The sequence below is a fragment of the Sphingomonas sp. GW821-FHT09B04 genome, from assembly GCF_059418285.1.
Window position 1 is genome coordinate 1 of sequence record NZ_JBWKPO010000003.1, and the last position, 55025, is coordinate 55025.

Here is a 55025-nt window from a genome sequence, read left to right on the forward strand (position 1 = left end):
GACGTCTCATCCCTCGGCGATACCTCCACCCTCGCCGACCCCTCCGTCGTCGACGACCTCGTCGCCAACCGCGTGGGATGAGCCTTCGCATCGCCGAGGGGGACATCACCCGTCTCGCGGTCGATGCCATCGTCAACGCCGCCAACAGCTCCTTGCTGGGCGGGGGCGGGGTCGATGGCGCGATCCATCGCGCGGCCGGGCCGGGGCTTCTGGAGGAGTGTCGCAAGCTCCGCGCGCTCGGTGGCTGCAAAACGGGCGATGCCAGGCTGACCGGGGGATATAATCTTCCGGCGCGGCATATCATCCATACCGTCGGCCCGGTCTGGCAGGGCGGGGAGAAGGGCGAGCCCGATCTCCTCGCCAGCTGCTACCGCCGCTGTTTCGAGATCGCACGCGCCAACCAGATCCGCAGTATCGCGTTTCCGGCGATCAGCTGCGGCGTCTATCGCTATCCGGTCGATCAGGCCGCAACGATCGCGGTGCGCGAAAGCCGCGCAGCGATCGCCGCGAACCCCGACCTCGACGTGACATTGATTGCATTCGGCGCCGACATGCGCCGTGTCTACGAAGACGCGCTCGGCTAGGCGCACGAGCGGCTGAGAGCATGAAATAGGGCGCGGGGAGATGATCCCCGCGCCCTATTTCGTTGCGATTGTCTTGGACAGGATGCCGGGGCCGAAGCCCCGGCCCGTCGTCACTTGACGCCGTGCATCCACTTCTTGAGCGGCCAGCTCAGCAGCAGCAGCAGCACGCCGAGGCCGATCGCCCAATAGGAGATCGTCGTGAATACCGCGGCATAGGTGTCGAGGCTGACCTTGAGGTTGGTCACCTGACCGCCCACCGTCTCGACGCTGGCGAACTGCGCGACGATGCCGGCGACAAATTGCGCGACCGAGATCGACAGGAACCACACGCCCATCATCAACCCGACGATGCGCGCGATCGACAATTTGGTGATCATGCTGAGGCCGACCGGCGAGATGCAGAGCTCGGCGAAGCTGTGGATGAAGTAGAGACCGGCCAGCCACCACAGTGCGACCTTGAAGTCCGGTCCGGCGAATTTGGTACCCCAGACCAGCAGCAGGAAGCCCAGCGCAACACCGATCATCGCGATACCGAACTTGACCGGGATGGTTGGTTCCAGCCCGCTCTTCGCCAATGTGGTCCACAGCACCGACATGATCGGTGCGAGCAGCACGATGAACGCCGCGTTGAAGAACTGGGTCTGACCCGCTGAGATGCTGAAGAGTCCGAACACCGACAAATTGGTGTTGCGATCGGCGAACAGCGTAAGCGACGAGCCCGCCTGTTCGAACAGCGTCCAGAAGACGACGTTGAAGACGATCAGCACCATCGCGGCCAGCATCATCTGGAATTCCTGCTTGGTGCCGGAGACGAACGACCAGATCAGGATGGCGGGCACGCCGAGCAGGAACGACCCGAACAGCAGCTTGCCCATCAGCGGCAGCGAGGTGACGTAGCCGATAAGGCCCGCCTCCGGCGGCACCGAGGTGGCGTTCATCAAATTGGCGTAGAGCAGGTAGAAGAGCGGAATGACGCACAGCGCGCCGGCGTAGATCCACCATTGCTGGCGCTCGACTCCGGGCTTCGCCGGCGGTTCGCCATAACCCTTGAGCCGCCCGCCATCGAACTGGATCAGCGACCACGAGATCATCATGCCGATCGCGGCGAGCAGGAAGCCGACCCACCAGTCGAACGCGACCGCGAGGAATGGGCACAGGATCTGCGACATCAGCGAGCCGAGGTTGATGCCCATGTAGAAGATCGTGAAGCCGGTATCGCGTCGTCGGTCGCCGGCCTCATAGAGCTCGCCGACCATGGTCGAGATGTTCGGCTTGAAGAAGCCATTGCCGACCGAGACCATCGACAGCGCGACCAGCAGGATCAGCACGTGGAACGGGCTGCGGTCCGCGCCGGATTCGAAGCCGCCCTTGGCGACCTCGCGCACCGTGGCGCCATTCTCGATCAGATCGACCGAGCCGTCGTCTTTGCCCTTGATCTCAAGCTTGCGCTCGCCATCGATGACGTAGCGCGTTTCCTTGCCCTGCACCTGCTCGATTGCCACCGTATAGCGCTGGCCGTCGATCGTCGCATGGGGCTTGGCGGTTTCGCCGCCGAAGCACAGGGTCAGATAGCCCAGCGACATGATGATCGCGCCGAACTTCACCGCGCGTTTCGAGCCGAGGAACTGATCCGCGAGATAACCGCCGATCAGCGGGGTGAGATAGACCAGCGCCGTGAACCCGCCATAGAGGCCCGTCGCCTGCCGATCGCCGAACATGAAATGCTGGGTCAGGTACAGCGTCAGCAGCGCGCGCATGCCGTAGAAGCCGAACCGTTCCCACATCTCGGTGGTGAACAGGCGTGCGAGCTGCCGGGGGTGCCCGAACCAGGTTTTCTCGGCCGCCGGATTGACGTGCGAGATATCCGGTTCTGACCGATTATCGGCGGTTGGGGTATCTACCATTCAGAGTGTTGCCCTTGTCTGTGATCCGGGCCTCCCGAGCCCGGGTTTATGGTTACAAATTAAACGGAATGGTCCGGGTGTAAAGCATGGCGCGCTCCGCGCCGGGTCCGGGTGCAATCGGCATTTGCCCGACGCGTCGCGCATTCCTAAATGCGCGGCTATGTTCAATGACAGCACCACCCCGCTCTCGCTGCTTGCCACCCGCCGCTCCGGCAAGGCGCGCGACATGATCGCGCCAGGCCCCGAAGAGGTGGAGCTGGCACAGATTCTTGAGATCGCCGCGCGTACGCCGGATCACGGCAAGCTGGCGCCCTGGCGCTTCGTCGTGGTCCCGCAGGATGCGCGCGATGCGCTCGCGGCGGGGATCGTCGCTGCCTATCGCGCCGAGAAACCCGATGCCGGACGGCTTGAGATCGAGGCGATGGACCAGTTCGCGCGTCAGGCGCCGACATTGGTCGTCGTGCTCGCCTCGCCCAGAGTCGGCAGCCATATCCCGCTTTGGGAACAGGAATTGTCGGTGGGAGCGGTGACGATGAACCTGCTCCACGCCGTCCACGCGAGCGGCTATGCCGGGTGCTGGCTCACCGGCTGGTCGGCATTCAGCGACCGGGTGCGCGACCTGTTCGGTGCCGCGCCCGAGCGAATCGCAGGATTCGTCTTCATCGGCACGCCTGGCAAAATGCTGGAGGAGCGGCCGCGGCCCGATATGGCGGAAACCGTCTCGGTCTGGGCCGGGGCCGCGGATAACCGGGCCTGAAGCGGTATCGGGTGAAACCGTCTTAGGAGTGGAACTTTCAGCACCATTGCTGTATTAAGTCAGCATGACAGCGCTCGAGCATGAAGACAGCCCGGTTTATCTGAAGCTGCGTGCCAGCATCGCGACCGCGATCCTGCGTGGCGAATACCGGGCAGGGGACCAGTTGCCGTCGGTGCGTGCGCTTGCCGCCGAACATGGCGCCAACCCGCTGACCGTCGCCAAGGCCTATCAGAGCTTTCAGGACGACGGCTATGTCGAGGTGCGCCGTGGCGTCGGGATGTTCGTGCTGCCCGGCGCAGTCGAGCGGCTGAAGATCGCCGAGCGCGACCGCTTCCTCAACGGCTATTGGCCCAAGGTGCGCGAGCATATCGCACTGCTCGGCCTCAACGCGCACGAGCTGCTCGACCGCGAAATCGCCTGAAGCGGCCGATTGTGCCCGCGGTGATGCGGGCGTAGCATCCGATCACTGTCGTCGGAGTTTGGCCGTGCGAATCCCGATCTCCATTCTCGCCGCTGTGGTGCTGGCGTCCTGCGCCGCCGAAACGCCGTCGCCGCCGGGGAATGATGTCGCCGCGAATTTCGCCGCGCCGTTGCCTGCGGGCAACGATTCCGCCGGTAGCGGCATAGAAGCTGTGGATGGACCGCTGTCGGTCTATGTGGGCAAATATCCGTTCGACAAGGTGGCGGGCGTCAGCTTCCTTGCGCATCCATTGGTGCGCGCTGCGGTCGAAGGTGCGGTTCCTGATGCGAAGATCCGTCGATGGATCCTCGACAAGGCCGGGCCGCGCAGCCCGATCACATTACACGACGGCCGGCTTGTTTCCGGGGGGTGTCAGGAGAATTTTTGCGGTCCGCATGAATGGACGGTGTTGCTGGCGCCAGACGGTACGAGGGCGGAGATCTGCTACAAACCCCCGGGCCAGAATACGCGGATCTGGTATGTGGGCGGCAAGGAGGTCAGGCGTACCGATCTCTGCCCCTCACACGGCGGCTGATCGGGCCGGTAAGGGGCGCCTGACGGTCAGCAGACCGAGCCGTTGTCGGTCAGATACTTGTCGATGAATTCGACAAAGCGGTCGCCGTCGACCAGCATGTTTCTGGCAGTGTCACCCCGCATCGCGCCTCAAGCCCGGAAAGCTGATCCTCCCGCGCCGGGACAACCGGTATGCCCTCCTTCTCGAACCAGCGCTTAAGCCGGTTGAACGGCGGCGCGCCGATCTCGAACGAAGGGCTAGGCAGCGAACGTCTCCGCATCGACCGCGTACAGCACATCGGCCTTCGCCATGGCCGCGGCCTTCAGCCCCATCGCCTCGGGCACGATCTGCTCGACATGGAAGCGCGCCGCAGCCTGCTTCATCGCGAGAAACGCCGGATCGCTCTCCGCGCCCGCCGCGATCCGACCCTGCTTCTCCATCAGCCAGCCGCATACCGCGACCGACAGCATCGTCAGGAAGGGGTAGCTACCCGCGAGCCGGTCGTCGATCTCGCTCGCCAGCATATGGCGGCCGACGTCGTCGCACGCTTCGATCAGCGCGATCAGCCCCGCATCCTGCGCCTCAGCGCGCATCTGTGCCGTCAGCGCGAACAGCGTGCCGCCATTGTCCATGCTGAGCTTGCGTCCGACCAGATCGGCGGCCTGGATCCCGTTGGTGCCTTCGTAGATCGGGAAGATGCGCGCGTCGCGGAAATGCTGGGCGGCGCCCGTCTCCTCGATATAGCCCATGCCGCCATGCACCTGGATGCCGAGGCTCGCGACCTCATTGCCAAGGTCGGTACCGTGCGCCTTGGCGAGCGGGGTGAGTAGCTCGAGCCGCGCCTTGGCGGCCGCGTCGCCCGCATTCGCACGGTCGAGCTGGCCGAATGCGAGGTAGACCAGCGCGCGCGCCGCCATCGTCTGCGCCTTCATGCGCAGCAGCATGCGACGAACGTCGGGATGCTCGATAATCGCCACCGGCTCGCGGCTCGGTGCTCCCGCACGGGCGGACTGGATGCGCTCGCGGGCATAGGCGACCGCGCGCTGGGTCGCACGTTCGGCGACTTCCACGCCCTGCAGCCCGACGTTGAGCCGCGCATTGTTCATCATCGTGAACATCGCGACGATGCCGCCCATCTCGTTGCCGATCAGTTCGCCGGCGCAATCGCCATTGTCCCCGAACGACAGGACGCAGGTGGGCGAGGCGTGGATGCCCATCTTGTGCTCGATCGAAACGACGCGGACATCGTTGAACTCGCCGGGGGTGCCGTCCGCGTTCAGCCGGTATTTGGGAACCAGGAACAGCGAAATGCCTTTGGTCCCGGCGGGCGCGCCGGGCGTGCGGGCGAGGACGAGGTGGACGATATTGTCCGCCATGTCATGGTCGCCGAAGCTGATGAAGATCTTCGTGCCCTTGATCGAAAACGTCCCGTCGCCGCGCGGCGTGGCGGTGGCGCGCAGCGCGCCGACATCCGACCCGGCCTGCGGCTCGGTCAGGTTCATGGTGCCGGTCCATTCGCCGGTGGCGAGTTTGGGCAGATAGGCGTCCTGCTGCGCGGCGGTGCCGTGATGCACCAGCGATTCGATCGCGCCGACGGTCAGCATCGGCGCCAGCGCAAAGCCGATATTGGCGGTCCCCAGCGTTTCGATCACCGCAGTGGCAAGGCTGATCGGCAGCCCCTGTCCGCCATAGGCTTCGGGCGACCCGATCGTGCCCCAGCCACCCTCGACATAGGCCTTGTACGCCTCGGGATAGCCGGCGGGCATCTTCACCCCCTCGGGCGTCCACTTCGCGCCGACGGTGTCGCCCGCGCGGTCGAGCGGCGCCCATTCGCCCGCGGCAAAGGCGCCCGCGCCCTCCAGCACGGCGTCGACAAGGTCGGGAGTGGCGGCTTCGGACAGCTCCGAAATGCCGGCAATATGCTCCAGCACAAAGCGCTGTTCGGTGGTGGCGGGGGTGAAGCTCATCGGTCCTCTCTTGCCGTCATTTTTCCCTCGCTATAGCCAGAGAGAATGAGCGCTCCAAATCCTCCGCAGATCACCCGCACCTTACCTTACGGCGAGGCGGCGATTGCTGAGGCCGCGGCGCTGATCGCGGCCGGCGGATGTGTCGCAGTGCCTACCGAGACGGTCTACGGACTCGCCGCCGACGCGACGAATCGCGATGCGGTGGCGGGGATCTACGCCGCCAAGGGCCGCCCCTCGTTCAATCCCCTGATCGTCCATGTCGCAGACCGGCAGGCGGCCGAGCGGATCGCACAGTTCGACCGTGACGCCCGCGCGCTCGCCGATGCCTTCTGGCCCGGTCCGCTCACGCTGGTGCTGCCGCTGCGGCCCGATGCGGAGATTGCCGGGCTGGTCACCGCGGGTCTCGACACCGTTGCGATCCGCGTACCCCAGCATCGCGCGATGCAGGCGCTGCTCGCTGCCTCGGGCAAGCCGCTCGCTGCGCCCTCAGCCAATGCCAGCGGGACGATCAGCCCGACGCGCGCCGCGCATGTCGTCACCAGCCTGCACGGCCGGATCGCGCTGATCGTCGATGACGGGCCGACCAGTGGTGGCATCGAATCGACCATCGTCGCGCTCGGCGGCAATCCGCGCCTGCTGCGCCCCGGCCCGATTTCCGCCGAGGCGATCGAGCGCGAAATCGGTCGCTGGCTTTCCGGTGGAAGCGAAGCGATCGAGGCGCCGGGCCAGCTCGCCAGCCACTATGCCCCGGCCAAGCCCGTGCGGCTCGACGCGACCGAGCGCTGCGCCGACGAATGGCTGATCGGCTTCGGCGCGGTCGCGGGCAACGACACACTGTCCGCCGCCGGCGACCTGATCGAGGCGGCGGCGAACCTGTTCGACGCGCTGCACCGCGCCGATGACTCGGATTGCGCTGCCATTGCCGTCGCGCCCATTCCCGACGAAGGCATCGGCATCGCGATCAACGACCGCCTGCGCCGCGCCGCGCACCGTTAGTGTTCCGCACCAGCCCGTTCCCCCACCCGGCCACCCAGCGCCAGCATCCTATGGGTGGCCGGGTGAGGGAGCGGGCTGGTGCCGGTTCGGCGAAGCCGAATCTCATCCAACCCTTTACACCTGCGTAACTAAGCATAGTCTCCCGCTTGCCGCGTAATGGCGTGTTCGAACACGAGAGTGGGAGAGGCATGATGACCAATGTGCAACGGGGCCTGGCCGAACTGATCGGCACATTCTGGCTGGTCTTTGGGGGCTGCGGCAGCGCGGTACTCGCGGCGGCGTTTCCGGACGTAGGAATCGGATTGCTCGGCGTCAGCCTGGCATTCGGCCTGACCGTGCTGACGATGGCCTATACGATCGGACATGTTTCGGGCTGCCATCTCAACCCGGCGGTGACCTTCGGCCTGTGGGCGGGCGGGCGCTTCGCGGGGAAGGACATCCCGCTCTATGTGATCGCGCAGGTGATCGGCGCGGTGATCGCAGCATGGTTGCTCTATTGCATCGCGAACGGTGCGCCGGGCGGATACGACCTTGCGGGCGGGCTCGCGGCGAACGGCTTTGGCGAGCATTCGCCGGGCAAGTTCAACTTCCAGTCGGCGCTGGCGATTGAGGTCGTGCTGACCTTCATGTTCGTCATCATCATCATGGGATCGACCGACAGCCGTGCGCCTGCAGGCTTCGCGCCGATCGCGATCGGTCTCGCGCTGACGCTGATCCATCTCATCTCGATCCCCGTCACCAACACCTCGGTCAACCCGGCGCGCAGCACCGGCCCCGCGCTGATCGTCGGCGGTTGGGCGATCCACCAGCTGTGGCTGTTCTGGGCGGCGCCGATCGTCGGCGGGGTGCTCGGCGGGATCTTCTACAAGGCGCTTGGCGCCGAAGCATCGAAGCGGCCCCCGGTCGAGGGTGAGCCTCTGCCCTGATCCTGTATTCCGTCACCCCGGTCGTACCGGGGTGACGGACGATCTCAGGCCTGCGCACCTTCCTTGATGCGGTTGGCGAAGCTCTTGCGCAGCTTGTTGAGCTTGGGCGGGATCACCGCGAGGCAATAGGGGTTCCGCTGCCCTTCGCCTTCCCAATAATCCTGATGATAGCCTTCCGCGGGCCACCAAATGTCGTTGGCCTCGATCGTGGTGACGATCGGCGCAGGCCATTCGCTGGCATTGCGCGCGATGCCCGCCTTCGCCGCTTCTTCCTGTTCGGGCGACTGGGGAAATATTGCCGAGCGATATTGCGTGCCCACGTCGCCGCCCTGCCGGTTGAGCTGGGTCGGGTCGTGCGTCGCGAAGAAGATGTCGAGCAGGTCGCCATAATGGATCTGCGCCGGGTCGAACACGACCTTCAGCGCCTCGGCATGGCCGGTATCGCCGCCGCACACCGCCTTGTAGGTCGGTTCGGGGACGTGCCCGCCGATATAGCCGCTTTCGACCGACTCGACGCCGATCAGGTCCTTGAACACGGCTTCCACGCACCAGAAGCAGCCGCCCGCCAGAATTGCGGTTTCGGTGGTCATCATCGAACTCCTTGCTTACCAAATGAAGATAGGGTTCAGGCCGCGTGCGAACAACGGGACGGGTGACGATGCGCGAAGGTACGGTAATGGTGACGGGCGGGGCGGGCTATATCGGCAGCCATGCGGTGCTGGCGCTGCTCGATGCGGGCTGGCACGTGGTGGTGCTCGACAATCTCGTCACCGGCTTCGACTGGGCAGTCGATCCGCGCGCCACGCTGGTGGTTGCCAATGTCGCTGACGACGACAAGGTCCGGGCCGCGATTCGCGCGCATGGCGTCACCGCGATCATGCACTTCGCCGGATCGGTGGTGGTGCCGGAATCGGTCAGCGACCCGCTCAAATATTACCGCAACAACACCGCCGCCAGCCGCAGCCTGATCGAGAGCGCGGTGAGCGAAGGGGTGAAGCACTTCATCTTCTCCTCCACCGCCGCGACCTATGGCATCCCCGAGGTCGTGCCGGTGCGTGAGGATTCGCCGCAGCTGCCGATCAACCCCTATGGCATGTCGAAGCTGATGACCGAGCATATGCTGCGCGACGTCGCCGCGGCGCATCCGCTGAACTTCGCGGCCCTGCGCTATTTCAACGTCGCCGGCGCCGATCCGCAGGGCCGCTCGGGCCAGAGCACCGCTGGCGCGACCCACCTGATCAAGGTCGCGGTCGAAGCAGCGACGGGTAAGCGAAACGGCGTCTCGGTCTTCGGCACCGACTTCGCGACCCGCGATGGCACCGGGGTGCGCGACTATATCCATGTCAGCGATCTCGCCGCCGCGCATGTCGACGCGCTTGACCTGCTGGTCGCGCAGCCGACGCAAAGCCATTTCCTCAACGCCGGCTATGGCCGCGGCTATTCGGTGCTCGAAGTGCTCGACGCGGTCGATCGCGTGACGAACGTCAAGATCGAGCGACATCTCGAAGGCCGTCGCGCGGGCGATCCGGACGAGCTGATCTCGGACAATCGCGCGATCCTCGACGCGCTGCCCTGGCGCCCGAAGCATGACGATCTCGACCGCATCGTTACCGACGCTCTCACCTGGGAGCGCAAGCTGGCAGAGCGCGCATGATCGAGCTGTTCCTCTCCGCCTTCGCCACCCTGTTCGTGGTGATCGACCCGCCGGGCTGCGCGCCGATCTATGCCGGGCTGACGAAGGGCGCGACCCACGCGCAGCAGCGCAGCATGGCGATCCGCGCGATCGTCATCGCCAGCGCGATCCTGCTGGTGTTCGCGCTGGTGGGAGAGGCGCTGCTCAGGACGCTCGGCATCAGCCTCAACGCCTTCCGCATCGCGGGCGGGATCATGCTGTTCCTGATCGCACTCGAAATGGTGTTCGAGAAGCGTCAGGAACGCCGCGAAGACCGCGCCAACAAGATCATGGACACGCCTGAGGTCGAGGACGTCTCGGTCTTCCCGATGGGCATGCCGATGATCGCCGGTCCCGGCTCGATCGCGACCGTCATGCTGCTCGTTTCGCGCAGCGAGGGGCCGGGCGAGACCGCGGTGGTGTTCGCCGCGCTCGGGCTGGTGCTGATCCTGACGCTGATCGCCCTCCTTGCGGCCGGCCCGCTGATGCGACTGCTCGGCGCGAAGATCGAATCGGTCATCACCCGCCTGCTCGGCGTGCTGCTCTCGGCGCTGGCGATCCAGTTCGTGATCGACGGGGTGAAGCGTAGCTTCGGGCTGTAACGGGGCGAAGCGCTCTGGAAATGTTGGAATTCGGCTGCTCTATCGTGATCGATGGGCGGCCAATTCTCTTCGGCGTTTCATGACCATCGTCGCGTCGACGGCGCGCGGTCGGCGCGTCTGCGTCGCGTGCGTGTCGCGAACCCGTCGATCCGTGTCGCGTTCGTGGCGCGCATGTGTCGCGTCGGTGTCGCGTCGTCGTCGCGCACCTGTCGCGTCACCGGCGCGCGGCAGTCGCTAACCCGTCGCGTTCCGGTCGCTTCGGCCGGAAATCAGTGTGTTTCCGTAAGTTTTGTCATGCGCTCAGCGGTCGTAACGGATCTTCCACAGCCGGTACGGGGCCTTTGCCGGCAGCCGCACCGGGACCAGCCAGTCCGGCACCTTGCCCTTAGCGAGCTGGCCATAGAAGCCGTTCGGCGCGCGGCTGCGATAGATCGTCGTCTCCGCCATATTGGGGCAGAGCAGCAGATACTGTGCGCCATAGCGTTTCGCGATCGGCCGGAACGCCTCGGGGCTGCCTGTAAAGGCGTGGTGCACGTCGAGGATCGCCCGCTCGTTGCGGTGATACGGCCCGGCAATGCCGTTATGATGCGTCATTACGATCAGCCGCGGCCCCAGATCGACATGGGTGAACAGCGTCGAGGGCGGCAGCGACCGGTCGAGCAGCGACATCCCCGACGCGCTCGCGCAACGCGCGTTGGACTGGGCGACGACGCTGCGCGCCTTTTGCGGCTTGTCGACCTTCACATATTTGACGACGAAGCCCGCGAAGAGTCCCGACAGCAACAGGAAGGCAGCGACCGCGCCCAGCACGCGCACCGCCATGAAGCGCTGGTTGAGGAACCACGGCACGACCAGCCACACCAAAGCGGTCGCGCCGGGAATGGCGAGCAGCTGCGCCGCCGGTCCTGCGCGGATCTGCCACAGCAGCATCGCCCCGGCAAAGGCGGTGAACAGCCCGATCGCAATCCAGCTGGTCAGCTGCACCGCCGATGCGCGGGCACGCCATGCGGCCACCGCTGCGCCGATGATGCCGATCACGGGGAGCACCGCGACGGGGAAGCCCATTGCGAAGCTGTGGCGATAGATCGGCCGCGCCTCGCGCACATTGCTCAGCCAGATCTCGTAAAGCTCGTCCGACACGCCCTCGGGCCGCGACAGGCATTGCGGGAACATCCCGGCAAAGCCGCCCGCGATTGCCGCGCCCGCTACTGCGGCAAGGCCCAGCCGCGCCGCGCGGTTCGCGGGGTTGAGCAGGCTGATCGCGAACAGCAGCACGCCCGCCGCGATGGTGACGGAGAGCCAGACCGGGGTCAGCGCGTCGCAGCGCATCGCGTGGTTGGCGTTGGACGCGAAGACCGCAAACCCCAATGTGCTCCCGCCGGCGAGGCTCAGCGCATAGGCCTGCATCCGCCGCACTTCGCCGCCGTCCCATACCCAGCGCAGCGTCACGATCGCGCCTGCGATCGCACAATAGGGCAGCAGCTCAAGTCCGATCGTGAGCGACGCTGCGCTCGAAAGGCCGACCACGAACCCGCCGCGCGCGCCCCTGGGATCGGTGATTCCGGCAAGCGTCACCGCAAGGCAGGCGAGCTGCCAGCCATGATGATCGATGCGCAGCGGCATGAACATCAGCATCGTCGAGCCGCAGCCGAGCAGGATAATCACCGCGATCGGCCAGGCGACCGGCGCGATCAGGCGGCGCACCGTCACGCCCAGTGCCGCCATCGTCAGCGTGAGTGGGAGGAGCGGGGCGATGCCGCACGCCAGCTTCTCGGCCATAGCCACACCGACGAAGGGCTTGAAGATCAGGATCAGCGCCGCGATCGGCAGGTCCACGAGCCGCGACCAGTGGATGTCGAGGCCCCCGGGCGGGCTCAGGCGATACTGGCGCAGATCGTACCAGCCCTGTCCGTCGAGCAGCGCACGCACCTGCATCAGCCGCATATTGTCGTCGGTATCGCCAAGCCCCAGCGCGTTGATCAGCCCCCAGCGGTCCCACAGGAACCATGCGGCGATTCCTGCCCAGGCCAGCAGCGTCCAGCGCAGCCAGTGGACCGACAATTCCCGCTCGAGGTCAAAGCCCGAAAGTCGCTTCGATTCCAAAACTGCTTCCCCTTGGAGCCGGGCCGCTCTAATGGCCCCGCCGTTCGCCCTGACCCCGGACTTGATCCGGGGGATGGGCTGTCCTTCTTCTTTCCGGTAAAAAGAAGCAAGACAGGGCTTCGACAAGCTCAGGCCGAACGGATAGAGCTTTGGAAATCCGCGACGGCAAGGCAGGCGTGACCGCAATCATTCATCGTATCGGCGAATTGCAGCGCAACGGGGTGCTGGGTCAGATCATACGCTTCGGCATCGCCGGCGTCATCTCGACCCTGATCTACTCCGCTGTCTATCTGCCGTTGGCGTGGTGGGTGTTCCCCAATCTCGCCGTTGCGGCAGTGCCCTTCGCCTTCGTCGTCGCGGTTACGTGCGGTTTCTTCATGCACAGCGCGTGGAGCTTCAAGGGACATGGCAGCCGCGACAACAGCGGGCGCCAACACCTCAAATTCCTGATCGTGCAGCTCTTCGGGCTGCTGCTCAACGCGCTGTTCACCTGGCTATTGGCCGATCTGCTGCACTATCCTGACTGGGTGCCGCTGATCCCGATCGTCACGATCACGCCGCTGGCGACTTTCGCCTTCAATCGCCAATGGGTATTTGGTTAGACTATGGACCGTATCGTCTACGACCGCATGGCCGAGCATGATTCCACCCATTGGTGGTATGTGGCGCGCCGCGACATCCTCGCCGACTTCATTGCGCGTGAAGTGAGCCTGCCCAAGGGCGCGCGCATCCTCGAGATCGGCTGTGGCACCGGGCACAACCTGCCCATGCTCGGCGCGTTCGGCGACGTCGACGCGATCGAGATCGATCCTGCTGCGCGCGAGATTGCCAGCAAGCGCCTCGGCAAGGAAGTGGGGCGTTCGCCGCTTCCCGAACTGTCGGGCGTCGCCGATGGCCTATATGACATGATCGCCGTGCTCGACGTGGTAGAGCATGTCGAGGACGATGTCGCCGCGCTCGAAGCGATGGCGAAGCGCCTCAAGCCTGGTGGCACGATCCTGATCACCGTGCCCGCACACCAGTGGATGTGGAGCGCACACGATGTCGTGAACCACCACAAGCGCCGCTATTCCAAGGCCACGCTGGCCGCAGTGCTGGAACGTGCGGGTCTGAAGTGGCGCAAGCTCGGTTATTTCAACTCGCTGCTCTTCCCCGCGGCGGTCGCGGCGCGGCTCGCGGGCAAGCTCACCGGCAAGGACGACAGCGACGATTCACCGCCTGCCAGGCCGCTCAACGCGATCTTTGAGAAGATCTTCGGGCTTGAACGCCATCTGGTCGGCCGCGTGCCGCTGCCCCCCGGCCTCTCGCTGATCGTGCTCGCCCAGCCCAAGGGCTAGTCCACTGCCCCGCTGGAGCAGCCAGTGGGGCAGTGATCCCATTTAGACCTCAAATGACTGGAAAGTTCCAACGCTCTCCGGTGACCCGATTGGTGACGCGAATAGGAAGAGGCATTGCGTCGCGAAGGTCGGGAAGGGGGGCGCTCAAAACTCGCGCCCTGCCGCTGACAAAGACGACTAGATAATCCTGATGTTCACCGACATAGCCAATCAGTTCAGTACCATCCGGTAAGGCCGCCGTTACGGCGTATAGCTTTCCGCGCATCCACTCAGTTTGGGCAGCGGCAATTGGCAGGGGGAAGTAGTGATCGTCCTCCCAGCTCACGCTATTGAGGGCGGCTCGAACTACGGCCTCAGGAACTCCCCAGCGGACGATCTCGTCGATATCGTCAGGCTCGTAGTACCCCGCCCATAACGGGCTTTCTTCGAAGTCGCTTGCGGTCAAGGACTCAACTGGCCGAAGGACAAATGATCCCGTTTCCATATGATGTTCGTATCTCGTCGAACGGTAGATAACCACCCAATAGCCGCCGTGCTTGCAATGTTGGAATTGGTTTGCTTGCATCGGCGGGCCGCGTGGCGGCCGCTCTTTGATTACGTCGATCCGTTCGGCTCAATGGTCCCCGGAACCTCCGCCGGACAACGGCGACAAAGCTGACAGGATGAATCGCGTTCCGCGTAACTTCGTCAACTTCGTGGCGATCTGTTGTCGGTCGGCAATTTTCGGAATCCACCCAATTCCGGTCGTTCCCGTGGATGCGTTCAGGACTCAGTTCGCCTCGGCGATCGCCACCAGCGCGGCGTCCATCGCCGGCGTTGCCGCAGTGCCCGACGGCACGTCGTTGGCATAGGCGGCGAAGGTCAGCGTCTTGCCGCTCTTCGTCGTCAGATAGCCCGCCAGCGCGTTGGTGGCGTTGATCGTGCCGGTCTTGGCGAAGATCTTTCCTTCGAGGATCGTGCCTTTGAACCGGCGGCCAAGCGTACCGTCGACGCCGCCGATCGGCAGCGTCTCGCGCCATGCCGCGCCCCAGCGCTGCGCGCTGATCCAGTGCAGTAGCTTGACCATCCCGCGCGGTGCGATGCGGTTATAGGTCGACATGCCCGACCCGTCGGCAAAGTCCCATGACGTGCGCGGTACGCCTGCTGCCGTGAACATCACCTCGACCTCGGCCAGCCCATCGGCGACCGATCCAGTACCTCTCGCCAGCCCGACCCGGCGCAGCAGCAGCTCGGTGTGGAGGTTCTGGCTGTCCTTGTTGATCGTGCGCAGGTCTTCCCACAGCGGCGGCGGCGTCAGCGCGGCGAGCGGGGCGGGGGACGTCGCGCGTGGCGGCATCGGTGCGAGGCGCTGGGCAGGATCGTCGGACAGCTCCGGTGTGCGGTAGCGCGATTGCAGTTCGCCCGTCACCCGGACCCCGCGCTCGCGCAGCAGCGTGGCGAGGCGCCAGGCGGCGTAGTGGGCGGGATCGTCGATCCCCATGCGGATCCGTTGCGGCTTGGCGTCGGCGGCGATGGTGCCGGTCAGGCGGATCGTGCGGCTGAAGGGCAGCCGGTCAACATCGAGGTCGGTCTTGCCGCCTGCCGCCACGGTGACGGCGCGGTTGTCGATCGTCAGGTAGCCGAGATGCGCGACGCCGGGAGCCGTGCCGGCCTTTCCGGGGGTCGCGGTTGCGATCAGCTCATTGTCGTCGAGCGTGAGCGCGGTCAGCGCGGTGCCATAGGGGCTGGGGATGTTGTTCCAGCTCATCCCCGCGCTCCAGCGCTCGTCGGGGAACAGGGTCGCGTCGCCGGTGATGTTGCGCACCCGCTTCGACTTCGCCGCGATCGCATCGGCCAGCTGCGACAGGCAGTTGGTGGCGCAGTCGGCCGCGCTGGAGAGCCGCGCGTCACCATGCCCGGTCAGAACGACGTCGCGTCCCTCGATCCGCACGCTGGCGCCGGCTGCGACGTCGGGCCGGTCTAAACCGGTCAGGGTCGACAGCGCTGCCGCCGTCGTCACGATCTTGGTGTTCGACGCGGGGATGAAGCGCTGATCGGGATTGACCGCGACGATCTCGCGACCCTGCGCGTCGGTCACCACCAGCCCGTACCGTGTGCCCGGCGCAGCCTTGGCAAGCTCGGCCTCGACACGACTCTGGAGCGGCGTCGCATGCTGCGCGGCAAGCGGGCTCGCGATTGCGAGCGCTAAAAGAGCGAGGGTGCGCTTCAAAGCAGCGTCGGCGGTTCGTCGGCCTTGCGGCGCGGGGGTTTGGCTGCCGCGGCGGGCTCCGGTTCGGGCAGCCCGTGACGGATCGGGGCGTGCGGCGACACTGTGACCTCGCCCGAATCGGCGAAGCGATAGCCAAGCGAGGCATGGCCCTTCACCGGACCCGCGACGTCCGCGACCAGATAGAGCGGGCGTCGCTTCGATTCGACATAAAGCCGGCCCAGATATTCGCCGATCATGCCGAGTACGAACATCTGCACCGCGCCGAGGAAGACGACGACCAGCATCGTCGAGGTCCAGCCCTGTACCGCATTCCCCAGCAGCCAGCCGATGACGATGTAGAGGAACAGCAGCGCCGACATACCGGTGAGCGCAAGCCCTGCATGGCTCGCGAAGCGCAGCGGTGCGGTGGAGAAGCCGGTCACCGCGTCGAGCGCAAAGCGGATCATCTTGGCCAGCGGGTATTTGGTCTCGCCCGCGTGCCGCTCATGCCGATCATAGACGAACGGCACCTGGCGGAAGCCGACCCAGGCGACCATGCCGCGGATGAAGCGCGCTTGCTCCGGCAGCGACAAGAAGGCGTCGAGTGCGCGTCGCGTCATCAGTCGGAAGTCGCCGGTGTCGAGCGGGATCGGCGTGTCGGTGATGCGATCGAGCATGCGATAGAACAGCGCCGCGGTCGCCTTTTTGAAGAAGGTCTCGCCTTCGCGCTTGCGCCGCACGGCATAGACCACGTCGGCGCCCTGCTCACGCAGCGTCGCGCGCATCTCGGTGAGCAGCTCGGGCGGATCCTGCAGGTCCGCGTCGATCACCAGAATCTCCTCGCCCGCACACAGGTCCAGCCCGGCGGTCAGCGCAAGCTGATGGCCGTGATTGCGCGACAGGTTGATCGCGACGAGGTGCGGGTCGGCGGCCGACAGGCGCTGCATGACGGCCCAGCTGCCGTCGCGTGAGCCGTCGTTGATCAGCACGATCTCGTAATCGTCTCCGACCGCAGCGCGCGCGGCGGCGGAGACGCGGCCGTGGAGCAGCTCGAGACAGCCTTCTTCATTGTAGCACGGCACGACGACCGAGAGCTTGGGACGTTGCATGACGAGCGGCTTAGCGCGCCGTCAGCGAAAAATCATGCGTGTTTTGCATGCCGGGCATCGACCCCGCGCAATTGACAGTGGTTCGCAACAAGCTTAGGCGCGATCTAATAATGCGAGTCAGTCGCAATCGCAAAGTTCAAGGGGAAATCATGTACCGATCACGTAGCTTCCTTGTCGCCGGAGCCAGCCTGTTGGCCCTCGCCGCGGCTCCGGCTTTCGCCGAGGAAGCCGATACCGATGCGCGGGATACCGTCACCGTCACCGCGACCCGCTCGCCGCTGGCGACGCAGGATGCTCCGGCGACGGTCAGCGTGATCGGCGAGGAGCAGATCGCCGACGAACTGGTGACCGACATCAAGGAACTGGTGCGGTTCGAACCGGGCGTAAGTGTCACCCGCCAGCCGACACGCTTTGGCGCCGCGCTCGGTACGACCGGTCGCGCGGGCAATGAGGGTTTCAATATCCGTGGCATGGGTGGCAACCGTGTGCTGATCCAGGTCGACGGGGTGCGCGTGCCCGACGGGTTCACGTTCGGCGCGCAGGGTGTGGGCCGCGGCGACTATGTCGATCTCGGCCTGATCAAGTCGGTTGAGATCCTGCGTGGCCCCGCCTCGGCGCTCTATGGCAGCGACGGTCTGGCCGGCGCGGTGAGCTTCATCACCGCAGATCCTAAGGACTTTCTGCGCGAGGGGCAGAATTTCGGCGGTCGCGCACGCGCATCCTGGTCCTCGGCAGACAATGAATTCAGCGAGACGCTGATCGTCGCCGGGCGCTCGGGCGACTGGTCGGCGATGGCCGCCTATACCCGTCGCGATTTCAACGAATATGAGAATCAGGGCACCGTCGACGGCGACCGCGCAACGCGGACGAAGGCCAATCCGCAGGATGGCCGGTCGAACGCAGCGCTCGGACGCATCGTCTACGAAAGCGGCGGACATCGTTTCCGGCTGACCGGCGAGTATCTCGACACGCATCTGTTTACCGATGTGCTCACCGGTCATTCGGCGACTGTCCTCAACCTCGACGCGACCGATACCGGCCATCGCTGGCGCGCGGCGCTGGACTGGACCTGGACCGGCAGCGGCACGATCGAGCAGGCGCGGCTTGCCGCCTATCTTCAGGACTCGGAGGATCGCCAGTTCACGTTCGAGGATCGCACACCCGCGGTCGATCGCACGCGGCTCAACACATTTGAAAACCGCGTCTATGGCGCGGCGGGCGATGTGCGGTTGAACTTCGGCAGCGCCGAAACGCCGCTGCGCCTGGTTCTTGGAGGCGACGTCAGCGTGACGCAGCAAAAGGGGCTACGCGACGGCACCGTTCCACCTGCGGGCGAAGTCTTCCCGGCCCGTGCCTTCCCCAAGACCGACTATACGCTGGTCGGCGCGTTTGCAGCGGGCGAGATCACGCTGGGCCCGGTGACGTTGCATCCGGCGCTGCGCTTCGATCATTACAATTTGTCGCCGGACAAGGACCCGTTGCTTCCGGCCTTTGCCGCGGCAAAGCAGAGCGGCTCGCACGTCTCGCCCAAGATCGGTGCGGTGGTGAAGCTGGGTGAAACGGTGCGGCTGTTCGCCAACTACGCACAGGGTTTCAAGGCGCCCGAGCCGGGTCAGGTGAACCAGTTCTTCGAGAACCTTGCCTTCGGCTACACCTCGCGGCCCAATCCGAACCTGCGGCCTGAGACCAGCGAAGCATTCGAGGCCGGGATCCGGTTCCTCGGCAACAATGTCCGCCTCGATCTGACCGGCTTCCATGTCGACTATGACGACTTCATTTCGCAGGAGGTGGTGAGCGGCGCCTTCACCCCCGCCAACCCTGCGGTCTATCAGTTCATCAACATCAACCGTGCGCAGGTGAAGGGCGCTGAGGCGCGCTTTGAGGTGTGGAGCGACAATGGCTTCACCGGCCGTCTTGCCTTCTCTTACGCCGATGGCAACGAGGTCAGGGCCTCGGGGATCAAGACGCCCTTGCAGTCGGTCGATCCGATCAAGCTGGTGGTCGGCGCGGGCTGGCGCGATCCGGCGGGGCGCTTCGGAGGTCAGCTGATCGCTACCTACAGCGCGCAAAAGGGCGTGCGCGAAACCTATGGGTCGAGCTGCTACCCGCTGCCGACCACGACGGTTCCCAAGCCCGTGCCGGGTTGTTTTCGCGGCGACGAGTTCGTGACGCTTGATATCACCGCCTTCTGGCGACCGGTCGAGGCGCTGACCCTGCGCGCGGGTGTCTTCAACATTACCGACGCGAAATACTGGTGGTGGAACGACGTTCGCGGTCTCGCCGCATCCTCCACAATCAAGGATGCCTATTCTCAGCCCGGCCGCAACGCGAGCGTCTCGGCCAGCATCCGCTTCTGAATACCGAACGATCAAAAATAGAGGGCAAAACAATGAAGAAGATGATGTGGATCGCGGGAGCCGCTCTGATTGCCTGCGCCGCTCCGGCGCTGGCCGACGGGCCGGTCAAGGCGGGCAGCGAGGCCGAGTCCAAAGCGTCGTTCGAGGCCGACCGCAAGGACATCCTCGCAATGGCCGGCAACTATAAGGTCCGGTTCGATATGCAGGAATCGACGCCCTGGCGCGCCGACTACACGCCGATCGCCGCCAAGGTTTCCGGCGGGCATGAATCGGTCCGTGTGATCGAGGACACCGGCCGCGTGATCCGCCTCCAGCACCTTCTGGTCGTGAGCCATGAGGGCAAGGATATGATCATCAAGCATTGGCGACAGGACTGGGAATATGAGCCCGCCAAGGTGCTGGTCTATTCCGGGCCCGACAGTTGGACCTGGGAAGAGGTGCCCGAGCGAATGCGCAAGGGCCGCTGGTCGCAGACGGTCTATCAGGTCGACGACAGCCCCCGCTATGGCGGCTGGGGTCAGTGGACGACCGAGGCGGGGGTCCGTCGCTGGCGTTCCAACTGGACGTGGCGCCCGCTCGCCCGCCGCGATGCGGTGCGCGGCCCGGTCTATGACCGCTATTACGGGATCAACCGCCACCAGATCAGTCCGGCCGGCTGGATCCACTGGCAGGACAACACCAAAATGGGCCAGTTCGACGGCAAGCTTGAGCCGGTCGTGCAGGAATATGTCCTCAACACCTACACGAAGTTCGACGGCTATGCCGTGAAGGCGGCCGACGACTATTGGGCGTCGACAAAGGGCTATTGGGCCGCGGTCCGTGGCGAATGGGACCGTATCGCCACCGCCAAGAACGGTATCCGCATCACCGAAGCGGCTGAGGCCGGGACGGTGATCGCCAGCCGCCTGCTCGGCATCGCCGACGACATCCAGAGCGGCAAGACCAAGGAGGCCGACGCGATTCGGACCGCCAAGGCGCTGATGGATCAGGCGACGCGTGCGGCGGGGCAGTCCGCCAACTGAGTTTCACGAGACCCTCCGGCACCCCATGTGCCGATCCCTGGCCCGCCCCGGAATCAGCCCCGGGGCGGGCATTTTTCTTTGGCGCGATGGTGCACTGCAACAGGTTCGTCACCAATTGAGGACATGGAGCCGGACATGGGCATTCCGCCCGCGTCTACAGGGGCTTCCGTCATGTCGATCCGCTTCCCGCTTCTTGCCTTTGCCAGCCCGATCGCGCTCGCTGCGACCCCTGCTCTGGCGCAGGATGCACCCGCGGAGCCGGTGGTAGACGACGTGGTCGTCACCGCGCAGTTCACCGAGCAGCGCCCGATCGAGGTGCCCTTCGCGCTCACCGCCTATGACGACCGTTTCCTCGAGCGGCTCAACATTCAGGAGTTCGACGCGCTCTCGCGCTACGTGCCGGGCTTTGAGGTGCAGAACCAGTCGCCCAACAACCCCGGCTTCGTGATGCGTGGCATCACCTCCGATTCGGGCAGCGCGTTCAATGAGCCGCGGGTTTCGGTCTTTCAGGACGGGGTTTCGATCTCCAAGTCGCGTGGCTCGTATGTCGAGCTGTTCGACCTTGAGCGGGTTGAAATCGCGAAGGGGCCGCAATCGACACTCTATGGTCGCGGCGCGCTGATCGGCGCGGTCAACCTCATTCAGGCAAAGGCCGACCCGAAGGCGGGCTATGGCATGCTGCGCGCATCGGGTGGCAACTATGGCATGTATCGCGTCGACGGGACCTGGAACATTCCGCTGACCGACGATCTCGCGATCCGCGCCGCAGCGCGCGTCAAGAAGCGCGACGGTTTTGTCGAGGATCTGCTCGGCGGGCGCGATTTCAACGGGATCGAGAGCGAGGCCGTGCGCGGCAGCCTGCGCTGGGAGCCTGCCGGCTTCACCTTCGATCTGATCGGCAACTACCAGACCGATCGCGCCACCGGCACGGCGTTCAAGTCGATCGCCTACAACCCCACCGACACGATCACCGGTGCGGTCATCGGCAATCGCGGCCGCAACACCGGCGCGGCGCTTGCAGCCGGGCCGGGGTTCGAGGGCGGCAAGCGCCTTGGCCTCGAGCGTGAAGTGTGGGGCATCACCGGCATCGCCAATGCCGAACTCGGCAACGGCTTCTCGGTCAACGGCACGCTTTCCTATCGCGCGTTCAGCGGGACCGAGATCTTCGACGCCGATGGCATCGCGCTTCCCGTGCTGACCGCGGCGGAGGATGCGGCGGGCACGCAGACCATGGGAACGTTGCGTCTCGCCTGGGACAATGGCGGTCCGCTCAAGGGCTTTGTCGGCGCGACCTATTTCTACGAGGACGGTCACCAGCGCACCCCGGCGCAATTCGACGAGCGCGTCACGCTGGCACGGCTGACCAACACACTCAACGGCGGCGGCGCGATCCCCGGCCGTCCGGCGAGCGATCCGGCGCCGATCTCGGTGTTCGGCAACACTGCCTTCACCGGCCAGTTGCTTCAGGGCGTCGCGGCTGCGCGCGGCTACGTCTTGTCCGCCCCGCTGGCGCAGGCGATCGCGGCTAACCTCAAGAGCGCGCATCGCGAAACCAGCACCAATTTCAGCCGCACCAAGGCGTGGGATCTGTTCGCCGACATGACCTTTGAGGTCAGCGACCGGTTCGAGATCGGCGGCGGCATCCGCTACAGCCGCGACGACAAGCGGACCAGCTACACGGCGTCGATCCAGAATGGTCGCTCGATCCTCGGCGGGTTTATCGGCGCGCTGAGTCAGAGCGAACCGGCGCGCACCGCGCTGCTCAATGCGCTGGCCGCGCCCGGTGCCGCGAACATCCCGCAATCGGCGCTCTATCCGGTGCCGATGTTCGGCCTCGGACTTCAGCCGACTGCGAACAACGGTGATCTGTTCGCACAGACCAACGACAGCGGCGGCTTCACCTGGCGCGCGACCGCCCGCTACGAGCTGAGCCCGCAGGCAAGCGTCTACGCCAACTATGCGCGCGGCCGCCGGCCCGAAGTGCTCGGCGTCTCCCCGCCGGCAGCTCCGGGAGGCGCGGCGCGCTTCAACCTGCTCCCCGCCGAAACCGTCGACAGTTTCGAGATCGGACTGAAGACCGAGCTGTTCAACCGCACCCTGTTCTTCGATGGCGCAGCTTTCTACTACGACTACAGCAACTTCCAGACGACCGAGCAGGTCGGCACCAGTTTCGTCACGGTCAACGCGGGCAAGGCGCAGAGCTATGGCTTTGAGGGACAGCTGCGCTGGAACCCGGCCGATTGGGTCAATCTGTTCGCGACCTATGCCTATAACCATAGCCGCTTCAAATCGGGCGCCCGCGACGGCAACCGCTTTCGCCTGTCGCCCGATCACAGCGCATCGGCGGGCGTGACGCTGCGCGGAAATGTCGGGCCGGTCGCGATCGACTTCACCCCGGACGTGACGTGGCAGTCGAGCGTGTTCTTCGACGACGACAATGATCTCGCGCGTCTTCAGACCGGAAACCTCATCCCCGACACGCTGCAGGACGAGACGCAGGGCGCTTATGCCACGGTCAACGCGCGGATCGGGATCGAAACCGCCAACGGCCGCTGGCGGATCGAGGGCTTCGTCACCAACCTGTTCGACAAGGAATACATCAAGGACGCGGGCAACACTGGCGATGGTCTTGGCCTGCCCACTTTTATCGCGGGCGAGCCGCGCATGTGGGGTGCATCGCTGATGCTGCGGCTCGGGGGGAAGTAGGCGGGATACCCTGCCCATAACCTCCCGCCGTCACCCCGGCCTTGTGCCGGGGGCCACTCAGCCTCACCGTCTGACCTTTCTGCTCTGGTCCAGGGCTCGCCTCCCGGTGGACCCCGGCACAAGGCCGGGGTGACGGGCGATGGGGGCAGGGAAGATCGATCCCCGTCCGGCCGCCGATCCGTCCTAGCCCACCGCCATCCGTCGCGCGTCTTCCTCCACCAGCCGTTCGAGGGTGGTGAGGGGAACGGCGCCGCGGCGGATCACCTCATGGAAGCGTTTGAGGTCAAACTTGTCGCCCGCGATCTCCTGCGCCTTCTTGCGCGCGCGGACCCAGCTGGTGTGGCCGATCTTGTAGCTGCACGCCTGCCCCGGCTGGGTGCAGTAGCGTTCGATCTCGCGCTGCGAGCGTGGGCGGGCGAAACCGACGGTGTTGACCATATAGTCTGTTGCCTGCTCGCGGGTCCATTTCTTGGCATGGATGCCAGTGTCGATCACCAGCCGCGCCGCGCGGAACAGGAAGGACTGGAGATAGCCTGCGCGCTCGAGGTCGCTGGCATAGGCGCCAAGCTCGTCGGCAACCTGCTCGGCATAGAGCGCCCAGCCTTCGCTATAGGCGCCGAAGAAGCTGAACTTGCGGATCATCGGACCTTCGGCACCCTGCGATGTGCTGATCTGCAGGTGATGGCCCGGCAACCCTTCATGATAGGTCAGTGAGGGCAGGGTATATTTCGGCCAGTCGCCGACGCTTTTCAGATTGATGAAGTAGATCGCCGGGCGTGAGCCATCGAGAGCGGCGCGATTGTAATAGCCGTTCGACGCGCCATCCTGAATCTCGACCGGCACTGCGCGGATTTCGAGCGGCGCCTTGGTCGGATCGATGAACATCTTCGGCAGCAGCTTGGCGACCTTGTCATTGTCGACGTTGAGCGATTTGATGAGGTCGATCCGGCCTTGGGCGGTATCGGGCCAGAGCTGATCGGGGCGCTGGTTGAGTGCGGTCAACCGCTCGCCGACGCTGCCCTTGGTCAGCCCCTGTGCCTTCAGGATAGCGTCCAGCTCTGCGCTGATCTGCGCGACCTCCTCAAGCCCGATCTTGTGGACCTCGTCGGGCGTGAAGTTGGTAGTGGTCGCCTGCGCCAGCGCCGCAGCGTAGATGCCGTCGCCTTGCGGCACGTCCCACACGCCTGCGGTGGTGCGGGCCCTGGCGCGCTGTGCCTTGATCAGTGCGATTTGGCGGTCGAGCGCGGGATAGACCGATGCGTCGATGATCTTGGCGGCGCGCGCGCGCCACGCGCCGGGGATGCCCTTGGCCGTGGTGCGCTGGACCAGTGAGCGGGCGATGGTGTTGTCGATCGCGTCCGGCGCGCGCAGCTTCTGCATCTGGTCGATCGTCAAATCGAGGCAGAAGTCGGGCGCGACCACGCCGCGCTTGCCCAGGTCGGCCTGCTCCTGGGTATTATAGTCGAGCGCCTGTCCCATCTGGTCGAGCCGCGACAGCAGCGCCTCTGCATCTTCCTTGGTCGCGATCGTGTGGGTGGTGTTGAGGAAATCGGGCATCGAGAAATAGATGCCGCCCTGCTGGAAGATCGCGAACGGACGCATAACCGCGTCGAGTTCGAAGCGGTCGCGCGGGACGAGCTGCGTCTTCAGCGAATAAGCGACGATCTCGCGGTCGAGCCTGGAGGTTTCGGACAGCGTCGCTGGATCGACCGCCTCGATCCGCGCGAGCGCTTCCTTGGTCTCTGCCTGCGCCCTCGCTTTGGCTGCGGGCGAGCGATCGGTGAGCTGGCGCTTGAGCGCCGCGCCCGGCCCCTTGTCGAACCCGATCGAGCTTGCGAGCTCGGGCGAGCGCTGGATCGTCTTCTTGAGCACATCATCGAAGATCGCGTTGAGACCGGCATCGCCCGGCCCGGGAAGCTTGATTTCGGTTTGTGCGGCGCGAGCGACCACCGGAGATGCGGCGAGCGCTGCAGTTGCGGTGCCGGAGGCGAGGAAGGTGCGACGATCCAAGGGAAGGGCCTTTCAGGCTAGCGGGTGATTCGGCTGGGAGCGATGCAGCGGAAGTTGCCACTACGTACCCCCCGTTTCTCCTTCTTCCCGCAGCACCAGCGTGTGCGAGTGAGCGAAGGGAAGTCGAACATCCGCCAAGGCAAGCAAAACGGTTGCAACATTGCAACCGCGATCCTGCAAACGGCATCCGATACGCGGAGGGTCAGACGCGCTCGGCCGAGCTCACCGCGTCGGCCGCGCGCAAGGCACCTATCAATTTCATCAGATGCGCTGCGTCGCGCACCTCCAGATCGATCATGTTGGTGTGGAAGGTGGTGTCGCGCGTGTCGAAGCGGATGTTGAGGATGTTCGCCTTGTGCTGGCCGAGCAGCGTCGCGACGGCGCCGAGCGCGCCGGGCTCGTTCTTGACCGTAACCGCGATGCGCGCGGTGCCGCCCTCGGCCTTGTCGCCCCAGCCGATATCGATCCAGTCCTTGTCCTCGACTTTGTCGAGCCTGGGGCAGCTGATCTGGTGAATCTCGATCGGTTCGTCGGGCTGGCGCACGCCGACGATGCGATCGCCGGGGATCGGGTGGCAGCAAGGGGCGAGGGTGAAGGCAACACCGGGGGTGAGGCCCTTGATCGAGATCGGCTCGCGTGCAGTGGGGAGGGGAGCGAGATCGCCCTCGGTAGACCCCGGCATCAGCGCTTCCATCACCTGCACGTCGGACAGCTTGCGCCGCGCAATCGCCTCCATCAGCGCATCGGCGTCGTCCAGCTTGAGGCGGGTGAGTGCGGCACCCAATGCTTCCTCGCCGATCGGGACGGGCAGGCGGCGGACGATGTCGTCGTAGAGCTTGCGGCCGAGAGAAATCGTCTCGTCCAGTTCCTTGTGCCGCAAATGCCGACGGATCGCGGCGCGCGCCTTACCGGTGATCGCGAAATTCAGCCAATTGTCCTGCGGCTGCTGGGCTTTGGAGCGCAGGATCGCCACCTGATCGCCCTGCTGGATTTCGGTGCGCAGCGGGACGACCTGACCGTTGATCTTCGCGCCCACCGCCTGATCACCCAGATCGGTATGCACGGCATAGGCGAAGTCGATAGGGGTCGCGCCCTTGGGAAGCTGGATCAGCTCGCCCTTGGGTGAGAAGGCGAAGATCCGGTCCTGATACATCGCCATCCGGGTGTGCTCGAGCAGCTCTTCCGGGCTTTCGGCGGTCTCGAGGATTTCGACCAGATCCTGGATCCAGCGGACCTGCGTGTCAGGGCGCACGCCCGACTGTTTATAGGCCCAGTGCGCGGCGAGGCCGTGCTCGGCCTGGGCGTGCATTTCCTGCGTCCGGATCTGAATTTCGACACGGGTGTCGCCGGCGTGCATCACCGTGGTGTGCAGCGAGCGATAGCCGTTGCGCTTGGGGGTCGAGATGTAATCCTTGAACCGGCCCGGCACGAACGGCCAGCGGCGGTGGATGATGCCGAGCGCGCGGTAACATTCCTCTTCGGTACCGACGATCGCGCGGAACGCCATGATATCGGAAAGCTGCTCGAAGCTGACGTGTCGCTCCGACATCTTTTTCCAGATCGAATAGGGATGTTTCTCACGCCCCAGCACTTCGGTATCGACGCCGCCGCGCGACAGCAGCAATTTGAAGCCTGATCCGATCTTGGCGATGCGATCCTCGCCCTCGACCTTCAGCGCCTCCAGCCGCTTGATAATCGATTCATAGGCCTCGGGCTCAAGCTCGCGAAAGGCGAGGGTCTGCATTTCGGTCATGAATTCATACATGCCGATCCGCTCGGCGAGCGGGGCGTAGATATCCATCGTCTCGCGCGCGATGCGGCGGCGCTTCTCGGGCTTCGGAATGTGATGAAGCGTGCGCATGTTGTGCAGCCGGTCGGCGAGCTTGACCAGCAGCACGCGGATGTCGTCCGACATGGCGAGCAGGAATTTGCGGAGGTTTTCCGCGGCGCGTTCGTTCTCGGTCTGCGCCTCGATCTTGGAAAGCTTGGTGACTCCGTCCACCAGCCGAGCCACGTTGGGTCCGAACCGCGCCAGGATCTCTTCGGGCGTCGCCACCGTATCCTCGATCGTGTCGTGCAGGATCGCGGTGACGATCGTCTCGTCGTCGAGATGCAGGTCGGTGAGGATGCCCGCGACTTCGATCGGATGACTGAAATAGGGGTCGCCCGACGCGCGCTTCTGGCTGCCATGCGCGTGCATCGAGAAGACGTAAGCGCGGTTGAGAAGCGCTTCATCCGCTTCAGGATCGTAGCTCAGGACCCGATCGACAAGTTCATATTGACGCAACACGTTCTCAAGATGGTGCGACGGGCTGCTGCTTTGCAATATGTTTCAACGCAAAACGGGCACCGGCAACGCCGATGCCCGTTTCGGTGTGGCTTTGGTGTGACTTACTTGGCGCGCGCGTTGCAGGCAGCGAGCGCTTCGGCATCGAACGCGGTGCCGGCAACGGTGAAGGCCGACAGGGCGCCGATGCGCTGCACGGCGCGCTCGCAAACGACCTTGTCCTGCGATCCCGCGCGGGGGGCGGTGCAGACGGTGTCCTTGCACTTCCAGATCGTGTTCTGCGTGACGAAGCTGGACTTACCGGGGGCCGCGACTGCGGTCGCGGCATAGTGGCTGCCCGACTGGGCCAGAGCAGCGGCGGGCATGAACGCCGCGACCGACAGCGCGGCGGCGGCAAGCGAGACGAGGCGGGTCATGGTGATACTCTCCCTGGGGTACGCAACAAAGGTTGCGAATCGCAACTTACTAAACTAGAGGTTAGGTTGCAAACAAAAACTGGTGTTGCATTGCGGCAACTTAAGCGGTTTGTCCACCAGTGAATTTGGAGTAGGTTCAACGGTTATGGGTCACAGTGGACTGCGAGAACCGCTTCGTCAGTTGGCCGCCAACTGCAGCCTGCCCGCCGCGCTTGAGGCGATGGGTGAGCGTTGGTCCTTCCTCATTCTGCGCGGGTCGTTCAACGGCCTCTATCATTTCGAGGAATTCCAGTCGGAACTGGGCATCGCCCGCAATATCCTGGCCAACCGGTTGGCGCGGCTGGTTGATCACGGGATTCTGGCGCGCCAGACCTGCGACGACGACCGGCGCAAGGTCGAATACCGGCTGACTGACAAGGGCTTTGCGCTGTTGCCGACGATGGTCGCTCTGCGCCAATGGGGCGAGCGTTGGGAGACGGGCACGCCGGCGACGCCGGTGCTGGTCGATGCGCGCGACCATCGGCGGATAGCGCCGGTACAGGTGATGAGCCATGACGGCCGGCCGCTGACCAAGCATGACCTGCTCTGGTCCCTGCCCGAAGATGTTGCGGGCGAGGGACGCAACGCCGCGGAGGCCGCGGAGTAAGCGCAGGCTGAATCAGTCGGTGGGAAGCATGCGTCGCCGGACCGCCGACGGTACTGGTGCGGACGTGCCCGCATCCAGATCGACATTGACGTAGACCAGCTCGATCACCGTATGCAGCGCGCCGGTTTCGGCATGGCATAGCTCGACCCGGCTGGTGAGGCTCGAATTGCCGATCCGCTCGGTCCGGATCCACGCATCGATCTCATCGCCGTAGCGGAAGGGCGCCTTGAAATCGACGGTGGCGCGGGCGACGTGAAACTCCATGCCGGCCCATTCCGGCAACTCGGAGAGCTTCAGCCAGCGCCAATATTCGCTGAGCGCGACATCGGCATATTCGAGGTAGCGCGAGTTGAAGACGACCTTTTGCCCGTCGATCTCGGAATAGCGGACGCGAAGGCGCGTCGAGAAGTCGAAGCCTTCGCGTCCCATTAGGTGTCAGGCCGATTTGACGCCGGTGTTGACGCCCATCGACTGGAGATATTTGCGCACGTTGCGCGCTGCCTGACGCAGGCGCTGCTCGTTCTCGACCATCGCGATACGGACGAACCCCTCGCCATTTTCGCCATAGCCGACGCCGGGTGCGACCGCGACTTTGGCGTGGCTGAGAAGTTGTTTCGAGAACTCCAGGCTGCCGAGATGCGCGAGCGCCGGCGGTAGCGGCGCCCAGGCGAACATCGAGGCGGCCGGCGCGGGGATGTCCCAGCCGGCGCGACCGAAGCTCTCGACCAGCACGTCACGGCGCTTGTGATAGAGCTCGCGGTTCTTCTCGACGATGTCCTGTGGGCCGTTGAGCGCGGCGCACGCCGCGGCCTGGATTGGCGTAAAGGCGCCATAATCGAGATAGGATTTCACACGGCTCATCGCCGCGATCAGATGCTTGTTGCCGACCGCGAAGCCGATCCGCCAGCCGGCCATCGAATAGGTCTTGGAGAGCGAGGTGAACTCGATCGCCACGTCCTTCGCGCCCGGCACCTGCAGGATCGAGACCGTCGGCTTGCCGTCGTAATAAAGCTCCGAATAGGCAAGGTCGGAGATGATCCACACCTTGTTCTCGCGCGCCCAGGCGACGAGCCGCTCGTAGAAGGCGAGGTCCACCGTTTCCGCTGTCGGGTTCGACGGATAGTTCACCACCAGGATGCTCGGCCGCGGCACGGTGAAGTTCATTGCGCGCTCGAGGCTCTCGAAATAGCGCTCGTCGGGCGTGGTCGGCACCGCGCGGATCGTCGCGCCCGCGATGATGAAGCCGAAGGTGTGGATCGGGTAGGACGGGTTCGGCGCGAGGATCACGTCGCCGGGGGCCGTCATCGCAGTGGCGAGGCTGGCCAGCCCCTCCTTCGACCCCATGGTCACGACAACCTCGCTCTCGGGGTCGACATCGACACCGAAGCGGCGGCCATAATAGTTCGCCTGCGCACGACGCAGTCCGGGAATGCCCTTGGACTGCGAATAGCCGTGGGCGGAGGGTTTCTGCGCAACCTCGCACAATTTGTCGATGACGTGCTGGGGCGGCGGCAGATCGGGATTGCCCATGCCGAGATCGATAATGTCCTCGCCCGCCGCTCGTGCCGCTGCCCGCATCCCGTTGACTTCGGCGATGACGTAGGGCGGCAGGCGCTTCATGCGGTAGAATTCTTCGGACATCGTATTTCTCGGTGAGCTCCTCTTGAGGTCGCGCAGGATGCGCGGGGCCGTTATACAGGGACCGGGCATGGGTGCCAGAGGAGAGGCGCGTGGTGGCGGAAAAGAAAAAGACGGCGGCGAACAAGGCCGCGAAACCAACCAAACCCCGCAAGCCAGCCGCCAAACCCAAGAAGCCGGATACCAAAGCCGAGGCACCGTCGACTCCTGAACCTGAGGTCGCTGCATCGCCAAGCCTCGAGGATCTCCAGCACTGGACCTGGATATGGGGCCGCGCGCAGCAGATGCTGATGGAGCAGGGCTTCGACCTGATGGCGAAGGCCCCCCCGATGACCCAAATGCCCCAGATGCCATCGATGCCGCCGGTCGATCCGGCAGCGGCGATGCGAGCGGGCGCCGATTTCTGGGCCGACACGATGACGTTGTGGCAGCGCTTCCTTGACCCGTCCAAGGCGGGGACGTTTGAGGAGACTCCGGCACAGGCGCGCGACAAACGGTTCAAGGCGCCGCAATGGCGCGAACAGCCGGTGTTCGACTTCATCCGCCAGAGCTATTTCACCGTATCGGATCATCTGCTCAAAGGCGTGGATTCGATCGAGGGGCTGACGCCCAAGCAGAAAGAACAGGCGCGGTTCGCCACGCAAGGCTTCATCGATGCGATGAGCCCATCCAACTTTCCGGCGACCAATCCTGTAGTGCTCGAGAAGATCGTCGAGACCAAAGGCGAAAGCTTGCTCAAGGGCCTCGCCCATATGCTCAAGGACATGGGCAAGGGGCAGATGACCCAGGCGGCCGAGGGCGCGTTTGCGCTGGGCGAGAATATCGCAATGACGCCGGGCAAGGTGGTCAAGCGCACGCCGCTCTACGAATTGATCCAGTATTCGCCGACGACCGGGACGGTGATCGAAACGCCGCTGCTGATCTTCCCGCCATGGATCAACCGCTTCTACATCCTCGATCTCAGCCCCGAAAAGAGCTTCATCCGCTGGGCGGTGGAGCAGGGACTGACGGTGTTCGTCGTCTCGTGGAAGTCCGCCGATGCATCGATGGCCGATGTGGTGTGGGACGATTATGTCGAGCGCGGACAGATCGACGCGATCGACAGCGTCCGTGACCTGCTGAGCGTCGATGCCGTGCATACGATCGGCTATTGCGTGGCCGGCACCACGCTCGCTGCGACGCTGGCGGTGCTTGCGGCGCGCGGACAGGCGGAGAAGGTCAGGAGCGCGACCTTCTTCACTGCACAGGTCGATTTCAGCGAGGCCGGCGATCTCAATGTCTTTGTCGATGACGAGCAGCTGGCGCTGATCCAGTCGCTGACCACCGACGGCTTTCTCGACGGGCGCTATATGGCCGCGACCTTCAACCTGCTGCGCGGGCGTGACCTCATCTGGAACTATGTGTCGAGCAACTATCTGCTCGGCGAAGACTATATGCCGTTCGACCTGCTCCACTGGAATTCGGACGTTACCAATCTGCCCGCCAAATGGCATGCGAGTTATCTGGCTGATCTTTATCGCGATAACCTGTTGGCTCAGGCGGGCGCGCTCAGCATCGGCTCAACGCCGGTGGACCTGAGCAAGGTCGCGACTCCGGCTTATATTCAGGCTGGGCGAGAGGATCATATCGCGCCGGCACACAGCGTCTGGAAGATCACCGAGCATTTTGCGGGGCCGCTGCGCTTCGTGCTTGCGGGATCGGGGCATATTGCCGGGGTGGTCAATCCGCCCGCCGCGCAGAAATACCAGTATTGGACCAACGAAGCGGGTGCGGCGACTCTCGAAGAGTTTGTTGCGGGTGCGACTGAGACCAAGGGGAGCTGGTGGCCGGACTGGATGGGCTGGATCGAAGGCTTTGGCGAGCCTCGCGCCGACGCGAATGGGTCCAGAATTCCCAAGTCTAATGAAGAGCTTGGTGATGCTCCAGGGTGGTATGTGAAGACCCGTTGAAGTTTTTTGTGCACTGCACAAAAATCTGTCTTGAAACTGTCGCGTCCAAAGCGTATATGCTGCATCGCAACAATCGCTGCGAGGACGTTCAATGGCCAGCAAGGCTCCACGTACCGGTGCAAAGAAGCCGGTTGCGAAGACGCAGGTGAACAAGCCCAAGGCAGTAGCGCCGAAGGCCGAAGCCCTGAAGGCTGCTCCAATTGCCGTCGAAGCAGCGCCAGTAATCGAAACCCCGGTCGTCGAACCGGTGATCGAAACCGTAACTCAGCCCGCCGAAGTATTGGCGGAGACGCTTACCCAGACCGCCGAGGAAGCCGCCGCGCCGGTCGCAAAGATCATCGAAGACACCGCCTCCAGGATGGCGGAAACCGCAACCAAGGGAACTGACATCATGGAAAACACCATCGAGAAGACCCAGGCGCTGTTCGCCGACTTCAGCGAGCGCACCAAGGCGACCGTCGAAAAGAACACCAAGCTGGCCGGTGAATTCACCGAATTCGCCAAGGGCAATGTCGAAGCGCTTGTCGAGAGCGGCAAGATCGCTGCCAAGGGCTTCGAGGCTCTGGGTCAGGACGCCGCCGAGTACAGCCGCAAGTCGTTCGAGAACGCGACCGCGACGCTGAAGAACCTGTCGGCGGTCAAGACCCCGGCCGACTTCTTCAAGCTGCAGAGCGACTATGTCCGCTCGGTCTTCGACTCGGTCGTCGCCGAAACCTCGAAGAACACCGAAGCGTTCATCAAGCTGGCCGGTGACGCCGCTCAGCCGATCTCCAGCCGCGTTGCGGTTGCGGTCGAGAAGGTGAAGACCGCGGCGTAATCGCCACGGTACCGAACGAACAAATGGGGCGGCCGCGCAAGCGGTCGCCCTTTTTGCTATTCCGCCTGCGGGATGGCGCGCGCTGCTAGCTGTCGCCGGCTTGGTCTATCAGCCGTAGGCGATGCCATTTTCCGCTCGCCAGTTGCCTGCGGACCCGGATCAGGTAGCGCTCGGGCGGCAGTGGACGCTTCGCCTTGTGCCTGTGTTGATTGCAGAAGCGGCAGGCCGCGACCAGGTTTTGTCTTTCGTCAGACCCGCCGTTGCAACGCGCTTGCAAATGTTCGACGGTCGCTTGCAGCTGCTGCGCTTGGATGGTCGAGATATCGTGCTGCGTGGCAAAGTCGCCGACGGCCTTGCGCCACATCGGCTGACGGCAATAGTGGCACTGGCCGTTCTGACGAGGGAACAGGTGCTTGAGATGGCAGGATAAGCCCATACGTAACGCTCCGACTAAAAATCCATCGATTGAAAGTCGCGGTTACGCTCCGGCCGAAGCCGTCCGAGGCGGGTGAGCTGTTGCTCGCGTACAAAGCAGCCTCAGGCTGTACTCCGCAGGCCTCATATGGTCGCCGTCTGGCTTGACCATCAGGTGAAGCTGCCTCGCTGCGATCGAATTTGCAAGACGCGTGGAAAGTTGATGTCGGCGAGGAAAGGCACATATGTCGCCTCTCAATCGCCCGCCTCCACGAAAATAAGGGTTACTGCCCTTGCCCTCGATTCACCGGTGCCATATTTTTGAAGCCCTCATGACAGTGCCGCTCCACCTGATTTCGATGGCTGACGATGCCGACCGCGACGATGATGGCGATGCATCGACCGGCGTCGCCACGCGCACGCGCGCGAAAACCAAGAAGCCCACGCCCTATCGCGTGCTGATGCTCAACGACGACTACACGCCGATGGAGTTCGTCGTGCTGGTGCTCCAGCGCTTCTTCAAGATGGACATGGAGCAGGCGACTCAGGTGATGCTGAGCGTCCATCAGCGCGGCGTGGGCGTGTGCGGCGTGTTCACCTATGAGGTCGCGGAGACCAAGGTTGCGCAGGTGATCGACTTTGCCCGCCAGAACCAGCATCCGCTCCAATGCACGCTGGAGAAGGCCTGACCCGGTCCAAGCCCGGGCCCGTTGACGTCAGCCACGCTTGCGCGCGGCCCGCGAGTCGATAGAAGCCCGAAAATGGACCGTATCCTCATTCGCGGCGGCAAGCGCCTTTCCGGAACCATCGCCATCTCGGGCGCGAAGAATTCGGCGCTCGCGCTGATGCCCTGCGCGCTGCTGACCGACGAGCCGTTGACGCTGCGCAATCTGCCGCGGCTCGCCGATGCCGATGGCTTCGGGCATCTGCTCAACGAGCTTGGCGCGTCGACCGCGATCGAGGGTACTCGCCCCAACGACTTTGGCCGCGTGCTGACGGTCCGCGCCTCGCGCCTGACCTCGACCGTCGCGCCCTATGACATCGTGCGGAAAATGCGCGCATCGATCCTGGTGTTGGGGCCGTTGCTGGGCCGGGCAGGGGAGGCGACCGTCTCGCTGCCGGGCGGCTGCGCGATCGGCAACCGGCCGATCGACCTGCATTTGAAGGCGCTTGAGGCGATGGGCGCGGAGATCGAGCTGGCGGCGGGCTACGTCAAGGCGACTGCGCCAGGCGGGCGGCTGGCGGGCGGACGTTATCGTTTCCCGGTGGTGTCGGTGGGTGCGACCGAGAATGCGCTGATGGCCGCCGCAACGGCCAAGGGCACGACGGTGCTGGAGAATGCTGCGCGCGAGCCGGAGATCGTCGACCTCTGCAACCTGTTGGTGGCGATGGGCGCGTCGATCGACGGGATCGGCAGCGAGACGCTGACGATTGAGGGACGCGATCGACTGCACGGCGCGACCTATAAGGTGATGCCCGACCGGATCGAGGCGGGCAGCTATGCCTGCGCCGCAGCGATCACCGGCGGCGACGTGTTCCTTCAGGGCGCCAAGGCCGACGACATGCGCGCGACGCTCGACGCGCTGGTCGAGGCGGGCGTGACCGTCGAGGAGAAGGCGGATGGCGTGCGGATCGCCGCCAATGGTCCGCTCAGGCCGCTGACGCTCTCGACTGCACCCTATCCGGGCTTCGCCACCGACATGCAGGCGCAGTTCATGGCGATGCTGTGCAAGGCGGATGGCGCGAGCGTGCTGACCGAGACGATCTTCGAGAACCGCTACATGCACGTGCCTGAACTGACGCGCATGGGGGCGAATATCGACGTTCGCGGCAGGACCGCGGTGGTGCACGGGGTCGACAGACTGGTCGGTGCGCCGGTGATGGCGACCGATCTGCGCGCATCGATGAGCCTGATCCTCGCCGGCCTGATCGCCGATGGCGAGACCCAGGTCAGCCGCATCTACCACCTCGACCGCGGTTACGAGCGGCTCGAGGAAAAGCTTCAGGGCGTGGGTGCGGACATCGAACGCGTCGGTGACGGCTGAAGTTCACGCTGGTATCCGCGGTCACGACACGACTCGCGGGAGCAATCGAATGAAGCGGATCACCGTGACGGCGCTGGGTGCGCTGGCGCTGGCAGGCTGTGCGCAGCATCGGGCCGACGGCCCGGCCGCGCCGGTGACGGTCAAGATCATCGCCTTCAACGATTTCCACGGCGCGCTGGAGACGCCGGGGCGGGCGATCGACGTGCAGGCGGCCGACGGATCGGTGGCCAAGGTGCCGGCAGGCGGTGCGGCCTATTTCGCGACCGCGGTGAGGTCGCTGAAGGCCAAGGCCGCGCACAGCATCGTGGTCGCGGCGGGGGACCTCACCAGTGCGAGTCCGCTGGTTTCGTCGCTGTTCCTCGACGAGCCGACGGTCAAGGCGCTGAGCATGGCGGGGCTTGAGATCAACGCGGCGGGCAACCACGAATTCGACCGCGGGACGCAGGAGCTGAAGCGGCTGCAGAGTGGCGGCTGCGCCAAGCTGACTCAGGTCGAACCCTGCCAGCTCGAGCCGTTCAAGGGCGCAAGCTACACCTATCTCGCCGGCAACACGATCCAGGCGGACGGGACCAGCCTGCTGCCCGGCACCGCGCTGCGTAGCTTCGGTAGCGGGCGCGGCAAGGTGACGATCGGCTTTATCGGGCTGACAACCCGGCTGACCGGCAACTATGTCGATCCGGCGGGGATCAAGGGCATCACCTTTGCCGACGAGGCCGAGACCGCGAACAAGCTGGCCGCCGATCTCAAGGCGAAGGGGGCCGATGCCATCGTGATGCTGGTGCACGAGGGCGGCTATCCCGCGCGTAACGACCAGCCCGCCAAGTGCGATGGCCTGTCCGGGCCGATCGTCGAGATCGCCCAGCGGCTGACCCCGGCGGTAGATGTGATCGTCTCCGGCCACACCCACCGCGCCTATATCTGCGACTATTCCGCCTCTGATCCTGCGCGGCGGCTGCTGCTGACCAGCGCGGGCAATAACGGCGTGATGCTGACCGATATCGACCTGAGCTTCGATCCCGTGACGAAGCACGTGACGGCGAGGCGCGCAGTGCAGGTCATCGTGCAGGGCGACGGCGTGACCAGCAGCGCGGGGCCGGTGAAGCCCAGCGCGGCGTTCCCGACCTTCGCCGCCGATCCCGCGGTTGCAGCGCATGTTGCGCGCTATGCGGCGGCGGCGGAGCCACGCGCCCGGCGGGTGGTGGGCAGGGCGTCGGCGCCGATCCTGCGCGACGAGCATGACGACATGAAGGAATCGCCGCTGGGGCTGCTGATCGCCGATTCGCAGCTCGCGGCGACGCGGGCGAGCGGGGCGCAGGTGGCGCTGATGAACCCGGGCGGGGTGCGCGCCTCGATCGCGGCGACCGACGGCAAGGTGACGTTCGGCGACATCTACACTGTCCAGCCGTTCGGCAATAACCTGCAGGTCAAGGAAATGACCGGGGCGCAGCTGCGTGCGGTGCTGGAGCAGCAATTCGCCAAGACCGATGGCACGGCGTTGCTGTTCCCCGCGGGCCTCACCTACAGCTACGACCTGTCGAAGCCCGCGGGGCAGCGGGTCATAGCGCCGATGATCGGCGGCCAGCCGCTGCGCGACGACGCGGTCTATCGCGTGACGGTCAACGCGTTTCTGGGCGGGGGCGGCGACGGCTTCAGTAGCTTCAAGGCGGGCAAGGATGTCGCGGGCGGGATGCTCGATCTCGACGCGCTGGAGGCCTGGTTCGCGCGCGGGCAGGTCATCGACCCGCCGGTGCTGGGTCGGGCGAAGGATGTCACGCCGCGCTAAGTTGACACGCCCTACCCAGAATGAGCGAAGTAGACACGGCTCTGAGGGCAGGTTGACACGAAACGCATGTTTTCGCGCAAGTGTCAGGCGCGTGCGGAGAGGATTTCAAGGTGTCAAAGAGCGGGCCGGAGGGCATCCGGCGCGCTCAGAGACGAGCAAATCAGTTCCAACATTACAAGGCTGCGGAGAGAGCCTCGTCCTCATACCCGTCGGAGAGGTGGACCCCGGCACAAGGCCGGGGTGACGGACTAAGGGTGATTTTGGGGTGCTTAGCTCCGCACTGCCTTGGCGATGGCGTCGAGCAGGCCGTTGACGAAGCCCTTTTCGCGGCGATCATAGAAGGCGGCGGTGACGTCGAGATACTCGCTGATCGCGGCGCCGGTGGGCACATCGTTGCGGGCGAGCAGCTCATAGGTACCGGCGCGCAGGATCTGGCGCATCGGGCGGTCGAGCCGGTCGAAGCTCCAGTCGCTGCTGAGCTTTGAGGCGATCAGCGCGTCGATCTCGTCGCGGCGCGCATCGACGCCCTTGACGATATCGTCGAAGAAATCCGCATCGGCGTCGATATACTCCGCCTCCTCGATCGTCGCGCCGAGCCGATGCTGATGGAACTCGGTGAGCAGCTGGGGAAGCGGCGTCTTCTCCATTTCCTGCTGGTAGAGCGCCTGAACGGCGGCGAGCCGCGCGGCGGCGCGGGCTTTCGAGCGGGACTTGGCAGTTGGGCTGGGCATGTATTCTCTCATAGTCCGATCGCCCTGAGTTTGTCGAAGGGCTGTCCTCCTTCTCAGCGGCGGCAAATAAGAACAGGGCTTCGACAAGCTCAGCCCGAACGGGGGTGGCTAAAGCCGAAGCGCTACCGATCTGGCATGCGCCGGCAGGCCCTCCGCCTCGGCCAGCGCGACGGCGGCCGGGCCGATAGCGGCGAGGCCCGCGGCGTCGAGCGCGAGGAAGCTGGTGCGTTTCATGAAATCCAGCACCGACAAACCGCTGGCGAAGCGCGCACGGCGGCCGGTGGGCAGGACGTGGTTGGGGCCGGCGACATAATCGCCGATCGCCTCGGGCGTCATGCGGCCGAGGAATACCGAACCGGCATGGCGCACGCGCGCGAACAGCGCGTCGGGATCGTCGCAGGCGAGCTCAAGATGCTCGGGGGCGAGGCGATTGACCAGCGGGATCGCCTCGTCGAGCGAGCCGGTGAGGATGATCGCGCCATTGGCGTCCCAGCTCTCCCGCGCGACCTTCTTGGTCGACAGCGTGCCGATCTGGCGGTCGACCGCATCGGCGACCTTACCCGCGAAGATCGCATCGTCGGTGAGCAGGATCGACTGGCTGGTCGGATCATGCTCGGACTGGCTCAACAGATCGGCGGCGATCCATTCGGGATCATTCCTGCCGTCGGCCACCACGACGATCTCGGAAGGTCCGGCGACCATGTCGATGCCGACGACGCCGTAGAGCTGACGCTTGGCCTCTGCCACCCAGGCGTTGCCAGGGCCGGTGATAACGTCGACCGCGGCGATGCGGCCGGTGCCATAGGCGAGCGCTGCGATCGCCTGCGCACCGCCGACACGCCACATTTCGTCCACCCCGGCGATATGCGCGGCGGCGAGGACGAGCGGGTTGACCTCGCCATTCGGGGTCGGGGTGACCATGACGAGGCGATCGACCCCCGCGACCTTGGCCGGGATCGCGTTCATCAACACGGAAGAGGGATAGGCCGCGCGGCCGCCGGGAACATAGACGCCGGCCGCCTCGACTGCCTGCCAGCGTGCGCCGGTGCGGACGCCCGCGGCATCGATGGTGTCGCTGTCGGCGGGCTTCTGCTTCTCGTGATAGGCGGTGATACGGTCGGCGGCGAGCTGGAGCGCGTCACGCAGCTTCGGCTCGAGCGCGTCGAACGCGGCGACGCAATCGGCCTTCTCGATCCGCCATCCGGTGTCGTTGAGGTCGTGGCGGTCGAACTTGCGCGTGAAGGCGTGGAGCGCAGCGTCGCCCTCGTCGCGGACGGACGCGACAATCGTGCGCACGTCGCGCGCGACATCGGCGTCGGCTTCACGGCGAGCGTCGACCAGCTCGCGGAAGGCCTGAGCGAAGCCGGGTTCGCTGGTCGAGAGGCGGATCATGCGGCCTCGACCGCGCGGCGGAAGGCATCGACCAGCGGTACGATCTCCGGCCGGGTCTTGAACGCGGCGCGGTTAGCGACGAGCCGGCTTGAGACTTCCATGATCGTCTCGACTTCGACCAGTCCGTTCTCCTTGAGCGTGCGGCCCGAGGAAACGAGGTCGACGATGCGCGGGGCGAGGCCAAGCAACGGCGCCAGCTCCATCGCACCGTTGAGCTTGATGCACTCGGCCTGCACGCCGCGTGCCTCGAAATGGCGGCGGGTGAGCGAGGGGTATTTGGTGGCGACGCGGACATGGCTCCAGCCGCGCGGATCGTCAGTCGCGGCGAGCTCGGCCGGTTCGGCGACCGACAGGCGGCAATAGCCGATGCCGAGATCGACCGGGGCGTAGAGCTCCGAATAGGCGAACTCACCGAGCACGTCCGAGCCGACGATGCCGAGTTGCGCCGCGCCGTGCGCGACGAAGGTCGCGACGTCGAATGCGCGGACGCGGATCAGGTCGATATCGGAGCGGTTGGTCTTGAATCGCAGCGCGCGGCTGCCCTCATCCACAAAGGCGGGTTCGGGGATGATCCCGGCGTGCGCGAGCAGGGGAAGCGCCTCTTCGAGGATGCGACCCTTGGGCACGGCGAGGATGATCGGTTCCGACATGGTGGCGCGCCTTTACTTGGGGGGGCGTGCGGGCGCAACAAGCGCGGGAGATTCGGTGGAGGATAGCGGCGATGCGGGACTGGATGACCTCGAACGATGTGCGGGCCGCCTTCGCCAATCAGGTCGATTACTGCCGGGCGAATGGCGGGACGATCACGATGCGCGTGGTCGAGGGGATTCTGGCCAATCTCGACGGACCCGGCGCGTTCCTGAAGGCGATCCGCGAGTGGAAGGGCGTGCCGATGGCCGATGCGCTGCCATTGCGCGCGGCGGCGGGGCTGCACGCGCTGAACCTGAGCGGAGCCGAGCCGGCGCTGGCTGCGCTCTATGACGAGGATTCCGCGGCGCTGGCGGATGCCGGGCGGCTGGTGGGCGAGGCGATCGCGCGGCATGACGCGGAGTTGCTGCCGTGGCTCGATGGGCCGCCCCAGACCAATGAGGCAGGACGTAGCTGGGGCTATGTTGCCGCGATGCTGTGGTTGGCGGGGCAGGGGCTGCCGCCGCGCTGGGACTGTATCGAGATCGGGTCGAGTGCGGGGATCAACCTGATGATCGACCGCTACCGCTATGACCTGGGCGGTGTTGAAGTTGGACCAGCGGAGTCGGGGATGCGGATTGCGCCCGAATGGCGCGGACCACCGCCGCCGGCGGTTCCGGCGGGCTGGGGGTTTGACGCGATCCGCGGATGTGATGTCGCGCCGGTCGACCTGACCGACCCGGCGCAGCTGTTACGGCTGCGCGCATTCGTGTGGCGCGAACATACCGAGCGGTTCGCGCGGCTGGATTTCGCGGCGCATTCGGCGGGTGAGAAGAAGCCCGATCTGGTGCAGGCCGATGCGGCGGAGTTCGTCGAGGCGGCGCTGGCGCGACCACAGGCGGCGGGCACGACACGCGTTCTGATGCACTCGATCGTCTGGCAGTATCTGGGCGATGCGCGGCGGGCGCGGATCACCGCGGCGATGGAAGAAGCCGGCGTGCGTGCGAGTGCGGAACGACCGCTGGCGTGGATCATGCTGGAAGCGAACCGCGAGACGCTGCAACACGAACTGGTGGTGCGATATTGGCCGGGCGGGGCGGAGCCGCACTTGCTGGGCAAGGCGCATCCGCATGGCGCATGGGCGGAGTGGGTGGCATGAAGACGACCAATTATCGCGATACCCTGATCACGGCTTCGCCTGACACGCCGGTGACGGCGAGCGTGACCCCCGAGAAACCGGATTCGGTCGCAGGCGCGCAGCACGCGCTGCTGGCCGGGCGGCCCTATGTACTGACGAGCGATGACCTGCTCCATGCTGCGCATGTCGCGCGCGGTGGGGACAAGGATCGCGCGACCTTCTTCGCCAAGCCGCAGGCGTGTTTGCGCGTGTCGCCGCTGGTGAAACAGTTCGGCTGGGGCATCCACCATGATGCCGAAGGTCGTATCGCGCTGGTCGGGATGGAGAGCGATGACTATGCGCGGCTGCTCGCCGACCCGGCGGTGAAGAAGGCGCCGGGGATGCGCAGGGCTCGCTAGGGCAGCCAGTCCTGGATGGCGGCAGTGACTGCTTCGGGCTTTTCCCAGGGGACGAAGTGGCCGGCATCGATCTTGACGATCTTGAGGTCGGGGACCAGCTGGTCGAGCCCTTCGAGCTGGATCGGGAGCAGCGCCGTGTCGCCCATCCCCCAGATCACCAGCACCGGCATCTGCAACGGCGGGAAGGGGCCGTTGAGAAAGGCGGGACGCTCGGGCGTCTCGTCGATTCCGGGCACGACGATGGCGCTGGCGCGATACCAGTTGAGCATCGCGGTCATCGCACCGGGCTGGCCCCATTCGTCGAGATACGCATCGCGCTCCGGGGCTAGCAGCGCGGGATCGGCGTGCCGGGCGAAAGTGGTGTCGAAGAAGGTGCCAAGGCCCATCGCTTCGAGCTGCGCCTCGAGACCGGGGTTGCGGAAAAGGCGGATATACTGGCTGGCGGCGCGCTGCTCCATGTCGTCGAACAGCGACTTCTGGAAGACGAAGGGGTGAGGGGCGTTGACGATGATCAGCCGCTCGATCCGGTTCGGATGCTGGAGCGCGGCCATCCACGCGATCGCGCCACCCCAGTCATGGCCGACCAGGACGAAGCGATCCTTCCCGAAATGGTCGGCAAGCGCGATCAGGTCGCCGACGGTCTTGTCGGGGGTGTAGTTCTCCGTACCCCCGGGCTTGGACGAGCGGGCGAAGCCGCGCTGGTCGGGGGCGATGACGAAATGGGTCTTCGCCAGCTCCGGGATCTGGTGTCGCCAGGTGCGGTGCGACTCCGGAAAGCCGTGGAGCAGGACGATCGCGGGTTGGGCAGGATCGCCCGCGGTGGCGACGTCGAGCTCGACGCCGGTGGACAATGCGATCCGCTGAAGCTCGAAACCCGCCATGTATCTCTCCTCTTTCGAATGAAGGGTATGGCGGGTTGCGGGTCGGTTCAAGCCCTCAAGGGTAGCTGACCGTCTTGGGCACTTCGGGGATCGGGATGAATTCCTTGTCGTCGCCCGGCACCTTGGGGAACAGGCCTGCCTTCCAGTCCTCCTTGGCCTGGTTGATGCGGTCGCGGTCCGAGGAGACGAAGTTCCACCAGACATGGCGCGGGGTGGTGAACGCCTCGCCCCCGCACAGCATCACGCGGCCGCCGGATGAGGAGCGCAGCGTCGCGGTGATGCCGGGGCGCAGGACATAGAGCGTCTGTGGTTCCAGCTCCCAGCCGTCGAGCGAGGCCTGGCCCACGGCGACATAAACTGCGCGCTCATCGGCATCGGCGTCGATCGGCACGCTCCCGCCGGCCGCGAGTTCGATATCGGCATAGATGGTGCCGGCATAGGTGGTGGTCGGCGCGCTGGTGCCCCAGAGCGAACCCATGATGACGCGGGCGCGGGCGCCGTTGCTGTCGATGATCGGGAGGTTCGCCGCGGCGACATGCTCGAACGCGGGATCGATCTCTTCGAACCGTTCGGGGAGCGCGAGCCAGGTCTGGATGCCCGAGAGCTCGGGACCGGCGTCGCGCTGGGCCTGAGGCGAGCGCTCGGAATGGACGATGCCGTTGCCGGCGGTCATCAGATTGACCGCGCCCGGCTCGATCGTCGCGAAGGTGCCGATGCTGTCGCGATGGTCGATCGCGCCGGCGAAGAGATAGGTGACGGTGGCAAGGTTGATGTGCGGGTGCGGGCGAACGTCGATGCCGGTGCCGACCTCGAGATGCGCGGGACCCATCTGATCGAAGAAGATGAACGGGCCGACCATCGTCCTCGGGCGGGAGGGCAGGGTGCGGTGTACCTTGAACCCGCCGAGATCATGGGTGGTCGGCAGGATGGTGTGGGTGAAGAGATCGTCGGTCATCATCGTGCCTCCGTCAGGGTGAGCATCGTCCCGAGATCCTCGGGGAAATAGGGTTCGTCGTGGCGTTGCAGCTCGGCGCGGTCGAACCAGCGCCATTCGCGCATCACACGCTGTTCGAGATCGGTATGGCCGTCGCTGTCGATCACGGTCGTTTCGGTGCGTACCGCGAAATAGCGTTCGTCGGCGCTGACCGGAACCCCCTCGATCGTGACGAACTCGACCTGCCGGCGCGCGATCTCGGGTCCGCAATCGAGATCGAGCCCGGTTTCCTCGCGCAACTCGCGGCGCGCAGCCGCTTCATAGCTTTCGCCGGGATCGAGCGCGCCGCCGGGAGTACACCAGAAGGGCGGACGATCGTCCGGCGTGAAGCGGAATAGCAGCACGCGCCCGACAGGATCGGTCAGCAGAATGCGTGAAGCAGGACGCGGTGTGCGCTCGCTCATGCTTCGCCGGGCGCGGTCGCGCGGATCGCGAGCGCGTGGACGCGCTCGACCATGATGTCGCCCAACGCGCGGTTGACCATGCGCTGGCGTTCGAGGCGGGACTTGCCGGTAAAGGCGTCGCTCTCGATCACGACAGTGAAATGCGATTCGCCGCTGCCATCGTCGCCCATATGGCCGCGATGCTTCGCACTGTCGTTGATCACGTCGAGCTTCGATGGGGCGAGCGCCGTGGTGAGGCGAGCGGTGATTTCTGCGGCCGCGGGGCCGGTGGCGGGATGGGTCATCGCGCCTATATAGGCGGTTTTCTACCCGGAGTTCGAGTGTCTCGTCAGCCGCCGAAATATCGTCCCAATACGCGCTTCCACGGCCGGGTGGAGGCGCCTGGCAGGCCGTGCGCAGAGCCGGGCTGCGGCGAGCCGGGTGAGTTTCGCGCCCCGCTGTTGAGCGACCGGCGCCCGAGCGACCAGCCCGGCGAGTATCGCTGGCTGTGCCTCGACCATGTCCGCGCGTTCAATTCGGGCTACAACTTCTTCACCGGGATGAGCCCTGACGAGATCCATGACGCGCAGCGGCCGCTGGCGGGGTGGGAGCGCGAGACGCGGGCCTTCGCGACCGGGGGCTCGGACCGGCCACCGCGCTGGGCCGACTTCAGCGATCCGCTCGACGCGATCGGCGCGCGCTGGCGCAACGCGATGCCCGCCGAGCGGAAGGACGGCAAGTCCCTGTCGGGCAAGGACCGCGAGGCGCTGCGTACGCTGGCGCTGGAGGTCGATGCCGATCGGATGGCGCTGCGCCGCCGCTATTCAGAGCTGGTGCGGAAATACCATCCCGACCGCAATGGCGGGGACCGTAGCCAGGAGGCGATGTTGCAACGGGTGATCGAGGCGTATCAGCAGCTCAAATCGTCGCCGGCCTTCGCCTGATCCCGAAGGTCCTTCCGCTCTGAGCCTGTCGAAAGGCTGCGCTTCGACAAGCTCAGCACGAACGAGGGGCAAGGTGACGTGCTCAGCCGCCGCAGCCTCCGCACCCGCCGCCACCGCAACCCCCGCCATCGCCGCCGCCGTCTCCGCCCGAGGAGCCGCCGTCGCCGCCACTCGCGGCGCGCATGGTGTGGAAGGCGCCGAACTCCGAACCGACCAGCACTCCGGTTCCAAACAGGGCTACCGCCAGCCCGACCTCGCCGGCGAGCGGGGCGCGGCGGATGCGGTCGGCTTCCTCGCGGGCGTCGCCGAGCGCGGCGATGCCTGCAGCGGTAAGCTTGGGGATAGTGAGGGAGCGGATCAGCGCGAGGATCGCGGTGATGATCAGCAGAACCGTGAGGAAGCCGATCGGGCGGTCACGGGCTTCGCCAATGAACCATTTGGTCGCGCCGAACATCAGCAGCGTGAGGTAAGGTAGCAGCGCCCAGTAGCGCAGGTTGGCGCGCTCGCTGCTGGTGAGCATGAGGCCCGCGCGCTGGAGGCGGTCGTTCAGCCTGTCCGCGGTCGGGCGCAGCGTGCGCTCGATCCGAGACCAGTCGAGCGGCGCGGTTAGCGCGAGGACGCTGTTTTCGGCGGTGGTGGCGCCGTTGCGCATCCGTATGTCGAGCTTGTCCTTGCCATCCATCACCAGCGCGCGCCCGGAGAGCAGGCGCGCGACGATGCTGTCGGCGAAGCGCGCCTTGCCGCCGGCAAGGAAGGCAAGCTGGTCGGGATCGCTTACCCTTTGGCGGCGGCCTTCGGGCAGCTGCCAGGCGGGGATCAGCATCCCGGCGATCACCACGGTGACCAGCAGGATGATGTAGAGGATGAGGAAGGGTCCGCCGGTCCAGTCGAGGGGGCCGAGAGACATATCAGGTCACTCCCAGATAGAGCGCGAGCGCGATCAGCCCGATGAATGCCAGCAGGAGCAGCGCGGCCTGCTGGCGTGAAAGGAGGATCGCGTCGCGCGGATGCACCCGCCGCGCGCGGGGATCGTCCAGCAGCCGTTGCGCGGCTGATGGCCAGATGTCGGAAGGGGGTGGCGTACCAAATGCGGCCTCATACCGGGCCAGCGTATCGGCATATTGCGCGAAGAAGCGGTTGCGCTCGACCGGCCCGCCGGCGGTCGGGCCGTGGTGGAGCGGCTTGCCCAGAACATCAGGGCAGAAGCGCTCCCAATAGTCGCGGGTGTAGGTGAGGTGGAGGTGCCACGCCTGATCGACCGCGTCGGACGGCGTGACCTGTGCCGCGCCGGTCGCCGCGAGGAAAGTGAAGCGGCGATATTCCTCGATCACGCGTGCCGCCATCGCGGCGCTCCAGCCATTGTCGCGCGCGAGGCGTGCAGCAAAGGAGAGCGAGGCTTCGAGCGGGCCAATTTCGTAACGGGAAAGGCGTTGCCAGACCGGGTGTCCGGTAGTCGAGGCGGGGACGGTGTCCGCTTCACGCATCTGATCTCCTACTACCACACTAGGAGATTTTGTCAAGATGTGCGGACGCTCCGCCCCGCCCTTTGACGCTATTTCGGCGCGACGAGGCCGAAGGTCGCGCCCTGCGGATCGGTGGCAAAGAAGACGCGTTCGCCGCCGGGTACTTCCATCGGATCGTGAAACGGGGTGCCGCCCAGTTCCTTTACCTTCGCGTGCGCCACCTCGATGTTGGGCACCCGGAAGTAGAAGTTCCAGCTGACTGGATTCTCTGGCTTCTCGCGCGGCATCATCGCGCCCCACACCTCGTCCTCGCCGCCGGGCGTGAGGAAGCTGTAATCGCCCCACGGCATCGGCATCGCGCCCGCCTTCTTCCAGCCGAATATCTGGCCGTAAAAGTCGAGTGCGGCGGCATCGTCGGTGGTCTGCAGTTCGTTCCAGCTGCCCTTGCCGAGTTCCATCCGGCCATAGGCTTTGCTGTCCTCGGGGCTCTCGCCGCGCATGATGTAGAAATGCGCGCCCTGCGGATCCTCGACCATCGCCATGCGGCCGACGCCCGGCATGTCGGTAGGCGGCATATGAGTCTTGCCGCCGAGCGATTCGATCTTCGCGACGGTCGCGTCGACATCATCGACGCCGACATAACCGAGCCAGGCGGGCGCGGTCGGCATCGGGTTTTTCATGATTCCGGCGACGCTGTCCTCACCCGCCGACATGATGGTGTAGTCGATCCCGTCGCCGGGAAATTTGCTCGGGGTCCAGTCGACGATCTGGCTGTAGAAATCGATCGCGGCGTCCGCGTCGGTCGTCAGCAGTTCGTACCAGATCCAGCTTCCGTTCGGATTGGTCATGACATGGTTCCTCGATGGGGTGGCGGGGCGGTGCCGGGCAAGGGATCCGGCACCGCCCCCCCCCCGCGCGGGGGCTCAGGCCTTGGTGTCGAGGATCGGCGCGAAGCCGCCCCACATCATCCGCTGGCCGTCGAAGGGCATATTTTCGAAGTCGGGCTTCATTCGCTCGTCCTCCATCAGCTTGGGCCAGGCGGTGTCGCGCGCTTCCTTGCTGGGCCATTCGACCCAGCTGTAGACGACGCGCTCGCCGTCCTTGCGCAGCGTGGCGCGGTTATAGTCGGTCTTCTTGCCGTCGGGGATTTCCTCACCCCAGGCTTCGACCACGCGCAGTGCACCATAGTCCTGGAACACGGCAGCCGCCTTGGTTGCCATGTCCTTATAGGCGTCGCGATTCTCCGCAGGCACGGGGAGGACATAGCCGTCGACATAGCCAGTGCCGTTGCCGTCGCCGACATCGACGAAAGATTCGAACCCGGCGAAGATCATGCGACTGCCGTCGAACGGCATCTCCATGTTTCCGAGATCGGGATCTTCCATCATCTTGCGGTTGGCTTCGTCGCGCGTCGCCTTGTCGGGATATTCGAGCCAGCTGAACAGCACGGTCTCATCATCCTTGAGGTCGACGGCTTTCTTGAGATCGTTGGTCTTGCCGTCGGGCACGTCGTCGCCCCAGGCTTCGACGAAGCGGGTTGCGCCGAGGTTCTGGAACAGCTCCACGGCGCTTTCGGCGTGCTTCTTGTACTTGTCCTTGTTCGCGGTGGGGACGGGGGTGAGGAATCCTTCGACAAAGGTCATCTTCTCTCTCCTTGGGACGTATGGGTCTTGATTCAGGCCGCCGCAGCGGGGGACGGTTTGAAATCCGCGAGCTGCGCGGCAAGCGCTGCCTTGAAGGCGGGGCGGCTGATCGCGCGCTCCAGGTACGCCATCAGGACGGGGCGCTCCTCCAGCAAGCCACTGCCTTCGATATCGCGCAGTACCGTCGCCATCGCGATGTCGGCGATGCTGAACTGGCCCGCGAGCCATTCGCGCCCGTCGATCGCCGTGGCGAGCCGATCGAGCCGCTGGCCCGCGAATTCAATGAGGCTGGGGCGGCGAAGTTCCGCCCATGGTTCGCCGGCCGAGAAAATCTCGATGTTCGAGAGTTCGAAGGCCGTCGGCTCGACGCTGTTATAGGCGGCGAACAGCCAGCTGATCGCGGTCGCGCGGCCCTGCGGGTCGCGGGGCAGCAACCGTTCGTCCTTCTCGCCGATGTGGAGCAGGATCGCGCCGCTTTCGAACAGGTTGAGGTCGCTGCCCTGATCCACGAGTGCGGGCACCTGACCCCAGGGCTGTTCCCTGTAATAGGCTTCGGGGCGCGGCCCGGCGGCGTTGAGCAGCCGCATCGAATAGGGCAGGCCGATCTCCTCGCACGCCCAGCGCGGACGAAGATCGCGAACGAAGCCGCGGGCGAAATCGGGCACCCAGTTGAAACCGGTAATCTCAAGCTGGGCGGGTTGCGGGGTGGCTGACATGCTATTCTCCTTGTTCTTGTTCAGTAGCCCTCAGGCCACTCAAAGGGCGTGCCGGGGCGATAGGGGCGGCCCTCATCGATCACGCGAGCGATGGAGGGGCGGGCGCGTAACCGGGTGAAGAGGCCGGCGAGCAGCGGACGATCGCCGATCGGGACCATGAGGTTGGCGTAGAAGAGCGCGGGTGCGGCGGCGCAGTCGGCAAGTCCAAAGTCCGCGCCCGCGGCCCATGTGCGACCGGGCAGCCGCGCTTCGAGGAAATCATAGGCGGTTGCGATCAGCGCACGATCCGCATCCTCGTCGCATGGCTTGCCCATCAGCTGTGCAAGCACCAGCCGGGTGAGGGGGTCGGCGATGTAATTGTCGAACACCCGTTCGAGCGTGCGCGGCTCAAGCCCGGCGAGCCGATCTTCGGGCACCAGCGGGGTGCGGGCGGGTGCGAGGGTGTCGAGATATTCGACGATCACCCCGGACTCGCCCAGCACGGTACCGTCGCCGGTTTCGAGCGCAGGGAATTTGGTGAAGGGCCAGACTCTTGCGAGTGCTGCGCGATGATCGGGGTTGCCGAGATCGACGAACACGGGGTCGAACTGCAGATCATGCTCGTAGAGCGCGATCAGCACCTTCTGACAATATTGCGCGAAGGGGTGGTAGTGGAGGCGGAGGGTCACGCGTCGCCCTCCTTCTTCAATCCCTTGAGCAGGGCGACGACGGCCATCGCATGGCCATGGCCGAGCCCCAGCTCATCCTTGAGCGTAGCGACGATCGCCATTGGCTTGATGCCGTCGGCAAGCGTGGCACCCGCGGTCCAGCCGCGTTCGGCGCCCATTGTGCGCAGGTCAGCCGGCGACTTGCCGGTCTTTTGTTCAATGGTGTTGAGATAGGCCTGAAACGACATGGATTTAGCTCCTCAGGCGTTGACGGGGGTGCCGGCAGCGGCCGCCTCGACCGTGGCGATGTCGATCTTGCGCATCGTCATCATCGCATCCATCGCGCGCTTGCTCGCGGCGGGATCGGGGTTCTCCCAAATGAGCGTCATCAGCTTCTTCGGTGTGATCTGCCAGTTGACGCCCCATTTGTCCTTGCACCAGCCGCAGGCGCTTTCCTTGCCGCCATTGCCGACGATTGCATTCCACAGCCGGTCAGTTTCTTCCTGATCGTCGGTCAGGATCATGAAGCTCACCGCCTCAGTCTGGGGGAACATCGGGCCGCCATTGAGGCCGATGAATTTCTGTCCGGCGATCTCGAAGTCGACCGTGATCACGTCGCCCGCCTTTTGCGAGGGCGTGTCGGACGGCGTCCGGTTGATGGCGGTGATGTGGCAATCGGAAAGCAGCGACGCATAGAAGTTCGCGGTTTCTTCGGCGGTATGATCATACCAGATGCAGGTAATAAGCTGAGTCATTGCGTTTTTCCTCTCAAATCGAATGTCGGACTCGCGGCGGTAAACCCGCCAATATTTTTCGACCAACGACCTGCCGGTGCGGTCAGGCGAAGGGGCCGGCGCCGTTGAGCGCGCCGTGGCCAAGCATCGCGACCGCGGTCACGCCAAAGGCCGCAATGCCGATCGCGACGCTCTGGGCGACGGGCAGATATTCGCGGAACAGGCTACGCATCTTGTGTCTCCATTTCGGGGGCGGCGGAGGGGCCGCGAATCGCTTGCTTGATCTTGATGCGCGACTCAGTTATTAAAAGCAACTATGAAGTTATAAAAAGTGACTCAGAGCGACGAGGCGATGGAAAAACGGTGGTATGACGATGCCTGCGGGACTGCGCTGGCACTGGAATTCGTGGGCGAACGCTGGTCGCTGCTGATCATGCGCGAGCTGATGCTGGGTGCACGGCGGTTCGGGGAGCTGAAGGCGGACTTGCGGGGCATCAGCGCGAATGTGTTGACCCAGCGGCTGGAAAGCCTTGAGCGCGCCGGTATCCTGATACGCCGCAAGCTGCCGCCCCCCGCGAACGTGCAGGTCTATGAGCTGACGCCGTGGGGCTATGAGAGCGAGCCGGTCTTTCAGACGATGGGCAAATGGGCGACGCGCTCGCCGCTGCACGATCCGACGCTGCCGCTCTCGCCTGTGTCGGCGATGATGTCGCTGCGCACGATGATCGATCCCGACCGGCCGGATATCGAGATGACGATCGGCTTCCGCTTTCCCGGCGCGACATTCATCGGGAAGCTCGACAAGCACGATCTGGCGATCGCGCGTGGTGAGATCGATGGCGCGGACGTGGTGTTCGAGACAGATACGACGCGGTTCGTGACGCTCGTTTACGGCAAATGGCCGTTCGAGGAGTCCGAGGCGGAAGGGCGGCTGAAGCTGACCGGCGACAGAGCCAAGGCGCAGCAGTTCGTCGACCTGTTCGCACTGCCCGAAAAACTTACCCAAGGAGATGCATGATGGCCAAGCCCGAGCGGATCGAGATCGAGAACGTCCTTCAGCCCGGCAAGACCTATCGCGTCGAGGCCGGCAAGTTCGCGGCGATGCGCGATGCGATGCTGGCGGTGCTACCTGCCGAAGCGCCGGGGCTGACGCCCGGGGAGATCAAGGCGGCTGTGCTGCCGCGCCTGTCCGAGGACCTGTTTCCGGGAGGCGACAAGGCGGGGTGGTGGATCAAGGCGGTGCAGCTCGATCAGGAGGCCAAGGGCGTGCTCGCGCGATCGACCGCGCCGGTGCGACTGTATCGCGCCTGACATGGCGTGGCGCGCCTCGCCGAATCGCGCAGCTTTACGCGCGCAAACGCCTTAGCTCTCGACTTGGCGCGATGCGTGCCTGTAGGGGAAGCGCGACTCAAAAGGTTCGCTTGCCATGACCGATATCCCGAACACCCAGCCTGACAGCCGGGAAACCACGATTCTCGAGGCGCCTGACAAGTTTGTCAGCGTGCGCGACCTGTTCGGAATCGACATCGACATGGACGTGCCGGCGTTCAGCGAGGCGGATGAGCGGGTGCCCGATCTCGACCCCGCTTATGTGTTCGATCCCGACACCACGCTCGCGATCCTGGCGGGCTTTGCGCACAACCGTCGCGTGATGGTTCAGGGCTATCACGGCACTGGCAAGTCGTCGCACATCGAACAGGTGGCGGCGCGCCTGAACTGGCCTTGCATCCGCATCAACCTCGACGCGCATATCAGCCGTATCGACCTGATCGGTCGCGACGCGATCGTGCTCAAGGACGGGCAGCAGATCACCGAATTCCGCGAAGGTCTGTTGCCTTGGGCGATCCAGACACCGACCGCGTTGGTGTTCGACGAATATGATGCGGGCCGTCCCGATGTGATGTTTGTGATCCAGCGCGTGCTGGAGACCGAGGGCAAGCTGACCTTGCTCGACCAGAACCGGGTGATCCGCCCGAACCCCTATTTCCGCCTGTTCGCGACCGCCAACACGGTAGGTCTGGGCGATACGAGCGGCCTGTATCACGGCACCCAGCAGATCAATCAGGGCCAGATGGACCGCTGGAACATCGTCGTGACGCTCAACTATCTGCCGGCAGCGACCGAGGCGCAGATCGTGCTCGCCAAAAGCGGCGAATATGACAAGCCGGGCGGCAAGGAACTGGTCGAGAACATGGTGCGCGTCGCGGACCTGACGCGCCGCGGCTTCATCAACGGCGATATCTCGACCGTGATGTCGCCGCGTACCGTGATCACCTGGGCGCAGAACACCGAGATCTTCAAGGACCCGGGCTTCGCGTTCCGCCTGTCGTTCCTCAACAAGTGCGACGAAGCCGAGCGTGCGCTGGTGGCCGAATATTATCAGCGCGTGTTCGGCAAGGATCTGCCCGAGAGCGTGGTCGGCAAGGCCTGATGTCGGAGCCGCCTAGTTCCCTTTGGGAGCAGGCGGCGCGACGGCGCCATAGGCATTGACCGCAGCGATCCGGCGGCCTCGGATGAAGTCGCGCATCAACGGGAAATAGCCGGCGGGCTGGCGGGTCGAGAGCCGGGTGCCGTCGGCTGCGGTCTCGAACAACTGCATGCCGTGTTCGGCGCCGGGGAAGATCGCGGTGGAAATCGGCTTGCCCTCGCGCGTGAGGCCCGCCAGCCGTGCTGAGGTTTCACCGGGCGCGGCGTCGCGATCCTCTGCTGCGAGAATCCAGAGCTGCAGAGTGTCGAGGTTGCGGAGTACTGGCATCGGATCGTAGCGAAGTGGGATGTTGGGGATCAGCCCCGGTCCTTTGTCGCGCAACGTTTCGATCGGCGCGGTGAGCATGAAGCGCGTGAAGTCGCCGCCGATCCGGCCGAACCAGGGTTCCGCGCCATATTTGGCGCGCACAGGAGCCATGTTGCGTTCGCTATCGCGAAACCCGCTTTCGAGCGTCGCGGCGATTGCGTCCGCGATCTCGGTCGCCGGAGCGACAAGCGCGGCCCCGCCGATCCGGCTGGCGTCGGCGAGTAGCGATTCGCGTTCGGCGGCGATCGGCGACACGGCAAGGCCGAAGCTGACGATAACGAAGTCCACCGGGGCGATCCTGGCTGCAAGCGGCGCCACCCATCCGCCCTGGCTTCCTGCCTGATAGCCGATCGCGCCCGTTCTGCGTCCGGCCAGCCGCCGCGCTTCGGCTGCGGCCTTCACCGCGTCGGTCGCGAGGACCAGATAGTCGTGCGAATAGCGTCCGCCCGAGGCGCCGGTTCCGCGCTTGTCATAGACGAAGGCGCCGATGCCGGCGGCCGGGAACTGGCGTTGTAGGCTATAGGCTTCGCGCGCCGAGATTGGCTCGGCGCCGTGGATCAGCACCACGATTGGGACCGGGTCGGAACCCTTGGGCAGGATCAGGCGGCCGGCGAGTTCGGCCCCTTCGACCGCGAACCGGGTTTCGATGACGTCGAGGCCGACGCGCTGCCCGGGTGTGCCAGCAAAATCGATGCTTCCGGCTGCGCAGTCGAAGTGGAGGGTCTTGCCGTCGGCGCGACCCGTTCTGCCGAGGCTGCTCGTCCAGCTTTTGCCGTCGGTCGCGGGAGCCAGCGCGCCGTTCGTGCCGTCCTCCTGGCGCCAGCGTAACTTGCCTTCGCCTGCCGGCGCGACATCGACCGCTCGGCCGTCAACAAGCCGATATGCACCGATGGCGCAGCGCGCGGCGTCCGTATCCGTGGGTTGTGCAAGCGCGGTTGGAACGCTGAACGCGAAAGTGAGGGGCACGAGGAGTGCTGAGAGCCTTTTCATGATCTGAATTTCATCCGAACTGTGCCACCCAGCTAATACAGTTCGAGGAAATCACGATGCTTTGCAAGGACCAGGGAGGGTCTGATGCTATTTCCGCAGCGGCTGAGGCCCTGTCGGGTTCCGGTTTCAGGCCGGTACCCGCGCCCAGTCCATCGTCCAGCTGACGTCCCAGCTCTTGCCGCGGTCGCTGGAGGCCATTTGTTGCCAGCGGTGCGATTTGCCGGGGACGATGCGGTCCCAAAGGCCGCGGTAGATCGTCTCGACGCCGTCGACCGTATCGCGCGATTCAAAGATGCCTTCACCATCGGTGAAGCCGCCGGTGAGGCCTGCGGCGCCCAGCGCGCCCGATTTGGCGTTGACCCAATAATCGCTCCAGATGCAGGTCTTGAGGTCGAGCAGGCGAAGGCCCATGCCTGAGAAGGCACGCACGGGGATACGCAACTCCTCGACATGACCGACCCCGTTCAGGATCGACCAGCAGGTTGCTTCTCCTGCGAATTCATCCCACTTGCCATTTCTGAGCTGGCGATGGGCGATCTGCCACTCGCCACTCAGCCAGCCGAAATCGCCCGGCTTGCCCGCGGGAGTGGCTGCGGCCGCGTTGCCGGGAAGGGATATGCTGACTGCGAGTCCAGCGGCGGACTTGAGTATATCGCGGCGCCCAATGGTATCGATCATGTTCGTCTCCCGGCTCGGTACGGCCGGTTTAGAGCGGTAAAGCTGACACCCTCCGTCAGCTTTACCGTGCTGGCGGTAGCGGAGTACGATTTTGCCCGCTAATCGGAGCGCGATGGCTGCCGACTCTCCTCTCGATCAGTTCAAGTCCGTCCTTGCCGGGGCGACGCGCGCGCTGGCGCACGAGCCGGAGGTCGAACTGGCCTTCACCGCGGATGCGCCGACGCAGTCGGGACGGCATATCAAGGTGCCGATGCCTGGGCGCAATCTGCCGCTTGAGCAGGTGGCTGAGGCGCGCGGCTTTGCCGACGGGTTTGCGTTGCGCATGCGGTTGCACGACGCTGCACTGCATCAGAAGCGGGCACCCAGGGAAGCGGTTGCGCGCGCCGTGTTCGATGCGGTGGAGACGGCGCGGGTCGAGGCGCTGGGATCGCGCGGCTATGCGGGGATCGCCGGGAATCTCGACCGCGCGCTCGAAATGCGGATGCGTTCCGATCCGATCAATCGCGCCCGCACGCGTGACGAAGTGCCGCTGGCAACGGCAATCCAGTTGATGGTTCGCGAGCGGCTGACCGGGCGAGAGGCGCCGGCTGAAGCGGCGCTCGGGCTCGCACTCGTGCGCGACTGGATCGAGGATCGCGGTGGGGCCGATCTGGATGCGCTGGC

At 65.2% G+C, this 55025-nt stretch carries 57 protein-coding genes (1 of these 57 running past the window's edge); 26 read left to right on the top strand and 31 right to left on the bottom strand.

The window, feature by feature from the left end:
• Positions 1-77 precede the first annotated feature (77 nt).
• Positions 78-584, top strand: a complete 507-nt coding sequence (locus tag AC07NK_RS09600; RefSeq protein WP_495170362.1) for an O-acetyl-ADP-ribose deacetylase — start codon at positions 78-80, stop codon at positions 582-584.
• A 110-nt stretch (positions 585-694) separates the two neighbouring features.
• Here the strand turns inward: AC07NK_RS09600 and AC07NK_RS09605 are convergent, their stop codons facing one another.
• Entirely contained in the window at positions 695-2488 is a 1794-nt protein-coding gene (locus AC07NK_RS09605; protein WP_495170363.1) for a peptide MFS transporter, read from the bottom strand.
• Between the two features lie 160 nt (positions 2489-2648).
• Between AC07NK_RS09605 and AC07NK_RS09610 the strand changes: the two genes are divergently transcribed.
• The 3 genes from AC07NK_RS09610 to AC07NK_RS09620 all read left to right on the top strand — a co-directional run bounded on the left by AC07NK_RS09610 (position 2649) and on the right by AC07NK_RS09620 (position 4240).
• On the top strand, positions 2649-3245 hold the full coding sequence (locus tag AC07NK_RS09610) for a nitroreductase family protein (protein WP_495170364.1): 597 nt from the start codon (positions 2649-2651) through the stop codon (positions 3243-3245).
• 64 nt (positions 3246-3309) lie between these two features.
• Entirely contained in the window at positions 3310-3666 is a 357-nt protein-coding gene (locus AC07NK_RS09615; RefSeq protein WP_495170365.1) for a GntR family transcriptional regulator, read from the top strand.
• 94 nt (positions 3667-3760) lie between these two features.
• Complete coding sequence (locus AC07NK_RS09620; protein WP_495170366.1) at positions 3761-4240, top strand: hypothetical protein; 480 nt, start codon at positions 3761-3763, stop codon at positions 4238-4240.
• A gap of 236 nt (positions 4241-4476) precedes the next feature.
• Here the strand turns inward: AC07NK_RS09620 and AC07NK_RS09625 are convergent, their stop codons facing one another.
• On the bottom strand, positions 4477-6186 hold the full coding sequence (locus tag AC07NK_RS09625) for an acyl-CoA dehydrogenase family protein (RefSeq protein WP_495170367.1): 1710 nt from the start codon (positions 6184-6186) through the stop codon (positions 4477-4479).
• A gap of 45 nt (positions 6187-6231) precedes the next feature.
• Between AC07NK_RS09625 and AC07NK_RS09630 the strand changes: the two genes are divergently transcribed.
• The gene (locus AC07NK_RS09630) at positions 6232-7182 is read left to right on the top strand and encodes an L-threonylcarbamoyladenylate synthase (protein WP_495170368.1); all 951 of its coding nucleotides are present in this window, start codon (positions 6232-6234) and stop codon (positions 7180-7182) included.
• A gap of 191 nt (positions 7183-7373) precedes the next feature.
• Entirely contained in the window at positions 7374-8108 is a 735-nt protein-coding gene (gene aqpZ, locus AC07NK_RS09635; RefSeq protein WP_495170369.1) for an aquaporin Z, read from the top strand.
• A gap of 44 nt (positions 8109-8152) precedes the next feature.
• Here the strand turns inward: aqpZ and msrA are convergent, their stop codons facing one another.
• Positions 8153-8698 (bottom strand): peptide-methionine (S)-S-oxide reductase MsrA, encoded by a 546-nt coding sequence (gene msrA / locus AC07NK_RS09640; protein ID WP_495170370.1) that lies wholly within the window; start codon positions 8696-8698, stop codon positions 8153-8155.
• Positions 8699-8766: 68 nt separating this feature from the next.
• Here msrA and galE point away from each other — a divergent pair, with 68 nt between their 5' ends.
• Together galE and AC07NK_RS09650 are read left to right on the top strand one after the other, a co-directional pair.
• Complete coding sequence (galE, locus tag AC07NK_RS09645; RefSeq protein WP_495170371.1) at positions 8767-9762, top strand: UDP-glucose 4-epimerase GalE; 996 nt, start codon at positions 8767-8769, stop codon at positions 9760-9762.
• Positions 9759-10382 (top strand): MarC family protein, encoded by a 624-nt coding sequence (locus AC07NK_RS09650; protein ID WP_495170372.1) that lies wholly within the window; start codon positions 9759-9761, stop codon positions 10380-10382. The genes galE and AC07NK_RS09650 overlap by 4 nt, the downstream gene beginning before the upstream one ends.
• 300 nt (positions 10383-10682) lie before the next feature.
• On the opposite strand, the gene AC07NK_RS09655 is transcribed toward AC07NK_RS09650, so the two are convergent.
• Positions 10683-12485, bottom strand: coding sequence for an AcrB/AcrD/AcrF family protein (locus tag AC07NK_RS09655; protein WP_495170373.1), 1803 nt, complete (start codon positions 12483-12485; stop codon positions 10683-10685).
• Positions 12486-12634: 149 nt separating this feature from the next.
• Between AC07NK_RS09655 and AC07NK_RS09660 the strand changes: the two genes are divergently transcribed.
• Both AC07NK_RS09660 and AC07NK_RS09665 read left to right on the top strand, forming a co-directional pair.
• The gene (locus AC07NK_RS09660) at positions 12635-13087 is read left to right on the top strand and encodes a GtrA family protein (RefSeq protein ID WP_495170374.1); all 453 of its coding nucleotides are present in this window, start codon (positions 12635-12637) and stop codon (positions 13085-13087) included.
• A gap of 3 nt (positions 13088-13090) precedes the next feature.
• Positions 13091-13822: a class I SAM-dependent methyltransferase gene (locus AC07NK_RS09665; RefSeq protein WP_495170375.1), complete on the top strand. Its 732-nt coding sequence runs from the start codon at positions 13091-13093 to the stop codon at positions 13820-13822.
• A gap of 49 nt (positions 13823-13871) precedes the next feature.
• On the opposite strand, the gene AC07NK_RS09670 is transcribed toward AC07NK_RS09665, so the two are convergent.
• From AC07NK_RS09670 to AC07NK_RS09680, 3 genes are all read right to left on the bottom strand, one after another.
• Positions 13872-14267 (bottom strand): hypothetical protein, encoded by a 396-nt coding sequence (locus tag AC07NK_RS09670; protein WP_495170376.1) that lies wholly within the window; start codon positions 14265-14267, stop codon positions 13872-13874.
• 324 nt (positions 14268-14591) lie between these two features.
• Positions 14592-16031: a D-alanyl-D-alanine carboxypeptidase/D-alanyl-D-alanine endopeptidase gene (gene dacB / locus AC07NK_RS09675; protein WP_495170377.1), complete on the bottom strand. Its 1440-nt coding sequence runs from the start codon at positions 16029-16031 to the stop codon at positions 14592-14594.
• Complete coding sequence (locus tag AC07NK_RS09680) at positions 16028-17119, bottom strand: glycosyltransferase family 2 protein (protein ID WP_495170378.1); 1092 nt, start codon at positions 17117-17119, stop codon at positions 16028-16030. The genes dacB and AC07NK_RS09680 overlap by 4 nt, the downstream gene beginning before the upstream one ends.
• A 149-nt stretch (positions 17120-17268) precedes the next feature.
• On the opposite strand from AC07NK_RS09680, the gene AC07NK_RS09685 reads away from it, so the two are divergent.
• From AC07NK_RS09685 to AC07NK_RS09695, 3 genes are all read left to right on the top strand, one after another.
• Positions 17269-19476: a TonB-dependent hemoglobin/transferrin/lactoferrin family receptor gene (locus tag AC07NK_RS09685; RefSeq protein ID WP_495170379.1), complete on the top strand. Its 2208-nt coding sequence runs from the start codon at positions 17269-17271 to the stop codon at positions 19474-19476.
• A 32-nt stretch (positions 19477-19508) separates the two neighbouring features.
• Positions 19509-20498, top strand: a complete 990-nt coding sequence (locus AC07NK_RS09690) for a DUF6607 family protein (protein ID WP_495170380.1) — start codon at positions 19509-19511, stop codon at positions 20496-20498.
• A gap of 171 nt (positions 20499-20669) precedes the next feature.
• A complete protein-coding gene (locus AC07NK_RS09695; protein ID WP_495170381.1) occupies positions 20670-23204 on the top strand; it encodes a TonB-dependent receptor in 2535 nt (844 codons plus the stop codon).
• A 183-nt stretch (positions 23205-23387) separates the two neighbouring features.
• Here AC07NK_RS09695 and AC07NK_RS09700 read toward each other — a convergent pair whose 3' ends face one another.
• From AC07NK_RS09700 to AC07NK_RS09710, 3 genes are all read right to left on the bottom strand, one after another.
• On the bottom strand, positions 23388-25214 hold the full coding sequence (locus AC07NK_RS09700; protein WP_495170382.1) for a DUF885 domain-containing protein: 1827 nt from the start codon (positions 25212-25214) through the stop codon (positions 23388-23390).
• Positions 25215-25416: 202 nt separating this feature from the next.
• On the bottom strand, positions 25417-27504 hold the full coding sequence (locus AC07NK_RS09705) for a RelA/SpoT family protein (RefSeq protein WP_495170383.1): 2088 nt from the start codon (positions 27502-27504) through the stop codon (positions 25417-25419).
• Positions 27505-27605: 101 nt separating this feature from the next.
• Entirely contained in the window at positions 27606-27917 is a 312-nt protein-coding gene (locus tag AC07NK_RS09710) for a CC_3452 family protein (RefSeq protein ID WP_495170384.1), read from the bottom strand.
• A gap of 145 nt (positions 27918-28062) precedes the next feature.
• Between AC07NK_RS09710 and AC07NK_RS09715 the strand changes: the two genes are divergently transcribed.
• Positions 28063-28563, top strand: coding sequence for a winged helix-turn-helix transcriptional regulator (locus AC07NK_RS09715; RefSeq protein ID WP_495170385.1), 501 nt, complete (start codon positions 28063-28065; stop codon positions 28561-28563).
• A gap of 12 nt (positions 28564-28575) precedes the next feature.
• On the opposite strand, the gene AC07NK_RS09720 is transcribed toward AC07NK_RS09715, so the two are convergent.
• Together AC07NK_RS09720 and AC07NK_RS09725 are read right to left on the bottom strand one after the other, a co-directional pair.
• Positions 28576-28992 carry an acyl-CoA thioesterase gene (locus tag AC07NK_RS09720; protein ID WP_495170386.1) on the bottom strand — a complete coding sequence of 139 codons (417 nt, stop codon included), beginning with the start codon at positions 28990-28992 and terminating at the stop codon, positions 28576-28578.
• A 6-nt stretch (positions 28993-28998) separates the two neighbouring features.
• Complete coding sequence (locus AC07NK_RS09725) at positions 28999-30204, bottom strand: LL-diaminopimelate aminotransferase (protein ID WP_495170387.1); 1206 nt, start codon at positions 30202-30204, stop codon at positions 28999-29001.
• A 260-nt stretch (positions 30205-30464) separates the two neighbouring features.
• Here AC07NK_RS09725 and AC07NK_RS09730 point away from each other — a divergent pair, with 260 nt between their 5' ends.
• Entirely contained in the window at positions 30465-32150 is a 1686-nt protein-coding gene (locus tag AC07NK_RS09730; protein WP_495171000.1) for a PHA/PHB synthase family protein, read from the top strand.
• 91 nt (positions 32151-32241) lie between these two features.
• A complete protein-coding gene (locus AC07NK_RS09735; protein ID WP_495170388.1) occupies positions 32242-32967 on the top strand; it encodes a phasin family protein in 726 nt (241 codons plus the stop codon).
• Between the two features lie 85 nt (positions 32968-33052).
• Here AC07NK_RS09735 and AC07NK_RS09740 read toward each other — a convergent pair whose 3' ends face one another.
• Entirely contained in the window at positions 33053-33403 is a 351-nt protein-coding gene (locus AC07NK_RS09740; protein WP_495170389.1) for an HNH endonuclease, read from the bottom strand.
• Positions 33404-33740: 337 nt separating this feature from the next.
• Here AC07NK_RS09740 and clpS point away from each other — a divergent pair, with 337 nt between their 5' ends.
• The 3 genes from clpS to AC07NK_RS09755 all read left to right on the top strand — a co-directional run bounded on the left by clpS (position 33741) and on the right by AC07NK_RS09755 (position 37209).
• Positions 33741-34070, top strand: a complete 330-nt coding sequence (gene clpS, locus AC07NK_RS09745) for an ATP-dependent Clp protease adapter ClpS (protein ID WP_495170390.1) — start codon at positions 33741-33743, stop codon at positions 34068-34070.
• A gap of 72 nt (positions 34071-34142) precedes the next feature.
• Positions 34143-35426 carry a UDP-N-acetylglucosamine 1-carboxyvinyltransferase gene (gene murA, locus AC07NK_RS09750; RefSeq protein ID WP_495170391.1) on the top strand — a complete coding sequence of 428 codons (1284 nt, stop codon included), beginning with the start codon at positions 34143-34145 and terminating at the stop codon, positions 35424-35426.
• 49 nt (positions 35427-35475) lie between these two features.
• Entirely contained in the window at positions 35476-37209 is a 1734-nt protein-coding gene (locus tag AC07NK_RS09755; RefSeq protein ID WP_495170392.1) for a bifunctional metallophosphatase/5'-nucleotidase, read from the top strand.
• A 269-nt stretch (positions 37210-37478) separates the two neighbouring features.
• Here AC07NK_RS09755 and nusB read toward each other — a convergent pair whose 3' ends face one another.
• From nusB to hisG, 3 genes are all read right to left on the bottom strand, one after another.
• The gene (nusB, locus tag AC07NK_RS09760; RefSeq protein WP_495170393.1) at positions 37479-37940 is read right to left on the bottom strand and encodes a transcription antitermination factor NusB; all 462 of its coding nucleotides are present in this window, start codon (positions 37938-37940) and stop codon (positions 37479-37481) included.
• 108 nt (positions 37941-38048) lie between these two features.
• Complete coding sequence (hisD, locus tag AC07NK_RS09765; RefSeq protein ID WP_495170394.1) at positions 38049-39332, bottom strand: histidinol dehydrogenase; 1284 nt, start codon at positions 39330-39332, stop codon at positions 38049-38051.
• Positions 39329-39982, bottom strand: a complete 654-nt coding sequence (hisG, locus tag AC07NK_RS09770; protein WP_495170395.1) for an ATP phosphoribosyltransferase — start codon at positions 39980-39982, stop codon at positions 39329-39331. Before hisG ends, hisD begins: the two co-directional genes overlap by 4 nt.
• Before the next feature lie 71 nt (positions 39983-40053).
• Between hisG and AC07NK_RS09775 the strand changes: the two genes are divergently transcribed.
• Together AC07NK_RS09775 and AC07NK_RS09780 are read left to right on the top strand one after the other, a co-directional pair.
• Positions 40054-41118 (top strand): DUF2332 domain-containing protein, encoded by a 1065-nt coding sequence (locus AC07NK_RS09775; RefSeq protein ID WP_495170396.1) that lies wholly within the window; start codon positions 40054-40056, stop codon positions 41116-41118.
• Entirely contained in the window at positions 41115-41495 is a 381-nt protein-coding gene (locus AC07NK_RS09780; RefSeq protein ID WP_495170397.1) for a DUF6157 family protein, read from the top strand. The genes AC07NK_RS09775 and AC07NK_RS09780 overlap by 4 nt, the downstream gene beginning before the upstream one ends.
• Here AC07NK_RS09780 and AC07NK_RS09785 read toward each other — a convergent pair.
• Genes AC07NK_RS09785 through AC07NK_RS09800 form a run of 4 tightly spaced genes read right to left on the bottom strand, consistent with a single transcriptional unit; the run spans position 41492 to position 44058 of the window.
• On the bottom strand, positions 41492-42376 hold the full coding sequence (locus AC07NK_RS09785) for an alpha/beta fold hydrolase (RefSeq protein WP_495170398.1): 885 nt from the start codon (positions 42374-42376) through the stop codon (positions 41492-41494). The genes AC07NK_RS09780 and AC07NK_RS09785 overlap by 4 nt on opposite strands.
• A gap of 55 nt (positions 42377-42431) precedes the next feature.
• Positions 42432-43334 carry a pirin family protein gene (locus AC07NK_RS09790; protein ID WP_495170399.1) on the bottom strand — a complete coding sequence of 301 codons (903 nt, stop codon included), beginning with the start codon at positions 43332-43334 and terminating at the stop codon, positions 42432-42434.
• On the bottom strand, positions 43331-43774 hold the full coding sequence (locus AC07NK_RS09795; protein ID WP_495170400.1) for an NUDIX hydrolase: 444 nt from the start codon (positions 43772-43774) through the stop codon (positions 43331-43333). Before AC07NK_RS09795 ends, AC07NK_RS09790 begins: the two co-directional genes overlap by 4 nt.
• Entirely contained in the window at positions 43771-44058 is a 288-nt protein-coding gene (locus AC07NK_RS09800) for a BolA family protein (RefSeq protein ID WP_495170401.1), read from the bottom strand. Before AC07NK_RS09800 ends, AC07NK_RS09795 begins: the two co-directional genes overlap by 4 nt.
• A 36-nt stretch (positions 44059-44094) precedes the next feature.
• Here AC07NK_RS09800 and AC07NK_RS09805 point away from each other — a divergent pair, with 36 nt between their 5' ends.
• Entirely contained in the window at positions 44095-44697 is a 603-nt protein-coding gene (locus AC07NK_RS09805; protein ID WP_495170402.1) for a J domain-containing protein, read from the top strand.
• Between the two features lie 82 nt (positions 44698-44779).
• On the opposite strand, the gene AC07NK_RS09810 is transcribed toward AC07NK_RS09805, so the two are convergent.
• The 9 genes from AC07NK_RS09810 to AC07NK_RS09850 form a co-directional block, all read right to left on the bottom strand.
• Entirely contained in the window at positions 44780-45604 is an 825-nt protein-coding gene (locus AC07NK_RS09810; protein ID WP_495170403.1) for a TIGR04222 domain-containing membrane protein, read from the bottom strand.
• 1 nt (position 45605) lies between these two features.
• Entirely contained in the window at positions 45606-46181 is a 576-nt protein-coding gene (locus AC07NK_RS09815; protein ID WP_495170404.1) for a glycine-rich domain-containing protein, read from the bottom strand.
• Positions 46182-46249: 68 nt separating this feature from the next.
• Complete coding sequence (locus tag AC07NK_RS09820) at positions 46250-47008, bottom strand: VOC family protein (protein WP_495170405.1); 759 nt, start codon at positions 47006-47008, stop codon at positions 46250-46252.
• Positions 47009-47083: 75 nt separating this feature from the next.
• Positions 47084-47803: a DUF1428 domain-containing protein gene (locus AC07NK_RS09825; protein WP_495170406.1), complete on the bottom strand. Its 720-nt coding sequence runs from the start codon at positions 47801-47803 to the stop codon at positions 47084-47086.
• A gap of 32 nt (positions 47804-47835) precedes the next feature.
• Positions 47836-48519 (bottom strand): glutathione S-transferase family protein, encoded by a 684-nt coding sequence (locus AC07NK_RS09830; RefSeq protein ID WP_495170407.1) that lies wholly within the window; start codon positions 48517-48519, stop codon positions 47836-47838.
• Between the two features lie 20 nt (positions 48520-48539).
• A complete protein-coding gene (locus tag AC07NK_RS09835; protein WP_495170408.1) occupies positions 48540-49187 on the bottom strand; it encodes a glutathione S-transferase family protein in 648 nt (215 codons plus the stop codon).
• Complete coding sequence (locus AC07NK_RS09840; protein WP_495170409.1) at positions 49184-49414, bottom strand: DUF4287 domain-containing protein; 231 nt, start codon at positions 49412-49414, stop codon at positions 49184-49186. Before AC07NK_RS09840 ends, AC07NK_RS09835 begins: the two co-directional genes overlap by 4 nt.
• A gap of 12 nt (positions 49415-49426) precedes the next feature.
• Positions 49427-49921, bottom strand: a complete 495-nt coding sequence (locus AC07NK_RS09845; protein WP_495170410.1) for a VOC family protein — start codon at positions 49919-49921, stop codon at positions 49427-49429.
• An 82-nt stretch (positions 49922-50003) separates the two neighbouring features.
• Entirely contained in the window at positions 50004-50132 is a 129-nt protein-coding gene (locus AC07NK_RS09850) for a hypothetical protein (protein ID WP_495170411.1), read from the bottom strand.
• 120 nt (positions 50133-50252) lie between these two features.
• Between AC07NK_RS09850 and AC07NK_RS09855 the strand changes: the two genes are divergently transcribed.
• The 3 genes from AC07NK_RS09855 to cobS all read left to right on the top strand — a co-directional run bounded on the left by AC07NK_RS09855 (position 50253) and on the right by cobS (position 52331).
• The gene (locus tag AC07NK_RS09855) at positions 50253-50918 is read left to right on the top strand and encodes a winged helix-turn-helix transcriptional regulator (RefSeq protein ID WP_495170412.1); all 666 of its coding nucleotides are present in this window, start codon (positions 50253-50255) and stop codon (positions 50916-50918) included.
• Positions 50918-51211 (top strand): DUF6958 family protein, encoded by a 294-nt coding sequence (locus AC07NK_RS09860; protein WP_495170413.1) that lies wholly within the window; start codon positions 50918-50920, stop codon positions 51209-51211. The genes AC07NK_RS09855 and AC07NK_RS09860 overlap by 1 nt, the downstream gene beginning before the upstream one ends.
• A 115-nt stretch (positions 51212-51326) precedes the next feature.
• The gene (gene cobS, locus AC07NK_RS09865; RefSeq protein WP_495170414.1) at positions 51327-52331 is read left to right on the top strand and encodes a cobaltochelatase subunit CobS; all 1005 of its coding nucleotides are present in this window, start codon (positions 51327-51329) and stop codon (positions 52329-52331) included.
• Positions 52332-52343: 12 nt separating this feature from the next.
• Here cobS and AC07NK_RS09870 read toward each other — a convergent pair whose 3' ends face one another.
• Both AC07NK_RS09870 and AC07NK_RS09875 read right to left on the bottom strand, forming a co-directional pair.
• Positions 52344-53684 carry an alpha/beta hydrolase gene (locus AC07NK_RS09870; RefSeq protein ID WP_495170415.1) on the bottom strand — a complete coding sequence of 447 codons (1341 nt, stop codon included), beginning with the start codon at positions 53682-53684 and terminating at the stop codon, positions 52344-52346.
• A gap of 126 nt (positions 53685-53810) precedes the next feature.
• Positions 53811-54362 carry a hypothetical protein gene (locus tag AC07NK_RS09875; protein WP_495170416.1) on the bottom strand — a complete coding sequence of 184 codons (552 nt, stop codon included), beginning with the start codon at positions 54360-54362 and terminating at the stop codon, positions 53811-53813.
• A 112-nt stretch (positions 54363-54474) separates the two neighbouring features.
• Between AC07NK_RS09875 and cobT the strand changes: the two genes are divergently transcribed.
• On the top strand, positions 54475-55025 hold the 5' portion of the coding sequence (cobT, locus tag AC07NK_RS09880; RefSeq protein WP_495170417.1) for a cobaltochelatase subunit CobT. 1282 nt of this gene lie beyond the right edge of the window; 551 of the gene's 1833 nt are visible here — the first part of the coding sequence; the start codon lies at positions 54475-54477; the stop codon falls past the right edge of the window.

Excerpts from the sequence above, each read along its gene's own strand:
- AC07NK_RS09600 (WP_495170362.1), top strand. The coding sequence starts at position 78 with ATGAGCCTTCGCATCGCCGAGGGGGACATCACCCGTCTCGCGGTCGAT.
- AC07NK_RS09605 (WP_495170363.1), bottom strand. The coding sequence starts at position 2,488 with ATGGTAGATACCCCAACCGCCGATAATCGGTCAGAACCGGATATCTCG.
- AC07NK_RS09610 (WP_495170364.1), top strand. The coding sequence starts at position 2,649 with ATGTTCAATGACAGCACCACCCCGCTCTCGCTGCTTGCCACCCGCCGC.
- AC07NK_RS09615 (WP_495170365.1), top strand. The coding sequence starts at position 3,310 with ATGACAGCGCTCGAGCATGAAGACAGCCCGGTTTATCTGAAGCTGCGT.
- AC07NK_RS09625 (WP_495170367.1), bottom strand. The coding sequence starts at position 6,186 with ATGAGCTTCACCCCCGCCACCACCGAACAGCGCTTTGTGCTGGAGCAT.
- AC07NK_RS09630 (WP_495170368.1), top strand. The coding sequence starts at position 6,232 with ATGAGCGCTCCAAATCCTCCGCAGATCACCCGCACCTTACCTTACGGC.
- aqpZ (WP_495170369.1), top strand. The coding sequence starts at position 7,374 with ATGACCAATGTGCAACGGGGCCTGGCCGAACTGATCGGCACATTCTGG.
- msrA (WP_495170370.1), bottom strand. The coding sequence starts at position 8,698 with ATGACCACCGAAACCGCAATTCTGGCGGGCGGCTGCTTCTGGTGCGTG.
- galE (WP_495170371.1), top strand. The coding sequence starts at position 8,767 with ATGCGCGAAGGTACGGTAATGGTGACGGGCGGGGCGGGCTATATCGGC.
- AC07NK_RS09650 (WP_495170372.1), top strand. The coding sequence starts at position 9,759 with ATGATCGAGCTGTTCCTCTCCGCCTTCGCCACCCTGTTCGTGGTGATC.
- AC07NK_RS09665 (WP_495170375.1), top strand. The coding sequence starts at position 13,091 with ATGGACCGTATCGTCTACGACCGCATGGCCGAGCATGATTCCACCCAT.
- AC07NK_RS09680 (WP_495170378.1), bottom strand. The coding sequence starts at position 17,119 with ATGCAACGTCCCAAGCTCTCGGTCGTCGTGCCGTGCTACAATGAAGAA.
- AC07NK_RS09685 (WP_495170379.1), top strand. The coding sequence starts at position 17,269 with ATGTACCGATCACGTAGCTTCCTTGTCGCCGGAGCCAGCCTGTTGGCC.
- AC07NK_RS09690 (WP_495170380.1), top strand. The coding sequence starts at position 19,509 with ATGAAGAAGATGATGTGGATCGCGGGAGCCGCTCTGATTGCCTGCGCC.
- AC07NK_RS09695 (WP_495170381.1), top strand. The coding sequence starts at position 20,670 with ATGTCGATCCGCTTCCCGCTTCTTGCCTTTGCCAGCCCGATCGCGCTC.
- AC07NK_RS09710 (WP_495170384.1), bottom strand. The coding sequence starts at position 27,917 with ATGACCCGCCTCGTCTCGCTTGCCGCCGCCGCGCTGTCGGTCGCGGCG.
- AC07NK_RS09715 (WP_495170385.1), top strand. The coding sequence starts at position 28,063 with ATGGGTCACAGTGGACTGCGAGAACCGCTTCGTCAGTTGGCCGCCAAC.
- AC07NK_RS09720 (WP_495170386.1), bottom strand. The coding sequence starts at position 28,992 with ATGGGACGCGAAGGCTTCGACTTCTCGACGCGCCTTCGCGTCCGCTAT.
- AC07NK_RS09725 (WP_495170387.1), bottom strand. The coding sequence starts at position 30,204 with ATGTCCGAAGAATTCTACCGCATGAAGCGCCTGCCGCCCTACGTCATC.
- AC07NK_RS09735 (WP_495170388.1), top strand. The coding sequence starts at position 32,242 with ATGGCCAGCAAGGCTCCACGTACCGGTGCAAAGAAGCCGGTTGCGAAG.
- AC07NK_RS09740 (WP_495170389.1), bottom strand. The coding sequence starts at position 33,403 with ATGGGCTTATCCTGCCATCTCAAGCACCTGTTCCCTCGTCAGAACGGC.
- clpS (WP_495170390.1), top strand. The coding sequence starts at position 33,741 with ATGGCTGACGATGCCGACCGCGACGATGATGGCGATGCATCGACCGGC.
- murA (WP_495170391.1), top strand. The coding sequence starts at position 34,143 with ATGGACCGTATCCTCATTCGCGGCGGCAAGCGCCTTTCCGGAACCATC.
- AC07NK_RS09755 (WP_495170392.1), top strand. The coding sequence starts at position 35,476 with ATGAAGCGGATCACCGTGACGGCGCTGGGTGCGCTGGCGCTGGCAGGC.
- nusB (WP_495170393.1), bottom strand. The coding sequence starts at position 37,940 with ATGCCCAGCCCAACTGCCAAGTCCCGCTCGAAAGCCCGCGCCGCCGCG.
- hisD (WP_495170394.1), bottom strand. The coding sequence starts at position 39,332 with ATGATCCGCCTCTCGACCAGCGAACCCGGCTTCGCTCAGGCCTTCCGC.
- hisG (WP_495170395.1), bottom strand. The coding sequence starts at position 39,982 with ATGTCGGAACCGATCATCCTCGCCGTGCCCAAGGGTCGCATCCTCGAA.
- AC07NK_RS09775 (WP_495170396.1), top strand. The coding sequence starts at position 40,054 with ATGCGGGACTGGATGACCTCGAACGATGTGCGGGCCGCCTTCGCCAAT.
- AC07NK_RS09780 (WP_495170397.1), top strand. The coding sequence starts at position 41,115 with ATGAAGACGACCAATTATCGCGATACCCTGATCACGGCTTCGCCTGAC.
- AC07NK_RS09785 (WP_495170398.1), bottom strand. The coding sequence starts at position 42,376 with ATGGCGGGTTTCGAGCTTCAGCGGATCGCATTGTCCACCGGCGTCGAG.
- AC07NK_RS09790 (WP_495170399.1), bottom strand. The coding sequence starts at position 43,334 with ATGATGACCGACGATCTCTTCACCCACACCATCCTGCCGACCACCCAT.
- AC07NK_RS09795 (WP_495170400.1), bottom strand. The coding sequence starts at position 43,774 with ATGAGCGAGCGCACACCGCGTCCTGCTTCACGCATTCTGCTGACCGAT.
- AC07NK_RS09800 (WP_495170401.1), bottom strand. The coding sequence starts at position 44,058 with ATGACCCATCCCGCCACCGGCCCCGCGGCCGCAGAAATCACCGCTCGC.
- AC07NK_RS09810 (WP_495170403.1), bottom strand. The coding sequence starts at position 45,604 with ATGTCTCTCGGCCCCCTCGACTGGACCGGCGGACCCTTCCTCATCCTC.
- AC07NK_RS09815 (WP_495170404.1), bottom strand. The coding sequence starts at position 46,181 with ATGCGTGAAGCGGACACCGTCCCCGCCTCGACTACCGGACACCCGGTC.
- AC07NK_RS09820 (WP_495170405.1), bottom strand. The coding sequence starts at position 47,008 with ATGACCAATCCGAACGGAAGCTGGATCTGGTACGAACTGCTGACGACC.
- AC07NK_RS09825 (WP_495170406.1), bottom strand. The coding sequence starts at position 47,803 with ATGACCTTTGTCGAAGGATTCCTCACCCCCGTCCCCACCGCGAACAAG.
- AC07NK_RS09830 (WP_495170407.1), bottom strand. The coding sequence starts at position 48,519 with ATGTCAGCCACCCCGCAACCCGCCCAGCTTGAGATTACCGGTTTCAAC.
- AC07NK_RS09840 (WP_495170409.1), bottom strand. The coding sequence starts at position 49,414 with ATGTCGTTTCAGGCCTATCTCAACACCATTGAACAAAAGACCGGCAAG.
- AC07NK_RS09845 (WP_495170410.1), bottom strand. The coding sequence starts at position 49,921 with ATGACTCAGCTTATTACCTGCATCTGGTATGATCATACCGCCGAAGAA.
- AC07NK_RS09850 (WP_495170411.1), bottom strand. The coding sequence starts at position 50,132 with ATGCGTAGCCTGTTCCGCGAATATCTGCCCGTCGCCCAGAGCGTCGCG.
- AC07NK_RS09855 (WP_495170412.1), top strand. The coding sequence starts at position 50,253 with ATGGAAAAACGGTGGTATGACGATGCCTGCGGGACTGCGCTGGCACTG.
- AC07NK_RS09860 (WP_495170413.1), top strand. The coding sequence starts at position 50,918 with ATGGCCAAGCCCGAGCGGATCGAGATCGAGAACGTCCTTCAGCCCGGC.
- cobS (WP_495170414.1), top strand. The coding sequence starts at position 51,327 with ATGACCGATATCCCGAACACCCAGCCTGACAGCCGGGAAACCACGATT.
- AC07NK_RS09870 (WP_495170415.1), bottom strand. The coding sequence starts at position 53,684 with ATGAAAAGGCTCTCAGCACTCCTCGTGCCCCTCACTTTCGCGTTCAGC.
- AC07NK_RS09875 (WP_495170416.1), bottom strand. The coding sequence starts at position 54,362 with ATGATCGATACCATTGGGCGCCGCGATATACTCAAGTCCGCCGCTGGA.